The sequence below is a fragment of the Photobacterium sp. genome, assembly GCF_057456235.1.
This window is the reverse complement of the sequence record NZ_JBVCPH010000021.1, coordinates 1-57,671: the sequence shown is the minus strand read 5'-3', so window position 1 is coordinate 57,671 and position 57,671 is coordinate 1. Positions and strand designations below refer to the sequence as shown.

43 protein-coding genes and 2 tRNA genes (1 of these 45 running past the window's edge) are annotated in these 57,671 nt (G+C 47.3%); 27 read left to right on the top strand and 18 right to left on the bottom strand.

The window, feature by feature from the left end:
- A protein-coding gene (locus tag AC2204_RS18745) for a YfcC family protein (RefSeq protein ID WP_318927333.1) crosses the window boundary here: on the bottom strand, positions 1-886 show its 5' portion. 596 nt of this gene lie to the left of the window's left edge; 886 of the gene's 1,482 nt are visible here — the first part of the coding sequence; the start codon lies at positions 884-886; its stop codon lies off the left edge, out of view.
- Complete coding sequence (locus tag AC2204_RS18740) at positions 883-2,238, bottom strand: M20 family metallopeptidase (RefSeq protein ID WP_318927331.1); 1,356 nt, start codon at positions 2,236-2,238, stop codon at positions 883-885. Before AC2204_RS18740 ends, AC2204_RS18745 begins: the two co-directional genes overlap by 4 nt.
- A 484-nt stretch (positions 2,239-2,722) precedes the next feature.
- Between AC2204_RS18740 and ycaO the strand changes: the two genes are divergently transcribed.
- The 4 genes from ycaO to pflA all read left to right on the top strand — a co-directional run bounded on the left by ycaO (position 2,723) and on the right by pflA (position 10,069).
- The gene (ycaO, locus tag AC2204_RS18735) at positions 2,723-4,492 is read left to right on the top strand and encodes a 30S ribosomal protein S12 methylthiotransferase accessory factor YcaO (RefSeq protein ID WP_318927330.1); all 1,770 of its coding nucleotides are present in this window, start codon (positions 2,723-2,725) and stop codon (positions 4,490-4,492) included.
- Positions 4,493-5,002: 510 nt separating this feature from the next.
- Positions 5,003-6,517 carry a DUF3360 family protein gene (locus AC2204_RS18730; protein WP_318927328.1) on the top strand — a complete coding sequence of 505 codons (1,515 nt, stop codon included), beginning with the start codon at positions 5,003-5,005 and terminating at the stop codon, positions 6,515-6,517.
- Between the two features lie 201 nt (positions 6,518-6,718).
- Entirely contained in the window at positions 6,719-8,998 is a 2,280-nt protein-coding gene (gene pflB / locus AC2204_RS18725; protein WP_318927326.1) for a formate C-acetyltransferase, read from the top strand.
- 330 nt (positions 8,999-9,328) lie between these two features.
- Positions 9,329-10,069, top strand: a complete 741-nt coding sequence (pflA, locus tag AC2204_RS18720) for a pyruvate formate lyase 1-activating protein (protein ID WP_318927324.1) — start codon at positions 9,329-9,331, stop codon at positions 10,067-10,069.
- Between the two features lie 150 nt (positions 10,070-10,219).
- Here pflA and AC2204_RS18715 read toward each other — a convergent pair whose 3' ends face one another.
- Together AC2204_RS18715 and AC2204_RS18710 are read right to left on the bottom strand one after the other, a co-directional pair.
- A complete protein-coding gene (locus AC2204_RS18715; protein ID WP_318927323.1) occupies positions 10,220-11,371 on the bottom strand; it encodes an iron-containing alcohol dehydrogenase in 1,152 nt (383 codons plus the stop codon).
- A gap of 73 nt (positions 11,372-11,444) precedes the next feature.
- Positions 11,445-12,125, bottom strand: coding sequence for a type 1 glutamine amidotransferase domain-containing protein (locus AC2204_RS18710; protein WP_318927321.1), 681 nt, complete (start codon positions 12,123-12,125; stop codon positions 11,445-11,447).
- A 169-nt stretch (positions 12,126-12,294) separates the two neighbouring features.
- On the opposite strand from AC2204_RS18710, the gene AC2204_RS18705 reads away from it, so the two are divergent.
- A complete protein-coding gene (locus AC2204_RS18705) occupies positions 12,295-13,245 on the top strand; it encodes a LysR family transcriptional regulator (RefSeq protein ID WP_318927320.1) in 951 nt (316 codons plus the stop codon).
- Between the two features lie 230 nt (positions 13,246-13,475).
- Here the strand turns inward: AC2204_RS18705 and AC2204_RS18700 are convergent, their stop codons facing one another.
- Entirely contained in the window at positions 13,476-14,381 is a 906-nt protein-coding gene (locus AC2204_RS18700; RefSeq protein ID WP_318927318.1) for a LysR substrate-binding domain-containing protein, read from the bottom strand.
- A gap of 234 nt (positions 14,382-14,615) precedes the next feature.
- Here AC2204_RS18700 and focA (AC2204_RS18695) point away from each other — a divergent pair, with 234 nt between their 5' ends.
- The 6 genes from focA (AC2204_RS18695) to AC2204_RS18670 all read left to right on the top strand — a co-directional run bounded on the left by focA (AC2204_RS18695) (position 14,616) and on the right by AC2204_RS18670 (position 24,172).
- Positions 14,616-16,085, top strand: coding sequence for a formate transporter FocA (gene focA / locus AC2204_RS18695; RefSeq protein ID WP_318927315.1), 1,470 nt, complete (start codon positions 14,616-14,618; stop codon positions 16,083-16,085).
- A gap of 252 nt (positions 16,086-16,337) precedes the next feature.
- The gene (locus AC2204_RS18690; RefSeq protein WP_318927314.1) at positions 16,338-18,092 is read left to right on the top strand and encodes a formate--tetrahydrofolate ligase; all 1,755 of its coding nucleotides are present in this window, start codon (positions 16,338-16,340) and stop codon (positions 18,090-18,092) included.
- 354 nt (positions 18,093-18,446) lie between these two features.
- On the top strand, positions 18,447-18,947 hold the full coding sequence (locus AC2204_RS18685; protein WP_318927312.1) for a YfbU family protein: 501 nt from the start codon (positions 18,447-18,449) through the stop codon (positions 18,945-18,947).
- A gap of 350 nt (positions 18,948-19,297) precedes the next feature.
- The gene (locus AC2204_RS18680) at positions 19,298-20,548 is read left to right on the top strand and encodes an ABC transporter substrate-binding protein (protein WP_318927309.1); all 1,251 of its coding nucleotides are present in this window, start codon (positions 19,298-19,300) and stop codon (positions 20,546-20,548) included.
- Positions 20,548-22,908, top strand: a complete 2,361-nt coding sequence (locus AC2204_RS18675; RefSeq protein WP_318927308.1) for an ATP-binding protein — start codon at positions 20,548-20,550, stop codon at positions 22,906-22,908. The genes AC2204_RS18680 and AC2204_RS18675 overlap by 1 nt, the downstream gene beginning before the upstream one ends.
- Positions 22,895-24,172, top strand: a complete 1,278-nt coding sequence (locus tag AC2204_RS18670) for a sigma-54-dependent transcriptional regulator (protein WP_318927355.1) — start codon at positions 22,895-22,897, stop codon at positions 24,170-24,172. The genes AC2204_RS18675 and AC2204_RS18670 overlap by 14 nt, the downstream gene beginning before the upstream one ends.
- Before the next feature lie 150 nt (positions 24,173-24,322).
- Here the strand turns inward: AC2204_RS18670 and pyk are convergent, their stop codons facing one another.
- On the bottom strand, positions 24,323-25,783 hold the full coding sequence (pyk, locus tag AC2204_RS18665) for a pyruvate kinase (protein ID WP_318927306.1): 1,461 nt from the start codon (positions 25,781-25,783) through the stop codon (positions 24,323-24,325).
- 78 nt (positions 25,784-25,861) lie between these two features.
- A complete protein-coding gene (locus AC2204_RS18660; RefSeq protein WP_318927305.1) occupies positions 25,862-27,244 on the bottom strand; it encodes an MFS transporter in 1,383 nt (460 codons plus the stop codon).
- 312 nt (positions 27,245-27,556) lie between these two features.
- Between AC2204_RS18660 and AC2204_RS18655 the strand changes: the two genes are divergently transcribed.
- The 9 genes from AC2204_RS18655 (at position 27,557) to AC2204_RS18615 (ending at position 40,053) form a co-directional block, all read left to right on the top strand.
- Entirely contained in the window at positions 27,557-28,858 is a 1,302-nt protein-coding gene (locus AC2204_RS18655) for an ABC transporter substrate-binding protein (protein ID WP_318927304.1), read from the top strand.
- A gap of 6 nt (positions 28,859-28,864) precedes the next feature.
- Positions 28,865-31,243 (top strand): ATP-binding protein, encoded by a 2,379-nt coding sequence (locus tag AC2204_RS18650; protein WP_318927302.1) that lies wholly within the window; start codon positions 28,865-28,867, stop codon positions 31,241-31,243.
- Positions 31,230-32,498 (top strand): sigma-54-dependent transcriptional regulator, encoded by a 1,269-nt coding sequence (locus tag AC2204_RS18645; protein WP_318927301.1) that lies wholly within the window; start codon positions 31,230-31,232, stop codon positions 32,496-32,498. Before AC2204_RS18650 ends, AC2204_RS18645 begins: the two co-directional genes overlap by 14 nt.
- A gap of 329 nt (positions 32,499-32,827) precedes the next feature.
- Positions 32,828-34,714, top strand: a complete 1,887-nt coding sequence (locus tag AC2204_RS18640) for a methyl-accepting chemotaxis protein (RefSeq protein WP_318927299.1) — start codon at positions 32,828-32,830, stop codon at positions 34,712-34,714.
- A 118-nt stretch (positions 34,715-34,832) separates the two neighbouring features.
- Positions 34,833-35,648, top strand: a complete 816-nt coding sequence (gene rlmA, locus AC2204_RS18635; protein ID WP_318927298.1) for a 23S rRNA (guanine(745)-N(1))-methyltransferase — start codon at positions 34,833-34,835, stop codon at positions 35,646-35,648.
- Between the two features lie 129 nt (positions 35,649-35,777).
- Complete coding sequence (locus tag AC2204_RS18630) at positions 35,778-36,734, top strand: ChaN family lipoprotein (protein ID WP_318927297.1); 957 nt, start codon at positions 35,778-35,780, stop codon at positions 36,732-36,734.
- 523 nt (positions 36,735-37,257) lie between these two features.
- A complete protein-coding gene (locus tag AC2204_RS18625; protein ID WP_318927295.1) occupies positions 37,258-38,223 on the top strand; it encodes an ABC transporter substrate-binding protein in 966 nt (321 codons plus the stop codon).
- A gap of 93 nt (positions 38,224-38,316) precedes the next feature.
- Positions 38,317-39,243 carry an ABC transporter permease gene (locus tag AC2204_RS18620; RefSeq protein ID WP_318927293.1) on the top strand — a complete coding sequence of 309 codons (927 nt, stop codon included), beginning with the start codon at positions 38,317-38,319 and terminating at the stop codon, positions 39,241-39,243.
- Positions 39,244-39,258: 15 nt separating this feature from the next.
- Positions 39,259-40,053, top strand: a complete 795-nt coding sequence (locus AC2204_RS18615) for an ABC transporter ATP-binding protein (RefSeq protein ID WP_318927291.1) — start codon at positions 39,259-39,261, stop codon at positions 40,051-40,053.
- A 104-nt stretch (positions 40,054-40,157) separates the two neighbouring features.
- On the opposite strand, the gene yfbV is transcribed toward AC2204_RS18615, so the two are convergent.
- On the bottom strand, positions 40,158-40,607 hold the full coding sequence (gene yfbV / locus AC2204_RS18610; RefSeq protein ID WP_318927289.1) for a terminus macrodomain insulation protein YfbV: 450 nt from the start codon (positions 40,605-40,607) through the stop codon (positions 40,158-40,160).
- A gap of 334 nt (positions 40,608-40,941) precedes the next feature.
- Here yfbV and AC2204_RS18605 point away from each other — a divergent pair, with 334 nt between their 5' ends.
- Together AC2204_RS18605 and pta are read left to right on the top strand one after the other, a co-directional pair.
- Positions 40,942-42,138, top strand: coding sequence for an acetate kinase (locus AC2204_RS18605; RefSeq protein WP_318927288.1), 1,197 nt, complete (start codon positions 40,942-40,944; stop codon positions 42,136-42,138).
- 141 nt (positions 42,139-42,279) lie between these two features.
- Positions 42,280-44,430, top strand: coding sequence for a phosphate acetyltransferase (gene pta / locus AC2204_RS18600; RefSeq protein WP_318927286.1), 2,151 nt, complete (start codon positions 42,280-42,282; stop codon positions 44,428-44,430).
- A gap of 111 nt (positions 44,431-44,541) precedes the next feature.
- Here pta and focA (AC2204_RS18595) read toward each other — a convergent pair whose 3' ends face one another.
- The 6 genes from focA (AC2204_RS18595) to AC2204_RS18570 all read right to left on the bottom strand — a co-directional run bounded on the left by focA (AC2204_RS18595) (position 44,542) and on the right by AC2204_RS18570 (position 48,792).
- Entirely contained in the window at positions 44,542-45,387 is an 846-nt protein-coding gene (gene focA / locus AC2204_RS18595; protein WP_318927285.1) for a formate transporter FocA, read from the bottom strand.
- 461 nt (positions 45,388-45,848) lie between these two features.
- Positions 45,849-46,397: a phosphodiesterase gene (gene yfcE / locus AC2204_RS18590; protein ID WP_318927284.1), complete on the bottom strand. Its 549-nt coding sequence runs from the start codon at positions 46,395-46,397 to the stop codon at positions 45,849-45,851.
- An 84-nt stretch (positions 46,398-46,481) separates the two neighbouring features.
- Positions 46,482-46,898 carry a CBS domain-containing protein gene (locus AC2204_RS18585; RefSeq protein WP_318927282.1) on the bottom strand — a complete coding sequence of 139 codons (417 nt, stop codon included), beginning with the start codon at positions 46,896-46,898 and terminating at the stop codon, positions 46,482-46,484.
- The gene (locus tag AC2204_RS18580) at positions 46,895-47,245 is read right to left on the bottom strand and encodes a P-II family nitrogen regulator (protein ID WP_107284219.1); all 351 of its coding nucleotides are present in this window, start codon (positions 47,243-47,245) and stop codon (positions 46,895-46,897) included. The genes AC2204_RS18585 and AC2204_RS18580 overlap by 4 nt, the downstream gene beginning before the upstream one ends.
- A complete protein-coding gene (locus AC2204_RS18575; RefSeq protein ID WP_318927280.1) occupies positions 47,245-48,039 on the bottom strand; it encodes a DUF1538 domain-containing protein in 795 nt (264 codons plus the stop codon). Before AC2204_RS18575 ends, AC2204_RS18580 begins: the two co-directional genes overlap by 1 nt.
- Before the next feature lie 18 nt (positions 48,040-48,057).
- The gene (locus AC2204_RS18570) at positions 48,058-48,792 is read right to left on the bottom strand and encodes a DUF1538 domain-containing protein (RefSeq protein ID WP_318927279.1); all 735 of its coding nucleotides are present in this window, start codon (positions 48,790-48,792) and stop codon (positions 48,058-48,060) included.
- A gap of 355 nt (positions 48,793-49,147) precedes the next feature.
- Between AC2204_RS18570 and AC2204_RS18565 the strand changes: the two genes are divergently transcribed.
- The gene (locus AC2204_RS18565; protein WP_318927277.1) at positions 49,148-50,050 is read left to right on the top strand and encodes a TIGR01777 family oxidoreductase; all 903 of its coding nucleotides are present in this window, start codon (positions 49,148-49,150) and stop codon (positions 50,048-50,050) included.
- A gap of 25 nt (positions 50,051-50,075) precedes the next feature.
- On the opposite strand, the gene AC2204_RS18560 is transcribed toward AC2204_RS18565, so the two are convergent.
- Positions 50,076-52,529 carry an ABC transporter permease gene (locus AC2204_RS18560; protein WP_318927276.1) on the bottom strand — a complete coding sequence of 818 codons (2,454 nt, stop codon included), beginning with the start codon at positions 52,527-52,529 and terminating at the stop codon, positions 50,076-50,078.
- The gene (locus AC2204_RS18555) at positions 52,526-53,200 is read right to left on the bottom strand and encodes an ABC transporter ATP-binding protein (RefSeq protein ID WP_318927275.1); all 675 of its coding nucleotides are present in this window, start codon (positions 53,198-53,200) and stop codon (positions 52,526-52,528) included. Before AC2204_RS18555 ends, AC2204_RS18560 begins: the two co-directional genes overlap by 4 nt.
- Between AC2204_RS18555 and tesA the strand changes: the two genes are divergently transcribed.
- The 4 genes from tesA (at position 53,199) to AC2204_RS18535 (ending at position 57,051) form a co-directional block, all read left to right on the top strand.
- Entirely contained in the window at positions 53,199-53,798 is a 600-nt protein-coding gene (tesA, locus tag AC2204_RS18550; protein ID WP_318927353.1) for a multifunctional acyl-CoA thioesterase I/protease I/lysophospholipase L1, read from the top strand. The genes AC2204_RS18555 and tesA overlap by 2 nt on opposite strands.
- A 12-nt stretch (positions 53,799-53,810) precedes the next feature.
- Positions 53,811-54,638: an SDR family oxidoreductase gene (locus AC2204_RS18545; RefSeq protein WP_318927273.1), complete on the top strand. Its 828-nt coding sequence runs from the start codon at positions 53,811-53,813 to the stop codon at positions 54,636-54,638.
- Between the two features lie 548 nt (positions 54,639-55,186).
- Entirely contained in the window at positions 55,187-56,041 is an 855-nt protein-coding gene (locus AC2204_RS18540) for a co-chaperone YbbN (RefSeq protein WP_318927272.1), read from the top strand.
- Between the two features lie 146 nt (positions 56,042-56,187).
- Positions 56,188-57,051, top strand: a complete 864-nt coding sequence (locus AC2204_RS18535) for a TraB/GumN family protein (RefSeq protein WP_318927271.1) — start codon at positions 56,188-56,190, stop codon at positions 57,049-57,051.
- Between the two features lie 406 nt (positions 57,052-57,457).
- Here the strand turns inward: AC2204_RS18535 and AC2204_RS18530 are convergent.
- A tRNA-Pro gene (locus AC2204_RS18530) sits at positions 57,458-57,534 on the bottom strand.
- A gap of 47 nt (positions 57,535-57,581) precedes the next feature.
- A tRNA-His gene (locus AC2204_RS18525) sits at positions 57,582-57,657 on the bottom strand.
- Positions 57,658-57,671 lie beyond the last annotated feature (14 nt).

The window sequence follows — 57,671 nt, the reverse complement described above, 5'->3', positions numbered from 1 at the left end:
ATGGGATCACGCCGTAAATCATCACCAGGAATGCACCAAAGAATACTGACATGGTCAGCTTCTGCTTAGAGGTGAACTCGCCGTTGTCATCTTTTATATGAGAAAATTCATCATCAAATTCAATATCACTCAGCACTGAATTGGATTTGTCTGCTTTGACCTTGGCGGCATAACGCATCACATACCAGGAAGCCATGGCGATCAAGATGACGAGCTGGATCAGACGCAGGCCAATACCCTCACCGATCGGCAAATCAGCAAAACCGGATGCGATACCCGTTGCGAACGGATTCACCGTCGAAGCGAGTACTCCGACTCCGGATCCTAGTAAAATAATGCCGGCTGCCACCATACGGTCATAACCTGCCACGGCCATCACCGGTAAGATCACCGCCCAGAAAGCCACGGTTTCTTCTGCCATGCCATACGTCGAACCACCGATGGCAAACAAAGTGATCAATACCGGGATCATCATTTGCTCACGGCCACGGAATTTACGGACAATCGCCGCGACTCCCGAATCCATTGCTCCTGTGCGCATGGTCACGGCCAAGAAGCCGCCGATCACCAGGACAAATAACGCCACGTCCACCGCTTTATGGAAGCCTTTTATCGGCGCCATCAAGACATCAATCACCCCTTGCGGTGACGATTCCAGTTCCGTGTAACTGCCCGGGATCGGTAACAAACGTTCGCCCCCGTCGTAGGCAAGTACTTCAGCCGCCGGGATCACCTGATCGGTACCGTTGACAATATAGTCATACTTGCCCGACGGCATTATCCAGGTCAGTAACGCAACCAGTGCGATAATGATAAACAGGATGGTATAAACCGTAGGCATTTTAAATGATTTTTTTAATTTTCCAGATTCAGTTGCGGTGGTCATAATTCTACTCCCTGCAATTGATAAATCGCATTTGCATACACATTCATCGATTTAAGCATGTCATCAATAATCAAATATTCATTGGGCATGTGTTCCACTTTGTCACGTCCCGGAAATATCGCCCCGTATGCCACGCAGTTTGGTATCGCGCGGGCATACGTTGCGCCGCCTGACGTCATTGGCTGGCTTTCCAGATCGCCACTCACTTCCTGATATGCCGCCATCAAGGTCTTAATTACCGGGCTGTCTGCCGGCATATACAGAGAAGGCAACACATCAAATTCTTCGTATTGCAGACCATATTGTGCCGCTACGGCCTGAATATCGTTGTCATAGTCGTCTTTACTAAAAGTAACCGGCACCCGAATATCAATACCAAGCTTACTGCTCTGGGTATCAATGTATAATTGCGCCACATTGAACGTCAGGCGCCCGCTGACATCTTCAACCGGACCAAATATTTCCGTCGCGTTGGCATCCTGGCCGACTTGCTCTGCAACAAAGCGTACCATTGGGTGCATCACCCCGATTTTCTGCAAAGCCAGACACAAACGGGCAATCGCATTGACCCCTTTTACATCTGCGGAAGCCGAATGCGCAGCTTTACCCAGAACAGTAATCTCGCCATCTTCGACGTGAAAATCAAAGCCCAGCTCATCCAGAGCCCCGGCTAATTCCTCCCACAAAGGCCCTTGATATTTAGCCAGTTCGGGCACAGCATTTAATGCGCCACCACACTCTAATTCGACGTCAAACGAACCTGCGCCATGTAACCAGGATTGGATCAGCATTTTTTCAGCATGAATTAAAGGAAAGACAGAGTCAGGGGTGAAACCGCACTGAGGGGTTTCTTCTTTTTCAAGGTAACGGTCGATACAGCGCCACAATGTTTCTTCATCAGTACCGAAAATAAAGCGGATCCGCTTACTGAACTCAACGCCGCTTTCCTGCAAGGCTTTTACCGCAAACAGCGTCGCGAGTGTCGGCCCTTTATCGTCCTGCGTTCCACGACCATATAAACGACCGTCTCTGATCTCCGGCTCAAAAGGGGCTGATTTCCAAGTCGATAGATCCCCGACCGGCACCACATCCAGATGACCCAATATGCCGATCATCTGCTCCCCTTGCCCGACTTCGGCATACCCGTAGTAACCGTCCGGATCCTGATAAACGGTAAAACCTAACTGCTGGCAAAGTGCCAGGGTTTCGGTCAGGCAGTCATCAATAGGCTGACCAAAGGGTTTACCGCTATTGTCATCCTGATAGATGCTCGGTATTGCCACCAGACGTTTCACCGCGGCAATGTACTCATCGCGGATACCGTCAATATAAGATGCTACTGTTGCTTTCATCGTATCCCTCTTTGCTTCCTCCTGTATTTTAGCCTGCTCACCAACAACCATGCAGGTTAAAATAATGAAGGTTATTTAATTATCGGCATAAATATTAAGCACTTTTTCCTTGTACCGGTGAATTCTGCTACAGAGTTGCATAATGAACTGTGACAACTTTCACTCGATTCAGGATCAATATGGGATGTAAGTCAAAAAGCCAGCATTCTCTTTATTTGGTATATGGCAAGTTCTTCAGTTAACACAATAAAGAAGAAAACAGCGGCTAAATAGCAATTAATAACGCCGGCGAATAAGCTGGCCAGCACCTTGAAAGACGTTAAGGGATAAAGCTTGATTCATTATCTGATTCGACGACTGATGGCACCACTCTGCATCCTGCATATTGAGATCACTCGGGGATAGCTTTCTGACGTCCGGTTAGTTTGTGTATATACTTTGCGCCACTCAATACTGAGGAAAGCTTTTACTGATGAGACGTATAATGCAAACATTTATCCCGGGTAAAGAAGCCGCGCTTGAAGAATCGATTGAGCGTTACCAAACGCAATTAAAAAATTTAGGTTTCAACATCGAAGAGATCTCCTGGCTTAACCCTGTACCTAACGTCTGGTCAGTACAAATTCGTGACATCGATGCCCCGATGAACGTTTGCAGCGGTAAGGGGACAACAGAGAAAGCAGCACTGGCATCGGCTCTGGAGACATATTTCGAGCGTCTGTCTACCAACGATTTCTATGCCGATTACTATCTGGGGCAGAAGATTGCTGAAAGTGAATTTGTTCATTTCCCCAATGAAAAGTGGTTTGATATTGATGAAGATAACCTGCCGCCGGAAGGCATTTTGGATGAGCGCTTAACCCAGTTTTACGATCCAACCCTGGAGCTGCTAGGCACCGATTTGGTCGATCTTCAGTCAAGTCATATGGCGCGTGGGGTTTGCTGTCTGCCTTTCGAGCGCCAGGCCGATAACGAAACGGTCTATATTCCGGTGAACATCATCGGTAACCTGTACCCGTTTAACGGTATCGCAGCTGGTCATTCCAAATCCGAAGCGCGTAGCCAAGGCCTATCAGAAATATTGGCGTACGGACTCAAAAACCGCATTGTGGCCGAAGGTATCAGTCTGCCAGAGATCCCTGCTGACGTAATGGGTCGCTTCCCGGCCATCAAAGAGACGATTGATACATTAGCAGCGAAAGGCTTCCCCGTTGTTTGTTATGACGCATCACTCGGCGGTAAATACCCCGTTCTTTGCGCGATGCTATCCATCCCCGGCAATGATCTATGCCTGGCTGCTTTTGCCGCCCATCCTCGCTTTGAGGTTGCTCTTGAACGAGCGGTGACCGAATTACTGCAACACCGCGCTCTGGCACTTGCTCTAACAAACGATGCAGGCATCATCCCACAGCCTTCAGTCGATACTGAAGCCGTGGCCGCTCACCACGATCAAGCGGCACTGGTTAGTTACTCAACAGCGATGGTTTCTTGCGATCTGTTTAAAGCCGATGCTGATAATGTCTTTACCGACTGGAACTTCACGGGAAGCTCGGAAGAAGAGTTTGCTCATCTGATGGGGATGTTAACGGAAGACAGGGCTGACGTTTATATTGCAGATTACGACCATCTGGGCGTGGATTGCTGTCGTATTATTGTGCCTAGCTGGTCGGAAATTTACCCTACCGAGGCACTGATAGAAAGTAACAACAATGTCGCACTGGAGTTACGCGAGACTCTCCTGGCTTTACCGAGTGTGGATTGGGAAGGCGAGCAGTATGCTGAAATGTACGCGATTCTTGACGAAGAAGGCTTCGATGATAGCGTCCTTCTCCATGAGATTATTGGTTTGGTACCTCAAACCGGTGAAGCGTGGCAGACATTGCGAATTGGTGAGCTGAAATGCCTGTTGGCACTCGCTGGCGGTGATCTGGAATTGGCCTTAGAGATCGCCGCTTGGTGTCTTGACTACAATGTATCCACCTATAGCCCGGCCCGAACACAGTTCTTTCTCTGCGTTATTGCGAGCTTAAAGCTGGCTCTCGATGAAGACCGTGCTCCGGCACATGCTAAGGCTGAGTTCGAACGCCAGTATGGAACAGAGACGGTGGCCGCGGTATGGGGCTCAATTGAAGGCACGGTACGCTTTTATGGTCTGACGGCTGGTGATTTGACTATGAGTCAATTCCCGGCCCATCAAAAGCTGTTGGCCTCATACCATAAACTTCAATCCGCAAAAAAATTGAACATTCAGTAATTTTATTACATTTGTGTTAGCAAAGGGCTAATTCCAGCCAGCAATATCAATGCCAGCAAATTTTTGCTGGCATTCCGCGTTCTGGTTCTATTTACTGAACACCGCGTTCAAAATTTGTACGGCCCCTGCTACCCTTGGTATCAGGGAACCTATAGCCCGAAAATTACGAGCTACAAGCAATAATCTGTTACAAAATAAACACTTAACCCCAAAAATACCAACTGTGAGCTCATTCACATATTTATTTTTGTTATGCGCTTTCTTTCATTAATCATAATAACTGCTCTTCCCGCTCAATTTTTTTTGGTGATTTTCCTACATTTTTTTAAGCGTAGTGATCGAGATCAATTGTATTCGCGAGGCCAAGCTGTAGAATTTAGCAAAATTTGGTGAAATAATATTACACTAATAACTAACTCAAGGCTGAAGTGAAGAAGTTGTTCTCAGGTAAGAACGCTACATTACAGCAATAAACACAAGAATTATTTTATAACGTAGAACGAGGCAATTATGTCATCTGAAGAAAGAAGTTATCAGGAGCAACACCGCCCTGCCTCTGACTTCTCAAGTCGATCGGACTATCTTGACAACGAACTCAAGATAATGAAACCACGCCGCTTTGGCTTAAACCTGCCAGGCCGTGACTTCCGCTTTGAATGGGAAGACCTGGTACCCGCTTTAGCCGGTACTATTGGTATTATCGCAATGTACTCTGCGGTAATGATGTCTTGGGCTGACGGGCTGACCCAAGCCTGGGATCATGTTAATCTTGGCAAAGAATTCGCCATTGAAGTGGCACGAGTCGAAATGCTTATTCCTGCATTTCTTTTCTGTATTCTGGCATCCGGATTTATTAACCCCCGCGCCAACCTGGCAGGTAACCACGGTCCAATGATTCCGTTGATCGGTACCATTGCCCTTGCCGGTGCACACCCTCTTGCTCTTGCTCTCCTTCTTGGTGTATTCGGTCTGCTACTTAGTTACTTTAAAGGTGGCTCTAAACTGGTTAATCTGACCGGTGAGGGGGTTGCCGGCGGCTTGTTAGTGTTCCTTGGTTTTACCGGGGCCATGAGCCAAATCGGTCAGATCCAAACTTGGGCAACCGGCCTGGAAACTGCCGAAATTGCTAAAGGCAGCCTAGGCTATGTTGGCCTGGTTGTACTGGCGGTTAACATCGTGCTTTACGCTTTCCTTGCCCGTATCAACAAGCGTTGGTTAGCTATCCCGGCTTGTGCAGTAACAGGACTTCTGGTTGCTCTGGCGTTTGGTACCGGCTTTGACCTTACTTTCGAAACCAAAATGGGTCTGCCAAACCTGAACCCTGTATACTGGTGGGGCAGCACGGAAGAAGGCTGGATGCTTGGTCTGCCCAACCTGCAGCACTTCATTGCATCATTGCCATTTGCCATTCTGGCAGTAGCAATGTGGTCACCTGACTTCCTGGGCCACCGTATCTTCCAAGAACTTAACTACCCTAAAGGTACTGACAAAGTACTGATGGATGTTGATGACACGATGACGATGTGCTCTATCCGTCAAATGGTCGGTACTGCGGTCGGTGGTGGTAACATTACATCATCTTGGGGTACGTACATGATCCCGGCAGCAATCGCTAAGCGTCCTATCCCTGGCGGTGCTATCATTCTGGGCTCTTTGGTAATGCTTATCGCAATCCTTGGCTTCCCGATGGATGTTGCAGTATGGCCACCAGTAATGCGTATTGCTCTGCTAGTCGGTGTATTCCTGCCGCTGCTAGAAGCCGGTATGCAAATGGTTAAAGACACCAAAGATTCACAATCTGCTGGTATCTGTATCTTTGCTTCTGCAGTTGCCAACCCGGTACTGGCATGGGCACTAACTATGCTGCTAGATAACAACGGCCTGATTGGTGACAAAGAGCGTGCGAAGAAGCTTTCGTTCATGGACCGTATTGTTATTCCTGCCTCTGTGCTTATCATCTGTCTAATGGCGATGCTGGCGGTAGGTATGCTTGAAGGCAAGTACGGCATTCCAGCACTACTATAATGTGATGAGGGCAGTACGCTGCCCTCTCTTAACTAGGTTATTAGTACTAATACGAATAATGAAATTATCATTTTTGTTGAACTGATAGATTTGATTATCCGTATTATTGTTAAAGAAGTGTACTGTCCACCACTCGATGGTGATTAGCTCAACGGCTTCAAAATCAGTACGTATTTTTTCTACTAAAAAGGTAGGTATATCATGGCAGAGCAATTTGCTAAAGCTTGGGAAGGTTTTGCTGAAGGTGAATGGCAGAACGATGTTAACGTTCGTGACTTCATCCAGAAAAACTACACCCCGTATGAAGGTGACGAGTCTTTCCTAGAATCTGAAGCGACGCCGGCGACAGCTAAGCTTTGGGCTCAAGTAATGGAAGGCATTAAACAGGAAAACAGCACTCACGCTCCTGTTGATTTTGATACTTCTGTTATCTCTACCATCACTTCACACGATGCTGGCTACATCAACAAAGATCTAGAGACTATCGTTGGTCTGCAGACTGATGCTCCGCTTAAGCGTGCAATCATCCCTAACGGCGGTATCCGTATGGTTGAAGGTTCATGCAAGGTATACGGTCGTGAACTAGATCCAATGGTATCAAAGATCTACACTGAGTACCGCAAGACTCACAACCAGGGCGTTTTCGATATCTACACGCCAGATATCATGAAGTGCCGTAAGTCTGGTGTTCTGACAGGTCTTCCAGATGCATACGGCCGTGGTCGTATCATCGGTGACTACCGCCGTGTTGCACTATACGGTATCGACTTCCTGATGAAGGACAAGTTCGCTCAGTTTACGTCTCTGCAAGAGCGTTTCGAGAAAGGCGAAGACCTTCAGATGACTATGCAGCTTCGTGAAGAAATTGCAGAGCAGCACCGTGCACTAGGCCAGATTAAAACGATGGCCGCTAAATACGGTTGTGATATCTCTGGTCCTGCAACTACCGCACAAGAAGCGATTCAGTGGACTTACTTCGGCTACCTGGCTGCAGTTAAATCACAGAATGGTGCGGCTATGTCTCTTGGCCGTACTTCTACGTTCCTGGATATCTACCTTGAGCGTGATATTGCTGCTGGCACAATCACTGAAGTTCAAGCACAGGAAATGATTGACCACTTCGTCATGAAGCTACGTATGGTTCGTTTCCTACGTACGCCTGAGTACGATGAGCTATTCTCTGGTGACCCAATCTGGGCAACAGAATCAATGGGTGGTATGGGTCTTGACGGTCGTACACTGGTAACGCGTTCTAACTTCCGCTTCCTAAACAGCCTGTACACTATGGGTCCTTCTCCAGAGCCGAACATCACTGTTCTTTGGTCTGAGCAGCTACCTGACGGCTTCAAGCGTTTCTGTGCAAAAGTATCTATCGATACCTCTTCAATCCAGTACGAAAACGATGATCTGATGCGTCCTGACATGGAATCAGATGACTACGCAATCGCTTGTTGCGTATCGCCAATGGTTGTTGGTAAGCAAATGCAGTTCTTCGGTGCGCGTGCTAACCTGGCTAAAACGATGCTGTACTCTATCAACGGTGGCGTTGATGAGAAATTGAAGCTTCAGATTGCTCCTAAAGCAGCGCCAATGACTGACGAAGTGCTTGATTACGACAAAGTAATGACAAGCATGGATTCGCTAATGGACTGGCTTGCTACGCAATACGTGACTGCTCTGAACAGCATTCACTTCATGCATGACAAGTACAGCTACGAAGCGTCTCTAATGGCACTGCACGATCGTGACGTTAAGCGTACAATGGCTTGTGGTATCGCTGGTCTTTCTGTTGCGGCTGACTCACTAGCAGCAATCAAGTACGCAACGGTTAAACCAATCCGTGACGAAAACGGCATTGCTATCGATTTCGAAATCGAAGGCGATTACCCTAAATTCGGTAACAACGATGCTCGCGTAGATGACATTGCTTGTGAACTAGTAACAACGTTTATGGAGAAAATCCGTAAGCTTAAGACTTACCGTGATGCTGTGCCTACTCAGTCTATCCTGACTATCACTTCAAACGTGGTATACGGTAAGAAGACGGGTAACACTCCGGACGGTCGTCGTGCTGGTGCTCCTTTCGCTCCTGGTGCTAACCCAATGCACGGTCGCGATGAGAAAGGTGCGGTCGCTTCACTGACTTCTGTAGGTAAACTACCGTTTGCTGATGCTAAAGATGGTATCTCATATACTTTCTCTATCGTACCAAATGCACTTGGTAAAGAAGTTGAGTCTCAAAAAGCTAACCTTGCCGGTCTGATGGATGGTTACTTCCACCATGAAGCAGGCAGCATCGAAGGCGGTCAGCACCTGAACGTTAACGTTCTTAACCGTGAAACGCTTGAAGATGCAGTTAAGCACCCAGAGAAGTACCCACAGCTAACTATCCGTGTATCGGGTTACGCCGTGCGTTTCAACTCTCTGACCGTTGAACAGCAGAAAGACGTTATCGCACGTACTTTCACTGAGTCTCTATAATCTAGAGTTCAGTCTCAAGGGGTGAGAAACTAGAGTCTGATAACTCGAAATCCGCCACTTAAAAGTAAGTTTAAAAGCCGATCTCTGATCGGCTTTTTTTGTTTTTCTGGATTATCCCAATATATAAACCATCCGCCCCTTCGTGCACCCGCTCCCCAAAATTATGGCAACACCTAAGCCACGTCAAAATACAGGCTTCAGCACATCTTGAAGCCGTTTAGGCATACTTATTAAAGACAACAGCAACCTCGCTGTATTATTGCTACTTTAGCCTGCCATTCTGTAATAAAATGACAGGTATAAAAACACGCCCATGCGGAGAAGTAAGCAATGTCAGTAAAAGGCCGAATCCACTCTTTCGAATCTTGCGGAACCGTCGACGGACCAGGCATCCGTTTTATTGTATTCATGCAAGGCTGCTTGATGCGCTGTCAGTATTGCCACAACCGCGATACCTGGGATCTTAATGGCGGGAAAGAAATCACTGTTGAAGAACTCATAAAGGAAGCCGTTTCATACCGCCATTTTATGAACGCCTCTGGCGGTGGTGTTACAGCATCCGGGGGAGAGGCGATGCTTCAGCCTGAATTTATCCGCGACTTTTTCCGGGCGGCTCAAGCAGAAGGTATCCATACCTGTCTCGACACTAACGGGTATATCCGTAAACATACCGATGTCATTGATGAAGTTCTAGACGCAACCGATCTGGTCATGCTCGACCTAAAACAAATGGACGATACCATCCATCAAAATCTTGTTGGTGTTCCGAACAAACGCGTTCTGGATTTTGCCGAGCATCTGCACAAGCGCGGGCAAAAAACCTGGATTCGCTACGTGATTGTTCCGGGGTATACCGATGATGAACGCTCAGCCCATATGCTGGGTGAATTTATCAAAGATATGGACAACATCGAGAAAGTTGAGCTGCTGCCATACCACCAGCTAGGCGAACATAAATGGGAAGCGATGGGTTACGACTACCCGCTCTCTGGGGTAAACCCGCCATCAAAAGAAACCATGGAAAAAATGAAAGACATTCTCGCCAGCTATGGCCACAAGGTAATGTACTAGCGCGAAACGGCCTGATACTAAAGGTGCTGAAGCCGAAAGAAACATCAAAACCGATACAACACTAAGCCATTATGAGCAATTGGTTATAAAAAAGCCTACCCGCATATCGCGGATAGGCCTTAGTTAATTCGGGACATTTTACGAAAATGCTTACAACGCAGTTTCCAGTACCTTACGGCTAACTTCTGGTGTCATGTCGCCATGTTCACCCAGTGCTGTCATCCCGTGAAGTTCAAGCTGCTCCAGCACATTTTCAATACTGGCGGCATCGAGAGCTTCATCACTCAGGCGTACCGGCATGCCCATCGCTTTGAAAAATGCTTCTGTTTTCGCGATAGCCTGATCAATCACTTCTTCTTCAGTACCGTCAAACAGGTGCCAGACACGTTCTGCGTACTGGATTAATTTACCGCGTTTCTGCTCACGCTGTACTTTCATTACCGCAGGCAGAATAATCGCCAATGTACGCGCATGATCCATACCGTACTGACCTGTCAGCTCGTGGCCGATCATGTGGGTACTCCAGTCTTGCGGCACACCCGAACCGATTAGACCGTTCAGGGCCATCGTTGCCGACCACATCACATTCGAGCGCACTTCAAGATCATCGGGGGTTGCCAGGGCTTTAGGACCTTCCTCTATCAGGTTCATCAGTAAGCCTTCGGAGAAACGATCTTGTACCTTTGCATTTACCGGGAACGTTAGGTATTGCTCCATGGTGTGAACAAACGCATCAACCACGCCGTTAGCAACCTGACGCTCAGAAAGGCTCAGGGTCACTTTAGGATCCAGGACGGCAAAGATCGGGCGTACATAAGGCGACATAAATGCCAGCTTCGTCGTACCGCGGGTAACCACGGAGCCGATATTACTTTCCGAGCCTGTTGCCGGCAGGGTTAATACACACGACAGCGGCACAGCGTCTTCTACTGGTGCATTTTTCGCCAGAATATCCCAAGGTTCATCCCCCTCAAAGCGGGCCGCCGCTGCAATAAATTTAGTACCGTCAACGACTGAACCACCGCCAACCGCCAGCAAATAAGTAATTTGCTCAGCTTTAACCACTTCCACAGCTTTCATTAAAGTATCATATTGCGGATTAGGCTCGATGCCTGAAAATTCAATCCAGTTATGCTCTTTCAGCGCATTGCTGACCTGCTCATATACGCCGTTGGTTTTGATAGATCCCCCACCGTAAGTGACGAGAATTTTAGCATCCGCGGGGATCTCTTTTGCGATAGCTGCTATTTGGTCTTCGCCAAAAAAGATTTTCGTCGGGTTATGAAACGTGAAGTTAAGCATTGCTCGTTCCTTTGTATTCAAGGGATTAATTATTAATTTGTCTCTATTGCTCTATGTATATTTAGATCTTCGTTTATCTGGCTAACAGGGTCAGAAGTGCTTCTGCAACCGCTTCTGATGATGCAGGGTTCTGCCCTGTAATTAACATACCATCTTGAATGGCGAGCGGATTCCAGTCTTGTGCCGATTCAAACTGTCCGCCTCGGGCTTTTAATTCATCTTCCAGTAAGAAAGGGACTACCTCGGCCAGACCAACAGCCTTTTCTTCTGAATTGGTAAAGCCCGTGACCGCTTTGCCAGAAATGATATATTCACCGTCTTGATCCTTCGCATTTAGCAGCACCGCCGGGGCGTGACATACCGCCGATACGGGTTTTCCTGCTTGCCAAAAGGCCTCAATCAACGCGATTGAATGGCTGTCGCTCACCAAATCCCACAATGGCCCATGACCACCAGGGTAGAAGATAGCATCGTAATCTTTTTCATTTACGTCGGCCAACTTTAAGGTATGTGCTAACACCTGCTGCGCTTGTTCATCGTGATTGAAACGCACTGTGGCCTCGGTTTGTGATTGCTCTAATTCACTGTTGGGATCAATCGGAGGCTGACCACCTGCAGGTGAGGCGAGAGTAACGTCAGCATTGGCATCTAAAAAACAGTAATACGGCGCGGCAAATTCTTCGACCCAAAAGCCCGTTTTATGATCAGTCTCACCCAGCTTATCGTGGGATGTTAGCACCATTAAAATTTTCATTATCAACCTCGTCTTGTTCGATTAAGCGCGTGATGAAAGTCTATGCCTGAACGATTAATCAAACAATGGTGATAAATTGAGAATCATTGTTTTAATAATTAGAACAGTGGATACTATTGGCGTATATGCATCACTCATTCAATCAACAACAGATAAGAGCAGAGTCAAAATGGATGTTTCCTTTGAGCAGCTAAAAAGCATGGTGGTATTCGCACAAATTATTGAGCAAGGCAGCTTCTCGGCTGCTGCAAGACAACTGGGACTGTCCCGCGGGGTAGTGAGTTACCATTTAAAAAAGCTCGAAACGCATATTGGGATCCCCTTGCTCAACCGTACCACCCGCAGCATTAGCCTGACCGACGCAGGCCAGCGTTATTACCAGCGTTGCAAGAACATCAGTGACGAAGCGGCCGCAGCCAATCAGCAAATCGAAAATTTGCGCGAAGAGCCGGAAGGAAAACTCATTATCACCGCTCCGGTTAATATCAGCATGTATACCATAATACCGGCTCTGGATACCTTCAAAAAACAATACCCCAAAATTGAAATCGATCTGAACCTGACCGATGAAATCGTGAATATCATACAGGAAGGTGTCGATTTAGCGATTCGGGGAGCGCCTCTCGCGGATTCAGGCCTGTATGCCCGTAAGCTAATGACCATGAAAAATATTCTTTGTGGTGCCCCGAGCTATTTTAGTCAATACGGCCTGCCCCACACGCCGGCAGAGCTGGCTAATCATGAATGGGTCGTCTATAAAAAAACGTCCCGCATTCAGACCCTGTCGAAAGGCAGCCGCTCATACAATGTCAGAATGCAAGGCAGTATTGCCACCAACAGTGCATCGGCAAGAACGGCTTTTGTGTTGGGCGGCCATGGCATCGGGCGATTACCCATTTACGATGCCCAGCCATTAATCACGTCGGGACAACTCACCCCGATCCTGGAGGAATACCAGCTGAGTGATATCAATATTTACGGTGTTTACCCGCCGAGAGCCGCCAATTCCAAGAAAATGCGCTTATTACTGGCACACTTGCAGGAATATTTAACCAAACTCCCGGCTGCACTATTTCAAACCTCAAGCGCAACAGACCATCAAGGATATGAATACCAATAAGCAATTAGTTTTATATTTATTTCTTATGTCCAACCCGACGTAAAATCCAGACACGGCCTTTATGCCAGCCTGTTATATAAACAGACCGATATACCACTTCAGGCATATCAAGCCCAGTAAAGAAGCCACGGAAGCTCGCGTTTGGTAATTGAACGTGTCAAACGCCCAAATAAAAACACAAGTTTATATAAATTATGCGCATATTGATGTATCAATAAAATTGATAGTGATTACATCTCTCTTTTGCTTTCTCGAATCATGCGCAGAGCTTCACGCTTAATACAGTCGCGTAACGGATTTTCGACAGAATCAGCTCGCCATATAAACGACAAGGTCCGCTCCATATTTAATTCTGGCACATTCAAGGCAACCAGTTCACCGCGCTCAATGAACTTGACAACATCCAGGTATGGCAGGCAGCTCAAGTACAAACCATTCGCGACCAGCGTACGAAGCACGGAGACTTGTTCATATTCACGGCAGACATCAAGGTCATCAATCACACCATGGATGGCACTCTCGAAAATTTTCCGTGTGCCAGCCCCTTGTTCACGCAAGACCCATTTGGCCTGCTCCATTTGGGCAAAACTGACTTTTTCATACTTTGCATACGGATGATGTTTAGAAGCGATAATCACTAAATGGTCGTGGCACCACACTTCTTGCTGGAGACGGCTATCATCACAGCGCCCCTCTATGACACCAAACTCATAATCAAAGTTCTTTATACCATCGATAACTTTCTCTGTATTTTTTACTATGAAGTTAATACGCAGCTCAGGAAAATTGCTATCTATATTGCTGATGAGCTCAGGCAACAAGTGCTCTGCGGCTGTCTGGCTTGCTGCCAGCGCAATTTCGCCACTGATTAAATGCTGCTCATAGAAACCTAATTCGATCTGCTGGGCGTCAAATAATAGCTGTTTTGCCTTTGGCCTTAACCATGTTCCCCAGTATGTCAGCGCCATTCGCTTTCCCTGACGCTCAAACAACGGCCTGCCAAGTAATTTCTCTAACTGAGCTAATGCCATACTGGCTGCTGACTGAGTAAGCGCTAACTGATCAGCAGCTTTACTGACACTGCCCGAGCTGGCGACTTCTTCGAATACCGCCAATTGCTTCAAAGAGTATCGCATTGCGACTCCTTCCTTCCTGAACCCTATGATTAACCGGTACTTTACCATTATCTAGTATCAATTTTTATGATTAGCCATAAGAAAAAAATCAATTTTACTCACACCTTTATCCCCCCTTAAGCTGAAGTCACGTTAAACACACATCTCGATATAAGGAGAAGCTATGACTCAGTTACCCCCTTTTTTGTTTAATTCACCCGGCAACGTTGTCGAATCGACCTGGAGATCATATCGATGAGCTCGGCAATCAATACTGATTCCAATTACAGCCCGATGGAAATGATGAAACAGGCTGAAAAATATGCTGTCAGTAAAGCATCAAAGTCGACGAGCAAAACAATCGCATTAGCGATCACTGCCGGAGTTTTCATTGGACTCGCCTTTGTTTTCTACCTTACGGTGACGACAGGTAATGGCGAAATCAACTGGGGGATCAATCGTTTATTTGGTGGGTTAGCCTTTAGCATGGGGCTGATTTTAGTCGTCATCTGCGGCGGTGAGCTGTTTACCAGCACGGTGCTGTCTTCTATCGCCAGAGCCAACAAACATATCACCACCGGACACATGCTAAAAACATGGGCAAAAGTGTATTTCGGCAACTTCCTGGGCGCGATGCTGCTATTGCTTCTGGTCTCTATGGCCAGCCTGTATCAGCTCGACGGCGGCCAGTGGGGATTAAATGCACTAAACGTTGCCCAGCACAAACTGCACCACCAGCCTTTGGAAGCTTTCTCTTTGGGTGTTTTATGTAACCTATTGGTCTGTCTTGCCATCTGGATGACGTTTTGCTCAAGCAACATGATGACAAAAATGGCAATCATGGTTTTACCGGTTGCGATGTTTGTCAGCACCGGTTTTGAGCACAGCGTCGCCAACATGTTTATGGTGCCACTGGGTATCACTATCCAGAACATCGCCCCAGACTCATTCTGGCTAAATCTCGGTGTCTCGCCGGAACAGTATGCCGATCTCAATATCCACAACTTCATCTTTGCCAACCTTATCCCCGTTACGCTGGGCAATATCGTTGGCGGCGGCGTTCTCGTCGGTCTTAGCTACTGGGCTATTTTCAGCTCGCCTAAAGAACACCATGCAACAGCTACCATCATCACACCCGACTTCTCACATTCTACCGTTTTAAATAAGGACACTATTATGCTTCAGGACAACCTGCTTGTTAACGACCACATGCACCCTGCAACGACAACCCTTCTACCAGGCATGCCTGTTGCAGAAGCCCTTGATATCCTGATTAACCAAGAGCTTTCAGGTGCGCCGGTACTCTCAAGCGATAAGCGTCTAGTCGGTTTCTTCTCTGTCCATGACTCCTTGGTTGACCTTTGGTGTAGTGACTATATGCCAAATGCTGAAAGCAAAGTGCAAGACTTAATGAAGCATGAAATCCAGACCGTTAGCCCGGATAACACAATTCTTGATATTGCTGAGTATATGAGTATCGACAAAAATATTCTGTACCCGGTCACAAGTGGCGGTATTGCAACCCGACTGACGACGCTTTCATTGAATGAACGTGCCCGTACTATGGTGGTAAACCGCCCGCACAGCTTCCCTGTCGTTAAAGATGAGGTACTCGTCGGTATGATCACCCGCAATGACATTATCAAAGCGCTTCGCCCGGTCTATGGCAAACAAATACCCGTTATCGCCCCAGAGAAAAAATCCCAGGAGTGTGAAGTCGCCTGATAAGCAAACCCACAGACTATTACCCCAATCGGGGGTAATAGTCTGGCTCTATACCTCGTATCTCATACCTCGAGCATCACGGATCGCCTTCACGCCAAGCACCAACATTTATCCCGCCATTACTCTATTTATTCATGATAAAATTATGGTATAAACGCAAAGCAAACGATTGCGCTCCTGTTGAAGCAATCTGATGCAGTATATCCGTTGTCACGATTCACTGTTGTCATTGCTATGAGGAAATGAGCCCATATGAAAAGCGACATTCAAATTTGCCGCGACACCCTACTCACTCCTATCGACCAGATTGCCGAAGTTACAGGGATAAAAGCTGAAGATCTGACCCTGCAAGGCTCCTTGAAAGCCAAGGTTAAGCCTTCGATTCTTAAACGTCTGGCTGATAAACCTGAGGGGAAGTTGGTGCTAGTGACAGCCATCACCCCGACGCCACTCGGTGAAGGTAAGACGGTAACTACCATTGGCTTATCTCAAGGGCTAGCCAAAGTGGGGAAAAAAGTCATTGCCTGTATTCGCCAGCCTTCTATGGGACCGGTCTTTGGCGTGAAAGGCGGCGCGGCCGGCGGAGGCTACAGCCAGGTCGCCCCGATGGAAAAGCTAAACCTGCATTTGACCGGTGATATTCATGCAGTCACCGCCGCCCATAACCTTGCGGCGGCAGCAATTGATGCCCGCCTGTACCATGAAGAACGCCATGGTTATGAGCAATTTTCCCGGCGAACCGAGCTGACACCGCTGCGTATCGATATTAACCGTATCGTCTGGAAGCGAGTCATGGATCATAATGACCGCGCGCTGCGCAAGATCACCGTGGGGCTAAATGAACCGGGAAAAACCATTAATGGCTTGGAACGCGAAGACGGTTTTGACATTTCTGCCGCTTCGGAGCTAATGGCAATTCTGGCCTTATCCAGAGATCTTGCCGATATGCGTGCGCGAATCGGCCGCATCGTACTGGCTTATAATATTGATGGCCAGGCAATCACTGCCGACGATCTTCACGTTGCGGGTGCCATGGCCGTCACTCTGTGCGAAGCTATTGAGCCGACACTGATGCAGACGCTGGAAGGTGTGCCGACCCTTATTCATGCCGGACCATTCGCCAATATTGCCCATGGCAACTCATCCATCATTGCCGATCGTATCGCGCTGAAATTAAGTGAATTCACCGTTACCGAAGCCGGTTTTGGCTCTGATATGGGGTTAGAGAAAGCCTGTAACATCAAAGCGCAACAAGCCGATCGCGGCCCTGATTGTGCGGTCATGGTTGCCACACTGCGCGGCTTAAAAGCCAACTCAGGGCTGTATGATTTACGTCCGGGTCAGCCACTGCCCGACGCGATTTTCGCCGCGGATGAAAAAGCACTCCACGCGGGTTTTGAGAACCTCAAATGGCACATCCATAATGCCGCCAAATACGGCTTACCGGTTGTTGTTGCCATTAACCGCTTCCCGCAAGACAGTGATGCCGAACTTGCACAGCTAAAAGCGATGGTTAACGACCAGGACTTTGGTACTTATGTGGATGTGGCGATCAGCGAAGCTTTCGGTAAAGGCGGTGACGGGGCCATTGCACTGGCTCAAGCCGTGGTGACAGCCTGTGAAACACCGGCTGACTTTAAACCACTTTACCGCCTGTCACAGACTTTAGAAGAGAAACTGATGACGGTCGCCGAGGTGGGATATGGCAGCCGGGGGATTGAATTATCTGAACGAGCCAAACAACAACTGGCAGAGCTGAAAGCTCAGGGCCATGATAATTTAGCGGTCTGCCTGGCAAAAACCCCCTTATCAATCACCCATGATCCCAGCGTGAAAGGTGCCCCGAAAGATTTCCTTCTGCCGGTCCGTGAACTGAAACTCTGTGCGGGAGCGGGATTTGTTTATGCTTTATGCGGCAATGTCATGACTATGCCTGGCTTACCTGAAAAGCCGGCCTATATGGCGTTAGATCTTGACGACAATGGTAATATTATTGGCTTAAGCTAACCGTCTTAAAGCCAGTAAGGCACAGAACGCCTCCTGTCATCAAACGCTAAAGGGCTACACTCAGTGGCTCTTTCTTTGGCCTGCCCGCTGTAAATTTGTCATTCCGCCTCTATTGCCTTCCCCCCGATCCATTACCTACACTACGATTGTAGAAGGGAAAAATGATGCAGTACCCTTATAAAAATAATGGTTAAAAGCCTTGTGAATCAACAATATAATCACTTACTGCTTAAGCTTTCATCACTCGGTTTTATTTAGTGAAAAATCAGCGACCACACGTCGTCAGATCAATATTTTTTAAACTTAACCTGATAATCTCAACTTCAGAATATAACAATATTAAGGCCTTCTATTATGGAAATGACAAACGCTCAACGTCTTATTCTTTCTAACCAGTATTCTCTGATGTCTCAGATGAGCCCTGAAAACGCAGAAAAATATCGCCGGCTTCAGACCATTGTTGAGCGCGGTTATGGCCTGCAAATGCGCGAACTGAACAAAGACTTCGGCTGCCTTCCCGAAGAAGACTGCCGCAATGTTATTGACTTCATGGAAATGCATCACGCGCTGCAGGAATCGTACAAAATGCTCGATGAGGCCAACCAGCAACTGGTTGAACCTCGCCGTCTGCAGTTTCTGGGCTTTGATGCCGCCACGGAATCACAACTGGTTCACTATGTCCGGTTCTTAACCGATGAAGAAGGTCTGTATCCTCAGTTTGATAAATCTGAGCACCAGTTCAACAGCCAGGTACCATTGCTAGAAAAATATCAGCGTATGCTGCAAACTTGGCGCAACTGTCCCCGCCAATACCATTTATCCGCTACTGAGATCCAACAAATTCTGAATGCCTAGTGATATTTTTATCTAGCAGTATTTGGACATAATATTCTTCTGTATACATTTAAAAAACCGGAGTCCATCCTCCGGTTTTTTTGTCTACAAACAAACACCTAGTGGCAATAGAACGAAACCAAAACACTTAAATCCCTCCCTCACCGGTCAATATTTTGTTGTATCGGTTACCGTTATAAATACGTACCCTCACCCCGATAATGAGTCAGTAATGACACATCCAAATCATTCGACCGATAAAAACCACCAACATCTTAGAAGATTGAAAATAAGCGCCGTTATTTAGGTATAATCTCGCAAACTAACCTTGTATATAAAACCTATCAATAAAAAGGATAGTATTCACTACCATGATTCGATTGCTTCTGTTATTGCTAATTATTTCACCAGGTTGCATTGCTGCACCAACGAATCATTTAATTATTCTGACAACATTTACAGAATCATCCATTACGCCGATACTTCTGGAATTTCAGCAGCAATACCCAGAAGCAAAGATCAATGTTCTTCACCGCCGGGTAGAATCCGGTGTTCGCTTACTGGAAAAAAACAGTCCTAGTATTGATATTGTGATTTCATCCTCGCAATCTTTACTCCAACCTTTGATTGAACAAAACAAGCTAATTGAGCTGAATGCCAATATCGCTCACTCACAACTCATCGACCCATTTAGGCAGAGTCAGTCAGATAACATTGTTAGCTTCGGTTACTCGGGCTATGGCCTAATGTGGAATTATGATTACCTAGCCAAACATAATCTTGATATCCCGGCCCGTTGGGAAAGTCTGACCCACCCCCAATATTTTCGGCATGTGATCATGAGTAGCCCATACCGATCTGACACCACGCATCTAATGGTTGAAAACATTCTGCAACGCCATGGCTGGAAAAAAGGCTGGAAACTTCTCTTACAAATTGGTGGTAACTTAGCTTCGATTTCTGCCCGCAGTTTTGGGGTAAGCGATGCCATTTCTCGCGGCCTGGCCGGTATTGGTCCCGTCATTGACAGCTTCGCCTACGAAAGCCAGAAACAGTTCCCTTTTATAGGGTTCAATTACCAGAACCACAGTCCGAAGATCCCGAGTTATATCGCAGCCGTCAACAATACCCATCACTCCAAGCACAGCCTGGCATTAATTAATTATTTGCTCTCTGATGAGGTGCAGGAAAAATTGCCGACGAGTTCGCTGCACAAATATGGCTTAAAGCAAAAAACGGTACAACCTTATGCACTCCAACCACTGGATATGACCCTGACTCGTCACCGGGAAGTACTGGTAAAACAACTATTTGAACAAACAGTCAGTCACCAATTAGTCTTATTGAACCAGGCTTGGCAGCTGATCCACAAGCTCAACACGGCGCAAAACCTGACAGACGAACAACGCCGCCAATTCAATTTAGCGATCCGCCTTGCTTCGACTCCACCGGTTACTGAAACTCAGGCCAATAGCGATAGCCATCATGAACTGTCGCTATCCCGTACACATGTGCAAACTGCAAGGCGCATTAATGCCTGGCGCGGTATTATGAGTAGTCAACTTATGCAATCAATCGCCCTCAGCCAGAAAATCATTGCTGAGCGCGAAGGGAGCAAATGATGCTTCGCAGGAAAACAATTGGATATCGCCTGATTGCCGCGATTGCCTTTATGGCTTTTCTCACCATCAGCGTAAGCTTAATTTCCCTGGTCAACTGGGAAGCCATCGATAACCAGATTAAGACTATCGTTGACAAAAATATGCCCACTCTCAAGGCAAGTTATCAGCTAGAAAGAAACACCGCTGGCCTGCAGGCCAGCCTCCATCGGCTCAGCCACAATACCGACCCCGTCACGCATAACGATCTGAAGCTGAAGATCAACATTAAGCTGGAACAGATCACCAATGCGATCACTGACACCGTCGGCCTCAATTCTTACCCATCGATAAAGACTCAGCATGAAATCTTGGTACAAGATATCGCTGTTTTCGCTGACTTACTTAACCAGCGTAACACGCACCTGTACTCGCTAACACAGACCGAAAACACCATCAGATGGCTCCATCAGGATTTGGTCGATGAACTGACCCCGCTCCGTCAGGAGGTGGAATGGCAATTAACGCGGATGCTACCCAATGCCGTTAACAGTGACGTCATGGCTGATGTCATGACCGAGTTTTCGCTGATCCAATCGATCACCATTAATGAAAATAAGCTGCACCAATTGGTTCTGGAAATCATTCAGCAACACCAACACCGTGATCTCAGTAATGCGTTCTATTTTATTGGTTACAAAACCAATGAAATCAGAACAATGAGTCAAAAACTGCATCACTACCCCTCAACGATTTCATACCGGCAATTACTGCAAGAATTTATTGGGTTAGTTGAACCTGGCGGTGTACTTGAAAAGCGGCTTAAAAAAAATGTACAGTTGCATATAGATATCAGCCGGCATGAAAAACGTATCCAGACCCGGCTGCAAGATCAGGAAGGTCGGATCCAGAACATGGTGGAACAAGCCGATACCTCACTGCAGCAATTAAATGATGAAACCAGACAATCCATCATATTTAGCCGTGCGATGATGCTTGGCTTCGTGTCTCTGTCGATATTATTATCCATTATGCTGTCAATCCACTTGGTTGGCAGGGGAATTGTAAAACGCCTGAACCTACTAAGTCAGGATCTTGATTCAGTTACCAAAGGTAATTTGAATGCCAATATTCAGGTTACTGGCGATGATGAAATCGGTTTGCTCGGTGATAACCTCCGTTATTTCTGTCGCCAGATGCAGGAAATGCAGCAAAGTAATGCCCTGAACCTGATCAACAACACGCAAGCCTGCATCATCACCTGCAATTTAAACGGTGTTGTGGAATCCGTAAATCCCAGCGCCTTAAAGCTGTTTAGCTACGATACCGCCATGGCCGATATAACCATTTGGGATTTCTTTAATGAAAACATGCAGCAAAGGCTTAAGTACCTTTTTGCTGATGGCAGCCCGCTAGTGGAAAAAGGGGCCTGTAACCTCACCCTAAAACAGAACTACCAAGAAAAAACACTGTACCTGAGGCTTGATTTTCGTTTATTTAAACAAGGAAATAGCGATAAGGTTATCATCACGATGACAGATATCACCGAGCAGGAAAATGCCGCTCGCTGGTTAGAAAATATGGTACGGGAAAAAACACAGTCTCTGACCAACAGTAACCGACAGTTGAGGGCAGAGGTGGATGATCGTAAGCGGGTTGAAGATGACTTACGCGCAACACAAGATGATCTCATTCAAGCGGCAAAAATGGCGGTAGTCGGCCAAGCCATGACATCGCTCGCACATGAATTAAACCAACCTCTTTCAGCCATCTCAACCCATGTTTTTGCGACTAAAGTGGCAATTAAAAAGCAAAATCACGATCGGCTGGCAACGAGTCTGGACAAGATAGAGCACCTTACCGTACGAATGGGCAATATTATTTCCAGCTTACGTAATTTCGCTCGCAAACAATCAGCGAGCAACCCGCTGATACGCGTTAATATCCATGAATCAATACATCAAGCCATGCTGATTGTTGAAAGCCGGGCGAAAGTTCAAAAAACAACCATTATCAATGAGGTTGATACAGCGCTCTATGCGCTAGCCGATCAAGTGCAGCTAGAGCAGGTTCTGGTCAATTTAATGGTGAATAGTTGCGATGCTGTCGCTGCAAGCGAACGGCGAGACATCACGATAAGTACGCTTGACACTATCGGTAGCCCTCTGCGTATGATGGTCAGTGACACCGGGGAGGGTTTTGCTGCCGAGAGCATCAAGAAACTTTTTATTCCTTTTACTACAACGAAAGACGTCGGGCTTGGCCTGGGGTTAAGTATTTGTCGTTCAATTATGACCCGTTTAGGGGGCGAGATTTTCCTGGCTTCAAACCTTCACGGTGGAGCTATGGTCGTATTGGAGTTAAATAATGATGATAATGAATGATGATATTGAAGTACTGATTGTTGACGATGATCAGGATGTTGTAGATGCTTATCAACATTTGCTTGAAGTCTCTGGCTATAAAGCACAAACCACGACAGATCCGACCCAGGTTTTGGGGATGCTAGATAAAAACTGGCCGGGGGTCGTCGTTACCGATATGTATATGCCTGGTCTGAACGGCATAGAATTACTGGATAAAATTAAAAGCCTGGATGAAGAGTTGCCCGTTATCATGATCACAGGCCACGGTGATATCCCGATGGCGGTCGATGCGGTAAAAAAAGGGGCAATCGATTTTTTACAAAAGCCACTACAGCCAGCGGATCTTCTGGCGTTATTAGAACGGTTCCTGCCTCAGCGTAAACAGGTCGTTAATCAGCGTAGAACCATCCACCATACTTCATCAAAACAATTAAATGGTGACAGTCCGTTAATCGTTAAAATTCGTGAGCAGGTAACACAAATCGCACTCACAACCAAAGATGTGCTGATTGAAGGGGAAACCGGCACCGGTCGTCATACTGTTGCCAAACTGCTGCATAAAAATAGCATTATTCATCAGGGACCTTATATCAACATCAATGGTTCAGCCATTACTTGTACCCCGGATCTGCAACGGAGCATGATTTCCGCCCGTAGTGGCTGTTTGTGTCTCAACAATCCGCAGGACATGCCAATTGAAGCACAACAGTGGTTATGTCGTTTCTTGTTGGAGCAAGAACGCCAGTGCAAAAAGGAAGTGAGGGTGTTAGCCATTGTCGAAGGCGAGGCGGAAAAGGTGGTAGAAAATGAAAAAATGTTACCTGAACTGTTCTACTTCTTGAGCCAGGTACGCTTTTCTTTGCCGCCCCTACGGCAACGCAACTGCGATATTACACCGTTATTCCGACAGTTCTTGAAGCTGAGCTGCCAAAAGCTCAATAAGGCGATTCCTGCTGTTGATAAAGCCTACATCAACACCCTTAACCGTCATGAATGGAAAGGGAATGTACTGGAACTGAAAAACGTCGCAGAACTGTATGCTATTGGTATTGTCAAGCTGACCGGACAAGAGCGCTCTAAGCCATTAGAACAGATGAGCAGTCCGTTAGATGACCTGGTCGATGACTATGAAAAACAACTCATCGAAGATGCATTGTACCTCTTTACCGGACGTATCAATGAAGTGTCTTCTTACCTGCAGATACCACGCAAGAAACTGTACTTAAGAATGAAAAAACATGACTTGGATAAAGCCGAGTTTAAAGTCCGGCCATCGAATTAACGGCGAAAAAAAACGCTCGCCACTTTTTGCAAAGTAAGGCGAGCGAAAATAATCGATCAATAACGCCAGTCAAAGCCAACAGTGATCACTTCGGTGGAGCGCGAAGTATCACCACTAAACAACACACCGATCTACCGGCAAGAAATCAGATTAAGCGGCTACTGGCTCCGCCGTCTTCGTTAATTTAATGAATCGACAAATATCGGTATCCCCAACATTTTCGAGTGATTCAAATTGCGTTAAGATCAGCGAATCAATATCGTTTAACATCTCGGCATAATAGAGAACAGATTTCACCTCTTCTGCCAGCACTAGCCCTGACTTTCCGGCATGCTCGAAATAAACCGGCGTAACACCTCGCAATAATGCCAATTGACGTAAAACACGAGGGTCATGAGACAGTGCCCAAATCTGCTGCTTGCCCTGCCAGCGAGACATTAAGCGGGGTGTGTCACCCTGCTCGGTAATAATGGCCACACCTGATTTTTGGGTTGAGTTTGATACCGACAGCATGGCCGCTAACGCCATGCTTTTTCGCGGCTCTGAGCATAGATTCAGTAAGTTTTGCCAATTGTCACTGGCTTCGCTGATACGCTCTTCTGCGCTACTTGCAATATCAGCCATATAAGCAACGGCTTCAACCGGGTATTTACCCGCGGCAGATTCGGCCGATAACATTACGGCATCCGTCCCATCAAGCACCGCATTGGCAACATCCAATACCTCAGCTCGCGTTGGCATCGGATTCTCAATCATCGACTCCAGCATTTGAGTCGCCGTGATCACCGGACGGCCATGATAACGCGCCCGCTCAATCAACCGCTTTTGTATCAGAGGTAAATTGACATCACCGATTTCAACGCCCAGGTCCCCCCGTGCAACCATAATCACATCAGACGCTAAAATAACATCATCCATTGCTTTCACTGAGGCCACCACTTCAGCCCGTTCCACTTTTGCCACGATTGCGGCATGACAGCCAGCCGCTTTAACCAACTGGCGAGCTTCATGTAAATCAGCTGAATTACGAGGAAAGGAAACGGCGATATAATCGGCATCAAGAGCCGCTGCAGTGATGATATCCTGCTTATCCTTATCGGTAAGCGCAGGTGCCGAAAGGCCACCACCAAGCAGATTGATCCCTTTTCGATTAGACAGCACCCCAGCATTTAACACTGTGGTGTGAACTTTCCCGCCATCAATGCCCGTTATTTTCAGACGAATACGTCCGTCATCCAGCAGTAGAATGTCGCCTTGCTGCACGTCGTTGACTAATTGGGGAAAGTCCAAACCGACGCTGTTTTTTGTGCCGGCATCTGAGGCCATGTTTACATCAAGGGTAAATGTCTGATCTTTTTCAAGCATCACCTTGCCATCACGAAAAGCAGCAATGCGAATTTTAGGCCCTTGCAGATCAGCTAATACCCCAATATGGCGCCCTAACCGCAAAGCAATTGCCCGAACTAATTCAGCGCGGGCAATATGCTCTTCAGCGGTACCATGAGAGAAATTCAAACGAACGACGTTCACACCCGCTAAAATTAATTTTTCAATCGTTTGCGGATCATTACTGGCGGGGCCTAGCGTGGCAACAATTTTGGTTTTGCACATAGGTATTACCTTAGAGAATACGTAATTAGACAAGTAGCGGCATCACGCCGCTACTTAAAATCATTTATTTCACAACTACTATTTCGCTAGAGCAGGCTCGCCAGGTTCATCAATCATGGTTACCTTCTTGGCATTCCAAACCGTTAAGGCTAAGAATAGCGATACAATTGATGCACCAATCCAGAAATACTGTGCAGCACCAAAGTCATACACTTTCATCGTTTCACCGGCCTCATTCACTACTTCAGTTACCGTGATAAGGTTTGATGAAATCAGCTCCTGCGCCGATGCTGCCATGTACGAGAACAGACCGATGAAGCCTTTCACCGCACCCACTGCGTTTTTAGGCATAAGATCACATGCTGTCAGGCCAGCCAGGAAGACAACCAGACCACCAATTGCAAAGCCAATCAGTGTCAAGGCTGCAGCATCCATCATTCGGCTTGGTGGAGCAAAGAATAGTAAGAACATCCCGATCACGTTGGCTATTCCATATAACAACGTTGGAATATGGCGGTTCGCGTTAAAGATTTTGTCTGACACAATTCCTGATAGAACCGCACCGACAAGACCGGCAATCGGGTAAGCTGACATTGCAAAACCAGCATCAATCAGGCTATAGCCTTTGACTTCCTGCAGATATAACACCGCCCAAGAAGAGATTGCATATCGTGAGGTGTACATCGCCGCACATGCCAGTGCAATCAGCCACACCGTAGGTTGCTTCAAAATGAACAGTTGAGCGCGGCGGGTTTCTTTCGGATCATTGCCTTTTTTAAATTCAGGCTCTTCACCAAACGCAGTTGCCGCATCAGGCAGACCATAAGTCTGTGGGCGGTCACGCAGAACGAAGAACATGCATAGCCCAGCAATCACCGCAGCAATACCGGCACCAATGAAGCCTGCACGCCAACCGAAGTAGCTCACCATGGTCGCGGTCAGAATCCAGGTAATACCTTCACCGATATTACGAGAGCCGCCCCAAATCGAGTAACGGCTGCCTCGCTGCTTGGGAGAGAACCACTGGAAGAGGGAAACGCATGAAGGCGCCGAGCCTACAGATTGGAACCAGCCGTTTAATCCCCATAAAAGGATAAAGAAAAATGCGGTGGTATTCATCCCCATCGCGACGGCTGTAAAGCCAGACAGTATGAGAGAAAATGACATAAACCGACCGATGTTGGCATAATCGGACATAAAGCCATTCGAGAACTTACCAATTGCATAAGTGAAAAAGAAAGCCGAACCCATAATACCCAGCTCTGCTTTGGTCACAATTTCCGCATCCAGCATCGGCTTTTTCACAACGCCCAAACTCATACGTACCACGTAGAAAACGGCATAGCCAAAAACTAAACCTAAAAATACAGACCATTGGTGGCGTTTAAAAACGGACTGAATTTTATCAGGGCTTCCTTCCATAACCGGTTTATCCGGTCTGGTTTTAAAAAAATCAAACATATTAATCTCCATGCATATACTGTTATTTGTAATGTAAAATAATCAAGCTGTCGTGCTTTGAGATGGATAATAGGCCGTTATTCATATCCGGCAAGGAGGCGGTTTTGGGATCAATCTTTCCCAAAATTAATTTAACGTCGGACAACAAAAGGACATTTAAACTGGAGAAGTCTGGTTATATCAAAGATAATGATTCACAACGGACTTGAGAATGTCCCAAGAATGGACCATGCCCTTTTCTAAATAATATTCTCTTATTCCCGTAATTTTGATAGGGCGCACAAAACGCTAAATTTAGGGTCTATTTTCACTATGTATTATTTAAAAGCGACCATCATGGCCAAGATGAAGATTATTAGAACACTCACGACACTGTTAATATTCTTATTGGTTACGGGGAATGTTTTTGCCACTGAAAGTAAACCAATCGTGATACTTACAACCTTTTCCGAGTACACAATTTCTCAACAAGTCGAACAATACCGGCAACTGTTCCCGAATACTGAAGTACGTGTCATATTCAGGCGTACCCGCTCGGCCTTACGACTGTTAGCAAAAGATGATGCTCAGAATATTGATATCATCATCTCATCATCTCCTGTGCTATTTAATCACCTTTCAACCAACAAGCAGCTCTATGCCATTAACTCACCGCATCAGGTTCCGAGCTGGCTATCACCTCATGTTATTGATATTTCAGGTGAAACAACCGCATTCGGCTATTCTGGGTTTGGTCTGATGGCTAATCGGCAATATCTGGCCAGCCATCATTTACCGACGCCGAAATCATGGGAAGATTTAACAAATGCAATGTACTTTCACCATATCACCATGAGTACCCCTTCTCGGTCTGGCACAACAAGTCTGATGGTTGAAAACATACTTCAGCATTATGGCTGGAAAGATGGCTGGGAATTGCTCATGCAGATCGGGGGGAATATCGCCTTTATTTCCTCACGAAGTTTCGGTGTCAGCGAGGCTATTTCAAAAGGATTAATTGGCGCCGCTCCGGTAATAGACAGTTATGCTATAAACAGCAAAAAAGTATTTAATTACATCGACTTTAATTATCTGCCCAACTCTATTCTGATGCCGGCTTATGTGGGTATCGCGAAGAAAAGTCATTCGATTTCAAATGCTAAAAATTTCGTTGATTTTTTACTTTCGGACTCCGGCCAGCGTGCACTGGAAAAATCATCTATGGCTAAATATTCTCTTAATCAGCCACAATTAGCAGAAAGCACATCTTTTATTTTAAATAAACAACTGTTACATCGCCGAGATGCGCTCATTTCCCTGCTCTTTGATCAAGCAATTACAGAGCAACTACATCAACTTAATAGTACCTGGGCCTCCATCCATCAATTAGAGGCTACAAATAATATGCCTGCTGAGGCTCACAATAAACTGTTACAGGCAAAACAGTATGCCGCTAAGGTTCCCGTTACCGAAGAACAATCCAGATCCCCTGTTTACTTGGCACAATTTCATCGTGACGGTGCAAAGCGCGGCAGAGATCCGGTTGTTGCCGCTGAAATTCAGCGGTGGAAAGAAGCCCTTAAGCAAAATTTGCAGCAAGCAAATCATCTGCTCAATCAAATAAACCAAGAGTAAGTTACCGTGTTGTTCAAATTCACTACGATTGGCTCACGCCTTGTCGCTGCCTTTACTTGCATTCTACTGATGGTTTGCTTAGTCAGCATTGTTGCCTTTACCACTTGGAAAACCTTGGAAAGTCAGGTTGATCTGATGGTTGATGAAAATATCCCGGCACTGAAAGCCAGCTATCAACTGGAACGCAGCAGCGCAGAACTACAGGCATATCTGAATGAAGTGTACACAACGAACAACCAGCTAAGACTGAACCAGCTCAAAGTCAGGCTTGAGAACGAAATGGCAGATCTCAACCGTGCGACGATTACCTTAACGTCCCTGCCGCTGGTCAACACCTTGAGGCAAGAATATCGCCAGCTGGCCAATGATATTCAGCTCTACACCACACTGCAGGAAACTAAGATCGATCTGAAGCTGAAGCTGAATAAAACCTCTGAAACTATCTTATGGCTTCATCAGGATATCGTTGATGAACTGACACCGTTGAACCAGGAGTTAGAATGGCAAATTACCAATTCACGCACAGCAAGTTTAAACTCAACAACCCAAACCTCGCTCTATAGTGATTTTTCAGCGTTACAACAACTAACCGTTAACGAAAATGAACTAATTTCTCTGGTTCAAGAGGTCACCCGTCACCATCAGCAGCGTAACCTCAGCAGTGCTTTCCAATTTATTGGATACAAAACCAAGGAAATTAAATCACTGAGTGATGCTTTGCTACATAACGCTACCAGCATTACTCACCACCAGTTACTACTTGAACTGATTGCCATTGTTCAGCCTGACAGCAAGCTTCATCAGCTTCTTCAGAATATTGTCGCGATCAATCTCCAGACCGACAATCAAAAACAGACGATTAAAACCCGGCTAAACTTTCAGCAAGAGCAAATAAATAAACTGGTCAATCAGGCAAGTCGAGAGCTACAAGGTATTAAACTCGAGGCAAAAACAACCGTCAGGACCGGTAATCACGTTCTCTTTATTGTTCTGCTCTGCGCCTTATTGTGTAGTGCGTTTATCTGTACCTATTTTGTCCGCAAACGTATTGTTGGCCGGTTACATGATCTGAGCCTGGCACTGAGTGCCGTTGTAACGGGTGAAGTCGAACTGCCGGTTTCGGTCACAGGCGATGACGAGATCGGCAAACTCGGTAGCAACCTGCGTAATTTCTGCCTGCAACGACAGGAAATCGAAAAAACCAATGCCCTGAACCTGATCAACAACACCCAGGCAAGTATCATCACCTGCACGACAGACGGGATGATTGAATCGGTCAACTATCAGGCCAAAGAAATTTTCCCCCTGCTCACGTCACCACACGTCAAATCAGAAACGATTTGGGATTTATTCGAACCACAAAAGCACCAGCAGTTGAAATCAATATTCACTTCACAGAGTACACTGCTCAGAGAAGGTGCTTACTGTTTAACCATGGCGATGAATGATGAATATCGTCAGACACGCTACTTCCGTCTGGATCTGAGGGTTTTTCAACAAAATAAGATACCTAAGGTCATTATTACCCTGACCGATATTACCGAACAAGAAAATATTGCCCGCTGGCTAGAACATAAAGTCGAAGAAAAGACACAGTCATTATCAGCCACCAACGCTGCGCTGCACGATGAAATTGAAGAGAGAAAACGCGCTGAGGCCAATCTTGTCACGGCACAAGATGAACTGATCCAATCGGCCAAAATGGCTGTCGTTGGTCAGGCCATGACAACACTGGCACATGAATTAAATCAGCCGCTTTCTGCGTTGTCGACATACATTTTTACTGTACAGATGACTTACAACGAGACCCAATATCCCGATCTGAACGACACACTGGCGAAAATGAATGAGATCTGTGAACGCATGGATCACATCATTGCCAACCTGCGTAACTTTTCAAAAAAAACCACAACATCTAAACTGAACAGTGTCGTTAATCTGTATCAAGCGACGCAGAATGCCATTGATATCGTCGCCTATCGGGCCAAACAACATAACATTCAGTTCAATAATCAGCTTACACCATCGAGTACCGGCATTGGTGAACCGATTCAAATTGAACAGGTTCTTGTGAACTTACTGGTCAATAGCTGCGATGCCCTCGCACCTTTAGTCAACGTACATGGCCACGTCGATATCATCGAGCTAGGACGTTCAGATCAACACCTAACCATCGCCTGTTGTGATAACGGGCAAGGCTTTGACAAAGACATTATAAATACACTATTTACCCCGTTTACCACCACCAAGGAAGTAGGGTTAGGGCTTGGGTTGAATATTTGCCGTTCGATTATGATCCGGATGAACGGCTCGATTCAACTGGCCTCGACACTAAACGGCGGTGCTATGATTGTTTTGGAGTTCCCTATAAATGATGCTCAGTAATGATATTCAAGTTGTACTTATCGATGATGATCAGCACGTGCTGAACTCATGCCAGCATTTATTGCAACTTGCAGGTTATAAAACACGTGCCTTCCAAGATCCGCGCATGGCTCTCAAAGAGATCCATCCGAATTGGTCAGGCGTGATCCTGACTGATATCTATATGCCCACCATGAGTGGCATGGAATTGATTGACAAGGTAAAGGCGATCAGTCCACATCTTCCTATCATCACCATCACCGGACATGGTGATATTTCGATGGCTGTTGAAGCAATGCAGAAAGGGGCTGTCAATTACTTAGAAAAGCCTTTAAAACCCAAAAAATTGCTTAACTTACTGGAAAAAGTCATTGCAGAGCGGAAAAATCTCGTCGAGCAGTGGCAAATCATCGAAAACAGCCTCCCTGAACAACTTCTCGGTACCAGTACTGAAATTGAAGAGCTGCGCAACCACATTAAACTGTTGGCCAGCGCAGACAAAGATGCGCTGATTCAAGGCGAAAGCGGAACCGGACGATATACCACCGCCACCCTGTTACATGAGCACAGCCCACGTAGTTCACAGCCGTTGGTGGTTAGAAATGGTAATTCTATTCAATCGGTTAAAGCACTGGAATGTACATTAGAAGAAGCAGAAAAAGGTAGCTTGATATTACAAGACCCAGGCTCCATGCCAGCAGAAGTGCAACGCTTTCTCAGTCACTTTTTATTGAATCAAGAACGTTCGGGGAAACGTTCGGTGAAGCTGATCGCGATATTTGGCGAGTGTCCGGAAAACGAATTAAAAGAACACCGCCTGCTGCCAGAGTTGTTCTATTTTTTAAGCCAAGTCCGCTTTGCTATCCCGCCATTGCGCCAGCGTAAAGAAGATGTCATTCCACTGTTTCGCCATTTTCTAAAAAAAAGCTGCGCCTTATTAGGCAAGCAACGGCCTAAAGTGGATAAAGCGTATTTAGACACACTGAAGCGCCATCAATGGCCGGGGAATATTAGAGAGTTAAAAAGTGTTGCCGAGCTCTATGCGATAGGGATGGTAAAGCTCTCTAACGCCGATCGTACTCAGCCGATAGAACAAATGACCAGCCCATTAGATGACCTGGTTGAACAGTATGAAAAACAATTAATCGAGGATGCGCTCTATTTGTACGCCGGGCGCATCAACGATGTGTCAGAATATCTAAAAATTCAGCGCAAAAAACTCTATCTCAGGATGAGAAAATACGACTTAGACAAAAACAATTACAAAGTGAATTAAGATCCAGCGATTTATCCCACCTTCAAACCATTAATACGCCTGATACTATTCAGGCATATTAATTCCCTTGAGGCCTAACCCCACTCCGACTATATGTTATTTAACCTTTTTTGGCCCTTTTTGCCTCATAAATACATAAATCAAAGAGACAGTATTCGATAGCCTTCTCAGTACCCGCCAAATTAATTGTTACCATTCACCATCATCTATCGCTGGCTACAAAAAGATAAAAACAACCAATATTTATCTGTCCAGCCAGTAATCAAAGCCACGTTTCAAATGAGTATAAAAAACACTCGATATGTTACGATCATGAGGAATGTCTTCTGATGAAATTCAGAGAGCTTACGCTTAACGCAAAATTATCACTGTTACTTATCTTAATCGTGCTGACCGTAACGACCACATTGTCGCTGCAGGCAGCCAGCACCTTAAAAAATCACACCACTGAAGAAGCCCGCGCCATGATGGATAATGTATCCCGCGTGGCCGCACTCAACCTGAGCGTATGGATGGATGACCGTCTCAATACGCTTAAAAACCTGTCTAAACCTCTTGATAAAGCAAGCCACTTAGATGCCCTTCAGCAAGCACAGCGCTCGTTAGCACTTGATGATGCCTATTATGCTGATGCACAAGGCTATTATATTCGTTCGTTCCCCTCACGGGTCAAGCAAGGCTATGATGCCAGAATCCGCCCTTGGTACCAGAACGCCATCACCGCCAATCGTCTGGTCATTTCCAAGCCTCTTATCGGTAAAAACTCCGGCATTATGAAATTTATTTTATCGATGCCCACCACGATAGACGGTGTTCCTGGTGTTGTTGGCGCGGCCATCACGACCGACTATTTAGTCGATGCCCTGCAGCAATTTAAGCTCAACGTAAGCAGCCATGTCTTCTTGCTCCATCAAGACGGAACCATCATCGCTCATGATGATCCCGAGCTTGTTCTCTCTCCGGCATCAGAACTGGACAGCCAGCTTTCGCCTGCCGCCATTGTGCAAGCAGCCCAGAATGATGAACTGTTAAACGTAACGTTAAACGGTCAAAAACACCTGCTCTCACTGACCAAAGTGAACAACTCGGAATGGTATTTAGCCATCAGTCAGAACGAAGAGCTGACGTTTTCCGCTTATCACTCATTATTAAAAGAACAAGCCATTATCGCGACAGGCCTGACCCTTATGGCCATTTTTATGGTGACACTGCTAATCAAGATGATGCTGAAGGGGCTGGTACAGCTCACGAACGCGCTAAAAAACATCAGCCATGGTGATGGTGACTTAACGGTGCGTTTACCGGTAGAAAGCCGTGATGAGGTTGGACAGTTAGCCGATGCATTTAATCACTTTGTCAGCAAACTACAAATTATGATGAGTGATACCAATACGATTTCAGTTAGCCTGTCTGAACAAGCGGCTAATACCTCAGCCTTAAGCAAAGCACAAAATCAAAAAGTCCATGAGCAATATAAGCAGATTAGTTGCGTAGCAACAGCCGTCAATCAAATGGCTGCTGCCACCCAAAGTATTGCCAGTAATGCTGAGGCCACGGCCCGTCAGACGCATCAAGCTAGTGAAATGTCGGATGCAGGTTACCGGCAAGTATTAAAGAGCCAATCAGCAATCACCCACTTAGCCAATGAAATCAAAAATACGGGTACCACAATCAATCAATTAAACTTTCAAGCTCAGAATATTTCAGCCATTTTATCGACTATCAGAAGCATTGCCGAGCAAACTAACCTACTGGCGTTGAATGCGGCCATTGAAGCGGCACGCGCCGGCGAGCAAGGTCGGGGATTTGCCGTTGTGGCCGACGAAGTTCGGGTACTAAGCCAGCGTACCCACTCTTCAACCCAAGAAATCCAGTCCATGATTGAAGAACTGCAATCCACCACAGGCCTTGCCGTGAAGTATATGGAGGAGAGTCAGGGCATCGCTAAAGTCAGTGTTAATGAATCAGAAACGGCTTGCAACAGCCTGCTACAAATCACCCATACCGTTTCCAGCATTACCGATATGGCAACTCAAACCGCCAGCGCCGCAGAAGAACAAAGCCTGGTTACTGAAGAAATCACGCGCAATACCGAAGCACTAGAGCAGGTTGCCAACCAAATTGCACAAGATACCGAGTCAGGCCACCAGCAGGCAGAGGCTCTGCGCCACCTCGCCGATGAGCTTAACCACGAGGTGAATCAATACAAGATTTAACCGAGATTCACTGTTCAGCAATTTGATCGCAATTGGCCCGGAACAAACCGGGCCAACTTGCAGGCCGATATCGAGGGGTTTACAATATCTGCCGTCTCTTAATCGCCTGGCTTACACCATGTCTTACCAATGTCCACTTTGTCACTCCGCACTTGTTCAACATTCTCAATATTGGCGCTGTGAAAATAATCATCAGTTTGATCAGGCCAAAGAAGGGTATGTGAACCTCATGCCGGCTCACCATAAAGGTTCGAAGAACCCAGGTGACAATCAGGAAATGATGCAGGCACGCCGCTTGTTCCTCAACACTGACCATTACAAGCCATTGCGCGAAGAAGTCGTTCGTCACCTGGACGAACAACTTTCTGAAGATGCCGGGCAGATACTGGATATTGGCTGCGGTGAAGGTTACTACACATCTGAATTTACCCGGTTAAATACCCGTCATCCCGAGCTGGCCGTTCATGGCCTGGATATCTCGAAAGTCGCCGTTCGCTATGCTGCAAAACGCTATAAAAACTGCCACTTCTGTGTTGCCTCAAGCCACCGCCTGCCTTATCCGGAGCAATATTTCGATGCAATTGTCCGCATTTATGCTCCATGCAAGGCCGAAGAGTTACAGCGCACCATGAAAAAAGGCGGGGTTTTAGTGACCGTCACGCCTGCGGCACGCCATTTATACCAATTAAAAGAGCTGATTTACGATGGCGTTCGCTTACATGATATGGCACCGGAAGTCATTGAAGGATTTGATCTTATTGTTGATCAGCAACTACACTATGACATGCAGCTAAGCGGTGAAGAAGCGACCGCGCTGATGCAAATGACGCCATTTGCCTGGAAAACATCAACCGAGGTGTGGCAGCAACTGGCAGATTCACCGACGTTCAGCTGCGAAGCCGATTTCGCACTTCGTGTTTATCGCCGTCAGTGATCTCCGCATGATATAGACAGAGTACGCCCAGACAGAGATGAAATTAAGCCTCAGTTTCATCTCATTGCCCTGTCTGTACCGTCTACAATTATACCGACATAGTCTGAACCATTATGGGGCTGTAAAATAATGAAAAAATGGTTTTCTCTGGGATGGGTAAGTTTGCTTATGGGCTGTGCCGGTCAACCCGTTTCAACCGCCACCTCAGCATCCCCCCTCGCGCCGACTATGTATGATTACTCAATCTCATCAGCCCAAGGCACACCGCTCAGCCTGGACGAACTCAGCCTGGCTATCACAGGTGCCGATATTATTTTAGTCGGCGAATGGCATGGCCACCCTGGCGTGCATTTAATGCAAGCGCAACTCTTGGCCCAACTTTATCGCCAGAATCCAAATATCGCACTGTCGATGGAGCAATTCACCCGAGATCATCAATCGGTGCTGGATCAATATCTGGCAGGAACAATTGGCGAGCAAACCCTGATCAAAGACGCTAATGCATGGCCAAATTACATCAGCGATTACCGCCCGCTGGTTGAATTTGCCAAACAGCATAATTTAGATGTGATTGCAGCGAATGCACCAAGATCCATCGTCCGTTGTATCGGGCAGAATGGCGCAGCATACCTCGATCGCCTGCCGCAACATGAACGGAAGTGGGTGGCCGAGCAGCTTACCCTGACACCCGATGCGTACCAGACCCAATTTACGACTTTGATGCACCATGGCGAGGAAGCCAAAACGCAGCACCTGTTTGCCGCACAAACCGCATGGGACGATACCATGGCAGAGAGTATGGTGAATTATCTGGCACAGCACCCGGGTCGGCAGATCATTCATGTGGCAGGCCGATTTCATGTCGCAGAAGGTTTGGGAACGGCTGCTCGTATCAAAGCCCGCAACTCTGGTTTGGACATAGTGATGGTGACACCGGTTACTGACACATCCCGTCTTTCCGCACAAGCGCCAGATTACCGCGTCAGCGTGATGCCGTTACCCGAAGACTACGTCAATAAAGATAATATGATGGCTGCGATGAAAGGGCTCCATGGCAGAAACAACGCTTTGAAATGTTATAAATAGCTAATGGGGTTGGTATAACGAAAAGAAAAGAAAAGAGAAGAACAGAACCCCATCGGCGGCCAGGCACATACCTCTTTTCATGGACTTTGAACCGGTCATCATCCATCAACATTGGTACTGGGGTTCTTGGGAGAGAGACCGCTAGTATCTCTATCACATCTAAACTACCTTATGTTCCTTACCCTTAGCTGAACAAGCATTCTATTACCTCGTGACACAGTACTGATCGACACATCAACAAAATGCCAAATAAGTATGATTAACCACAATCGCACTCGCCAGCCAGTACTTAAACTAAATCAAGAAAAGTATTTGGTTATATATATCAACAAAACACACAAAAACCCTATATATGGCATGTCTCTTGTTTCTATTTTGTTAAAAATTAGATGTTCTTTCTTTTCCCTTTGCGATAAAACAATATTCTGACAGGGACAACATGGCATCGGGCAAGACAAAGACACCAACAACATGCACAAATGATTTCGCCATGATCTGAATAAATAGAAGCAAGGAGCTCGCAATGAAGGGAAAGAAACTGCTTACCGCAGCGTGTGTCACAGCATCACTGGTATTATCAGCATCAGCACTGGCCGGTATGGCTAAAGTCGCCGTATCACAAATTGTTGAACATCCGGCGCTTGATGCGGCTCGTCAGGGCCTGTTAGATGGCCTGAAGGCAAAAGGGTATATTGAAGGAACAAACTTGGAATTCACCTACCAGACCGCGCAAGGTAACCCCGCCATTGCCGTACAGATTGCCAAACAATTTGTGGGGGAGCGCCCCGATGTACTTGTGGGTATTGCGACACCAACAGCGCAGGCTCTGGCAGCATCTACCCGCACAATTCCTGTCGTGTTTACCGCCGTAACCGATCCCCTCGGCGCTAAGCTGGTCAGGAACATGGATAAACCCGGTCGTAACGTAACCGGTTTATCGGATCTTTCTCCTGTCGCCCAGCATGTCGATTTAATGCAAGAACTTATCCCGGATCTGAAAAGTATCGGGGTTGTCTTCAATCCCGGTGAAGCCAATGCGGTGGCACTTGTTGAACTGCTACGCGCAGCGGCTGATGCCAAAGGGCTGACCGTTGTTGAAGGCACCGCGCTTAAAAGTGCCGATGTTCAGTCTGCCGCACAAATCGTCGCTTCAAAAGCGGATGTTATCTATGCCCCAACCGACAACACGGTGGCAAGTGCCATTGATGGCTTAGTCAACGCGGCTAATCAGGCTAAAAAGCCCATCATTGGTGCATCAACCACTTACATTGCCAACGGCGCACTAGCCGCTTTGGGATTCGATTATTACCAGGTTGGCGTGCAAACGGCTGATTATGTCGATGCCCTTTTAAAAGGAACCCTAGTCGCAGATCTGCCCGTTAAAGTCGCCAAAGGCTCAGATCTGGCACTTAACCAAAAAGTGGCTGATCAATTGGGCATTACTTTCCCGGCTTCGGTATTAGAGCGTGCTACGACAATAGAGAAGTAAATATTAGGTTGCGAGTAACGAGAAGCGAGATATTTCCAGTCACTCGCCTCTCGGTACTTGCCTCTATCTCTCTAAAGACAAGGAGTGTTTTTGATGTCTTTCTTTGCCTTCATCGGTACGCTGGAAATAGGTTTAGTCTATGGCTTGGTTGCCCTTGGGGTTTACCTGACCTTCCGGGTATTAGATTTTCCCGATCTGACTGTCGATGGCAGTTTTCCCATGGGTGCCGCTGTTGCGGCAACCGCTATTGTTGCGGGGATCAACCCTTGGTTAGCCACCTTACTGGCGATAATTGCCGGTGGAATGTGTGGCCTGGTAACGGGCTTCCTGGCGATCCGTTGTAATATTTTACATCTGCTCGCCAGTATCCTGACCATGATTGCCGCCTTCTCGATCAACATCCGTATTATGGGACGTCCCAATCTTGCCCTGCTGGGTGAAGAGACTATTCTGACGCCATTCGAAACCTTCGCCATGAACAACGGGTTAGACTCAGATCTGATCCGCTTACTGGTTGTTGCCCTGCTCGTCGGCTTAAGCGCCTGGTTCATTATCCGTCTGCTCGCCAGTGACTTTGGTTTAGGTCTGCGGGCAACGGGGGTGAATAGCCGCATGGTCAATGCCCAAGGGGGAAATACGGCACTGTACACTTACCTTGGCTTAGCCCTTTCTAACGGATTTGTCGGCTTCTCTGGAGCCTTGTTTGCTCAAACCAACAGCTTTGCGGATGTCACTTCCGGTGTCGGTACAATTGTTGTCGGCTTAGCGGCGGTTATTCTGGGTCAGACGCTGATCCCCGGCCGAAAAATCTGGGTCGCTGTTGTTGCTGTTATCGTGGGTTCGGTTCTTTACCGTCTGGCTGTTGCCTTTGCATTAAGCTCTGGCATGTTCGGCCTGCAAGCATCAGACCTTAATCTGATCACTGCAGTACTGGTCGCTGCCGCGCTGATTGCCCCGCGTATGAAAAGCAGCTTTCACCGTAAAAAGAAACGCGTCATTGCGGCAAAAAAACTGGCCTAGGTGGTAAAGCTAAAGATGATTGAATTAAATGATATCCGCGTTACCTTCAATGAAGGCACTATTTTAGAGAACCAGGCCCTGCGAGGCGTCGGCTTAACTGTCCCGGAAAAACAGTTTGTCACCGTGATCGGTTCAAACGGTGCGGGTAAATCAACCTTACTCGGTGCGGTGAGCGGTGAAACCCCGATGAGCGGCGGGCAGGTATTGATCGATAATATCGATGTCACCGACAAGTCTGTGCATGAGCGCGCTCAGTATGCCGCCCGTGTTTTTCAGGATCCCCTTGCAGGCACCTGTGCCTCACTGACAATTGAAGAAAATATGGCGCTGGCCTATAAGCGAGGCAGTCAGCGCAGCTGGAAAATGGCACTTTCTTCCCATCGTCGAAAGCTGTTTCAAGAACGGATCAGTATCTTAGGCTTAGGGCTGGAAGATCGCCTGGGCGACAGTATTGGTCTGCTATCGGGAGGTCAGCGTCAGGCGGTAAGTCTGGTAATGGCCACCCTTGCTGACAGTAAACTGTTACTGCTTGATGAGCATACTGCGGCACTGGATCCGCGTATGGCGGCATTCGTTCTTTCGCTGACTAAAAAAGTGGTTGAAGAGTTCGATCTGACAGTCATGATGGTCACTCACTCAATGAAAGATGCGCTGGCCTATGGCGATCGCACTGTCATGCTCCATCAGGGCGAAATCGTGTTAGATGTTGATGGCCATGAACGGGACCAGATGGACGTGAAGCATCTGCTGGAAATGTTCAGCAAAGTACGGGGCGAAGAACTGGCAGATGATAGTTTGCTGTTGAGCTAACGAGTATCGAGAGGCGGATTCGAGTGACGAGTATCTCGTTACTCGAATCGAGTTACTCGCAACGTCTTATCCCTAGAACCTCAGGTCCATAGGACAGCTCTTAACTAAAACCACCGCTCTAACGACGTCTTGTCCAGTTGCTGAAATGCCCGGTTCAGTACTTCAGCCAGTTCCAAATAGCGAGGCTGCTTTTTCAATGGCTGCATCGCATATCCTTCATTTTTTATCTTTTCGTAAATTTCGCGATACCAAGTTGCTAATGACGGTGGAAGTACAGTGCGACTTCGCTTGCCTAACCACCATAACCCCTGAAGCGGCATACTCAGCGCAAAAAAGGCCACGACAATCGCCTGAGGCAATGCATCATAGTTGTTGAATGCCATTTGGCTTAGCACACTCATCACTGCAATAGCCGGCATCACACGGGTCGCAAATTTTGTTGCTTTAATATATCGCGGCTCAGGGAACATCAAAGCGAGCTCTTTGCGTATCGGCCATGTTGCCATATATTGCTGACCGTTTTGAAAATTCTGCCAGATCGTTTCTTGACTCATAAAACACCAACCATCAAAAAAAACTGTAAAAATTCAAATTTAGAGACAATAAAGTTGATTCAAATTAAATTTTTCTAAAAATCTTTTTGTTATATTGCATAACAATCGCTATCCTTAGCGCGCCTTAAAGTAATTGTTGCCTGTATTTATCATTCTGGCAACCCATGGCACTCTCAAGGATGACCCAGAATTGCGGGTTACTCAATTCTCTATTATACGGACAAAACGAATTTGACCCAGATTAGGTCGACTAAATACATTGTCGTCTACTCCATGGGTACTTTTTTTATTCAATTTGAATATCAACTTTCAGACAGATTATAGGTAGTCACTCATGTCTAAGCTGGTTCTAGTTCTTAACTGCGGTAGCTCTTCTCTTAAGTTCGCAATTGTTGACGCTGTTTCAGGTGATGAGCACCTGACAGGTCTTGCAGAATGTCTGCACCTTCCAGAAGCTCGTATCAAGTGGAAACTTGATGGCAAGCACGAAGCACAACTAGGCGACGGTGCTGCGCACGAAGAAGCTCTAGCATTCATGGTCGATACCATTATTGCGTCTAAGCCAGAGCTGGCAGATAACCTGGCCGCTATCGGTCACCGTGTGGTTCACGGTGGCGAGAAGTTCACTCAGTCTGTACTTATCGACGAAGCGGTAGTTAAAGGTATCGAAGATTGTGCAGCACTTGCACCTCTTCACAACCCGGCTCACATCATCGGTATTAAAGCGGCTCAGAAAGCATTCCCAGCACTGAAAAACGTGGCTGTATTCGATACTGCTTTCCACCAGACAATGCCTGAAGAAGCGTATCTATATGCACTTCCGTACAACCTATACACAGACCACGCTATCCGTCGTTACGGCATGCACGGTACTTCTCACCTGTTCATCACGCGTGAGACAGCTGAGATCCTAGGCAAGCCTGAAGATGAACTGAACATCATCAACTGCCACCTGGGTAACGGCGCATCTGTTTGTGCAATCAAGAACGGTAAGTCTGTAGATACCTCTATGGGTCTGACGCCGCTTGAAGGCCTGGTAATGGGTACGCGTTGTGGTGATATCGATCCTGCGATCATCTTCCACCTGCACGACACACTGGGTTACTCTGTTGAGAAAATCAACAACATGCTGACTAAAGAGTCTGGCCTTCTCGGTCTGACCCAAGTGACTTCTGACTGTCGTTTCGTTGAAGATAACTACGGCAAGAAAGAAGAAGCAACTCGTGCGATGGACGTGTTCTGTCACCGTCTGGCTAAGTATGTTGCTGGCTACACAGCCTCTCTAGAAGGTCGTCTGGACGCGATTGTATTCACTGGTGGTATCGGTGAAAACTCTGCACCGATTCGTGAGATGGTTCTGAACCGCCTTGCTATTCTGGGTGTGGAAGTTGACGGTGAGAAAAACCTTAAAGCACGTTTCGGCGGCGAAGGTGTTATCACTACAGACAACAGCCGTGTACCAGCAATGGTTGTGTCAACTAACGAAGAACTAGTGATCGCAGAAGATACCGCGCGCCTAGCTGCAATCTAATTTAACGATTACCAAAACGGCTGGCCTAGGCCGGCCGTTTTTTCATGTGTTTTTACACACTTTATGTGGTGCTGCTCTATAGTTGTTCGATGAGTAATTATTTAACCGCACTGTATTGTTCAATAGTTTGAGGAATTCATAGTGTCCCGTACTATTATGCTTATCCCAGTTGGCGCTGGTGTTGGCCTAACTAGCGTTAGTCTTGGTGTTGTTCGTGCAATGGAGCGCAAAGGCGTTCTCGTTTCTTTCTTTAAGCCTATCGCCCAGCCACGTCACGGTGGTCCACAGCCTGATCTGACAACAACGATCATCCGTGCTAACAGCGATATGAAAATTGCAGAACCATTTTCAATGGCGCATGCAGAAGAACTTATCCGTAACGATAAGAGTGATGTACTGCTAGAAGATATTGTTGCCCGTTTCAAAGAAGCGACAGCAAGTTCTGAAGTTGCCTTAATCGAAGGTCTGGTACCGACTCGCAAGCACCCATTTGCTAACCAGATTAACTATGAAATCGCAAAAACGCTGGATGCTGAAATCGTCTTCGTTGTGGCGCCAGGTACAGATAACCCAGCACAACTTAAAGAGCGTATCGAAGTAGCATGTTCTAACTTCGGCGGTACTAAGAACAAGCAAATCTCTGGCGTTATTGTTAACAAACTAAACGCACCCGTCGATGCTGAAGGCCGTACTCGTCCTGATCTGTCTGAAATCTTTGACGATGCAGAAGCGACTATCCCTTCAAATGTTGAAGTCATGCAAGTGTTCAACTCTAGCCCAATCCGTGTACTTGGTTGTGCGCCATGGAGCTCTGAGCTAATCGCAACACGTTCAACGGATATTGCAAAGCACCTTAACGCTGAAATCATCAACCACGGTGAGATCGCGACTCGTCGTATTAAGAGCATCACTTTTTGTGCGCGTTCTATCCCGAACATGGTTGAGCACTTCCGTCCGGGTTCACTTCTGGTCACTTCGGCAGACCGTCCTGACGTTATCGTGGCGGCATGCCTTGCTGCAATGAACGGCATGGAAATCGGTGCCCTGCTTCTGACCGGCGGCTATGAACTGCCGAAGCCTGTGATGGATCTGTGTAGCCGTGCATTCAAAACAGGCCTGCCTGTCATGACGGCACAAGGTAACACTTGGCAGACGTCTCTGAACCTGCAGAGCTTCAGCCTGGAAGTACCTGCTGACGATAAAGAACGTGTAGAACTCGTTAACGAATACATGGCCAGCCACATTGATGGTCAGTGGATTGACTCGCTATCTGAGGGCTCTTCTCGTGAACGCCGTCTGAGCCCCCCCGCATTCCGTTACGAACTAACGGAGCTTGCGCGTAAAGCGGCTAAGCGTGTTGTTCTTCCTGAAGGTGACGAGCCCCGTACCGTTAAAGCGGCGGCAATCTGTGCTGAACGCGGCATTGCTGAGTGTGTGCTTCTTGGTAACCCACAAGAAATCAAACGTGTTGCTGAACAGCAAGGCGTAACTCTAGGTGCCGGCGTTAAGATCATCGATCCTGACCTCGTTCGTGAGCAATATGTTGCTCGTCTGGTTGAGCTACGTAAGAGCAAGGGCATGACTGACGTCGTTGCTCGTGAAAAACTGCAGGATACGGTTTTCCTTGGCACAATGATGCTAGAAAACGACGAGGTTGATGGCCTTGTTTCTGGTGCCGTCCATACGACTGCTAACACAATCGTACCGCCGTTCCAGATCATCAAAACCGCACCTGACGCATCTATCGTATCTTCCGTCTTCTTCATGCTGCTGCCTGATCAGGTACTGGTATACGGAGACTGTGCAATCAACCCGGATCCAAACGCTGAGCAACTGGCTGAAATCGCAATCCAATCGGCAGATTCTGCGAAAGCATTCGGTATCGAGCCTCGCGTTGCGATGATCTCATACTCTACCGGTACTTCTGGTAAGGGTGCAGACGTAGACAAAGTACGTGAAGCGACCCGCATTGCTCAAGAGAAGCGTCCTGATCTGATCATCGATGGTCCTCTCCAGTACGATGCGGCAATCATGGAAAACGTAGCGGCTTCTAAAGCGCCGGACTCTCCGGTAGCAGGTAAGGCAACGGTATTCGTATTCCCAGATCTGAACACCGGTAACACGACCTACAAAGCGGTACAGCGTTCAGCAGAACTCGTTTCTATCGGTCCTATGCTTCAGGGCATGCGTAAGCCGGTTAACGACCTTTCTCGTGGCGCACTGGTAGACGATATCGTCTACACCGTCGCACTGACTGCGATTCAGGCGAAACAAGCTGAAGACGCAGCTTAATAATTTGCTCTTAGGCTGATACAAAAGCTAATCAAATAAAACGGCCTCGCATTGCGAGGCCGTTTTTTATGGTCTAAATAATGTCATTACCACTATATTAGCCCGATGACATTAGGCTTCACGCAGGTAAATCAGCCAGTAACCGATACCAACAAAGACACCACCTCCGATAATATTGCCGATCGTCACAGGAATGAGGTTGTTAATAATGAAGTTACCCAGCGTTAAGTCAGCAAAGTCAGCCGGATTCATTCCGCTCATTTGCCAGAATTCAGGCGAAGCCAGTGTCTTGATGCCAATCGCCATTGGCACCTGAAACATATTTGCAATACAGTGCTCAAAACCGGCAGATACGAACATTGCCACAGGCAAGATCGTAACCAATATTTTATCCGTCAGGCTTCGCCCACTGAAGGTCATCCAAACTGCAATACAAACCAGCACATTACACATAATACCAAGGGCAACCGCCTGGAAAAAATCGTGATGTAACTTGTGCTGGGCAATTTTCATCGTATTAATACCCACACCGCCATCGGCCGACATATACTGTTTTGTTACCAGCATAATACCCACCAAAAGCAGCGCACCAATCAAGTTACCCACGTAGACCATAGTCCAGTTAACGCAGAGGCTCTTCCAGGTTATTTTACCGCTGGCTCTCGCAACTAAGGTAAGGACAGAGCTGGTAAATAACTCGCCACCGGTAATAATAACCAGAATAAGTCCCAGACTGAAGGCAATCCCGCCAACCAACCGGACCATGCCCCATGCCATATCATCGGCTCCGGTTGTTACGGTTGTATAAAAAACGAAAGCAATTCCGATATGAAGACCGGCAGTAATCGCCAGCATAAAGGACTTGATGGGATCTTTGGTCGCTTTACTTACCCCAATATCTGCCGCTTTTTCCGCCATTTGAGGCGGTAAAAGGGAATCAAACTGACCCTGACTCATAAACTCGCACCTGATGCTCACTGAAACACATAAAAAAGTGGCTGGATAGTGGATCTAATCCAAACAAAATTCAAGACTCGATCACAATAAAAACTCGATATAACCGAATCAATACCTCGAATATACCGAATCAACAGATTTAGTAAACATAGTTAAACATTTCAGTAATTGTATTAATCAATTCGATCAAAAAAGCCCTCACAATCATTAATCCATTCCTCTGAAATTTTCATGAGACCCGCCACTTCCCATACCATTGCTGCTCGCTGACCACTGAGTTAATTTGGATACTGACAGTTACGGATACAAAGCGAGAGATTGTTCTGACGAGGTCGTGGTGCGGCGGGCATGTATGTTTCGGTGGACTATCCAGGAGGTTACTGGGGTATAACGACTTTCAAGCTACTTCATGGTGTCTGAAAAGCGGCGGCTCAGCCGCTTTCGCTGCGATAAGTTGGCTTTTACGCCAACTCAGTCTGACAAACTATGCCACCGTCAAAGGTAACTACCTTAAGGGTATTGTCTTCAAGCAAGCCAAAACTTGCTTGGTAGTCTCCGCGGGGCATGGTGACCGAGCCTGGGTTGAAAACAAAAAACTCACCTTTTGGCTCTGCCAGAGGAAGGTGGGTATGGCCAGAGACAATCACGTCTCCCGCTCTTAACCGCGGATGCTTATCGCCATTATAAAGATGGCCGTGAGTCAGAAATAAGCGTCTGCCATGAGGCAACAGCACCAGGTTATAATCTGCCATCATTGGAAAATCGAGCAGCATCTGGTCGACATCACTATCGCAATTTCCCCTCACCGCAGTAATTCTATCCGCGTACTGATTCAATAACTCAGCCACCTCTGTCGGTGCATACCCTTCAGGCAATGCATTCCTTGGCCCGTGATTTAACACGTCCCCCAGCAAGATTAAGTGTTCAGCGCCACTGTGTTCAAACGCAGTAAGCATGGCCCGGGTGCTCACGGCACAACCGTGAATATCGGAAGCAAAAAATAGTTTCATGAAAAAAATCACAATATATAGAACGGAATAACCTGAAATAGTACGCCGATAGTGACGATATTTCTATGTTGACTCCTAATGCGTCTAATCTATTGAGACGTCCTCGTGCAGCATGCCATTCAGCACGATATTGTTGTAGCTGACCATTCCCATCACTTTGCCATCTTCTATCACCGGGGCTCGACTAATGCCAAACCGCTCGAACAGCCGTGCGCAATAACGCACATCCATAGAGGCATTCACAGACAAAGCGGGCTTAGTCATTATCTCATAGACATTGGTACGCTTGGGTGAATGGTCCTGGGCCAGCACTTTCTTGGCAATATCATTCATCAACACAATGCCATATTCATCGTCGTCATGGCGCTTGTTAACAATCAGTGCTTTCACCTGACGCTCTTTGGCAATCACAATCGCCTCTGCCACCGTGGTGATCCCCTCGACAATCGCGTAGGTATTCGCCATCACATCCCGTACCCGAACAATCGGCTGTTTTCTCATAGTTTATCCTCCACGACCTTGGTCAGCTCTTCAACCTGATGAGCGACACCTACGGCATCCTCTACATCTAACTGAACGGCTATCCCCTCTCCGTTTTTATTATCAAACTCACCGACTTTTTCAATGGTTTCCAATATCGAGCGAGCAAGATGTTCTTCAACCACCAGTAATAACACATCACGCTGTACTTCGAGGGTCAGGCCAAAAAAAGTTTTCCTTTTACGTAACCCTTCACCGCGGGCATTGTTGATGACCGTCGCCCCGGTCGCACCCGCCTCGCGAGCCGCATCCAGAACAGCATCCGTTTTTGTATCTTCGACAAAAGCGACTATTAATTTAAAACGCATTATTCAGATCTCCTTTGATTTCTCTCGCCAAGCCAGGCCGACAACTGGGCATACCCCATCACTGTTATCATCGGAAATAAACTGGCAAAGGCAATCAAACCAAAACCATCTAACATCGGATTACGTCCTGGTACGGTAGACGCCAATCCAAGCCCAAGAGCGGTAACAATTGGTACTGTTACTGTTGAAGTCGTCACACCACCGGAATCATAAGCGAGTGGAACAATCGATTTCGGTGCAAAGTGAGTTTGCACCACCACAATAATATAACCCGCCATAATATAGTAATGCAGCGGATCACCCACGACGATACGGTAGCTGCCTAATGCAATCCCTGCCGACACTCCTGTTGCAACAGCGATACGTAATCCACTCACCTTGATCGTACCACCGGAGACCTGATTCGCTTTGATTGCCACTGCAATCAAAGACGGTTCCGCCACCGTAGTACTAAAACCAATGGCCGCCGCAAACAGGTAAATCCAGTAATAATCTGACCAATGAATATTCTCCGGGATCAACGCCCCTTCACCAAACAAAAATGTGGGATCGGTCAGCTGCGTTGCCATTGATTCACCTAACGGAAACAAAGCCAGCTCCAAACCCATCAAGAATAGTGATAAACCCAGAATGACATAGAAAAAGCCCAGAGCAACTCGGTGCCAGTTCGCGACCGGGCGGCGCAATACGGCTAACTGAAAGCCAAATATGATGATCGCAATCGGCACCACATCCCTGATCGTTGTCAGCAATGTGCCCGTAAAATGGGTAAGGATTGAAGCGAACTGCATCATTGCTACCGCGACTCCTCACTAACTCAAAAACATGCCGTACCCCATGACGAAAATCATCGGAGTCAGCGAAGCAAAGGCGATTAGCCCGAAACCATCAACCATCGGGTTCCGTCCCTTAATAGACGAAGCCAACCCCACCCCCAATGCCGTCACCAAGGGCACGGTAATGGTCGATGTCGTTACCCCCCCGGAGTCATAGGCAATTCCGATAATGCTGGGAGGGGCAAACCAGGTCATTGCCATCACCACGCCATAGCCACCGATAATCATCCATTGGATCGGCCACCCTTTCAGAATCCGCAGCACCCCGATCATAATGGCAAAGCCAACAGAAAAAGCGACGGTTAAGCGTAAGCCGGATGCATAGTCTTTCTGGGAGGATTCATCTTTAGCGATCATCCCCCCTTCAGCGGCGACTTCTGCCGCTTCATGAGCTACGGCAGTCAAAGCGGGCTCAGCAATGGTGGTGCCAAACCCCAGACAAAAGGCAAAAATGAGTAACCAGACCAAGCTCCCTTTGCTGGCAAAAGCACGGGCCATCGTTTCGCCAATCGGGAACAATCCCATCTCTAAGCCGAAGATGAAAAATGTCAGCCCTATTACCACGAAAAGTAACCCGAGCAAAATGGTGCCCCACTCAGGTAAAGGCTGTTGCAAAACAACCAGCTGAAAGAAGCTGATAACACCGATGATGGGAAGCAAATCACGCAAACTCAGTAGCATGGATCGAAATAAGGCGACGATTGCTTTCACTCCTCCCCCTATATGCTGCGCAGACATCAATCAATACGTTATATTAATAACCCTTTACCTTGGCAAAACAAATATTAATGTATGAGTCGGGAAGTTAAGCACATAATTGAATACCGAACAGACAAAGATCTTGCCTTTCATTAGGATAAAACACATTCTGCTATCAGGTCGGTATCAGTTATGGCCGCAACCGTCCTAACAATCCTCCATACCGTGCAAGAATCCCCCACACTAATAATTAACTCATTGAATAAAAATAATTAAAGAATAAATAGTGAACAATAACTATTGTTTATACTTATACCTAAGGCGCTTCAATTGGCATTAAGTACATAATTAAGGATGAAGTACGATAATGAACATTCTAATTACAGGTGGTACCGGGTTTATCGGCAAGGCACTGCTCCCTCACTTTAATCATGATCATGTCACCGTACTCAGCCGGAACCCCACGAAGGCTTATCAACGACTGGGGCACCATATCAAGGTCATTACCAACCTGGACAAACTTGGCAACCTGAATGATTTCGACATCGTGATTAATCTGGCGGGTGAACCCATCATCAATAAACGCTGGAGTGAAAAACAAAAGCAGATCATCTGTGAAAGCCGTTGTGTCATCACGGATGCGCTAGTGAAAAAGATCAAAGAGAGTGATACCCCCCCTCACACTTTTATCAGCGGTTCGGCTGTCGGTATTTATGGTAACCAAAACTCCGTCTCTTTCGATGAGAGTCTGGAAGTCAGTAATAACGGCTTTGCTCACCTGGTTTGCAAAAAATGGGAAGACGCGGCATTAGCCGCACAATCAGAACAAACCCGCGTTTGCCTGTTACGCACAGGTATTGTACTGGCTAAACATGGCGGGGCTCTTGCCAGAATGTTACCGGCTTATCAGCTGGGATTAGGCGGACCCATTGGCAATGGGCAACAGTATTTTCCCTGGATCCACCTGCAGGATATGGTCAAAGGTATTATATTTCTGATCAAGCACCCTGACGCCCGGGGGGCATTTAATTTCACCGCGCCGAATCCGGTCACTAACAAAGAATTCAGTCGGACTCTGGCAACCGTACTGCGCCGGCCACACCTTTTTTTCATCCCGGCCTGGTTATTAAAACTCGGACTTGGCGAATCCGCGACTTTATTGCTTGATAGCCAGCGGGCCCTTCCCGCAAAGCTGCAGGAGCAGGGATTCCATTTCTGTCACCCAGAGCTGGAACATGCCCTGAGAGACATCCTGACCGAGTATAAATAAACAGGCCTGATCACTCACCGGTATACTATGCTCGTAACGGCTGCAGTAACTGCCTCAACATCGTGCTGATCATCATCAGCACCAGGCCAAGGGCCGCTACCGGCAAGATCAACCATAATGTCGGATGCCATTGTACTGGCAGTTCAAACCCCCACGTTACCAACGCCGCCACAACGGCTTCGGCACCGGCGACAGCCATGATCCCGGCCAAGAGTGCCATGATGCCGTATTCGCCCCAAACCGTTGCAGAAATACGCTGTTTACTGGCCCCCAACGTGCGGTATAGCTTTATCTCTTGCTGGCGTTGAGACAGACTCAATCGTAATAATGTCATGACTAGCAGTAAGCCACTGACTACGCCTACCCCCGCCAGCACCGACAATGACAAAGAGACCTGCTGCAGCATCAGCTGGATCCGTGAAGCCATCGTGCGCAGATCCAACAAGCTGACCGTAGGATAATCCCGCCCGAGCTGATTAACCAGCTCGTTCTGATCTTGCTCTATACGAAAACTGACCAGCCAGGTTGCAGGTAAATTCGCCATCACATCAGGTGTGAAGATGAAATAGAAGTTTGGCCGCATATTGCGCCATTCCACCAGGCGAATACTGTTAACGGTCGCGGTAAAGGGCTGACTGTTGACATTAAAGCTCAGCTCATCACCCAACGAGATCCCTAGTCGCTCAGCCAACCCAGCCTCAACCGAGACCCCTGTGGTGGTGGTCCATTCACCCTCAACAATCTGATTATGGACAGGTAAGGTATCGCGCCAGGTGAAATTTAACTCTCGTCTCAGCGCTTCATCACGTTGCTCCGGATCGTGCTCCTGACCTAAGGCGTCATTGTTGTTAACCGCCACCAGACGCCCCCGGATCACCGGATATCCCTCAGAGCGAGGTACTTTGTTGTTATCCAGATCTGCGAGGTAACGCTGCTGCTGATCCGGGCTGATATTAATCGCAAATACATTCGGCGCATCAACCGGCAAGGTATGTTGCCAGTCAGCCAGTAGATCCGTTCGCAGCAACCAAATTACAGCCAGCAACATCAGCGAACTGGTGAGCGCAGCCAGTTGAGCGCCTGTCGTCAGGCGGCTACGACCAATACGGCTCAGGGCCAGTGTCATAGCAGGCCCCCATGTTCCTTTGCGCAGCAACGACACCACCGCAACCCCTAAGACAGCTAACAGGAGCAGCACCACGGCTAGCCCGGCCAGGGTCATCCACATAAATTTATTATCACCAAACCAGATCAGTGCTGCGGCAACCGGGAACAGTAACAGGCCGTAACCTTTGCGCGGTTTCGGCCAGTCGGCCTGCTGCTGAATAACTGAGATGGCGGGTGTGTCCAACAGGCGAAGAAGAGAAATCCCCACCCCGGGAACAGCCACCAGCAAAGCAACAAAAAGACTGATCAGTAATGGCGAGAATCCCATTGCCGGCAGTGGGTCCGGCAAGACATCAGCCAAGGGCAAACGCAACAACGCTTCAAGCCCCCAACCGATAGACACACCGGCAACGGCAGCCAGTGAAAATAACATCGCCAGCTGCCCCGACAACCACCGCCATAACCAGCGTTTGCTTGCGCCTAAACTCTTCATCATGGCAACGGTTTCAATACGCGTTGACGTATAATGCTGACACGTTAAGACCAGCGTTGCCGTTGCCATCATGATCACCAGGATCAGGGTAAGAGAAAGATATTGCCGTGCCCGCTCGATCAGCTCCCCCGTTCTCCCCTGAGTCGTTTCACTCAGCCAGCGTTGACCCGGTTGTAGCTCGATGCCTTGCTGCAGCGCGGCTAACGTGTCGTCACTCCCCGTAAAATAAGCCCGGTATTGCACTCTGCCGCCGGGCTGAATCGCGCCCGTACTGGCAATATCATCATAATGAATTAATACCGCAGGCATCTGACTGAACGGATTGAAAGAGAGCTCCGGCTCTTGCTCAATTTTACCAGACACTTTTAGCTCAGTATCACCAATCGCGACAACATCCCCTTGCTTCACTTCCAATAACGAGAACAGTCGCTCCGCCAGCCACAGCTCACCCGGCTGCACCCGGTTACGTTTATCCTGCAAACTTTTCAGCACCAGCTCACCACGTAAAGGGAAATCACCCTCAACAGCCTTTACACTGACTAATTGCATCTGGTGTTCACTGAATGTCATGGTGCCAAAACGGGTTTGCTGAGAAAGCGTCAGGCCAAGCTCCTCAGCTTTGCTGATCAATGACGGTGCGATCGGATTACCTGAAACCAGCACCAGATCAGCAGCAAGGACAGATCGGCCCTGATCCGTCATGATCTTTTCAACCCGAACCACCAGCGCGGCAAGAGCAAACACACAGGCAATAATCAGGGTAAGTGCAACCGCAACCGGCCATAGCTGGCCATGCCATAACTCCCGCCAGCTCCATTTTAAAAGCAACCCTTGTCTCGGTTGCCCTGCCGCCAGACGGGTACCACTCTGCTCTGTCATGCTGCCTCCACCTTACCGCCATGGATCAGCAAAGTACGGTCGCACCGTTCAGCCAGCTGAGGATCATGAGTTACCAGCACTAAAGTGGTGCCATGGTCACGGTTTAGCGCAAACAGTAAATCAATGATCGTCGCAGCCGTATACTGGTCAAGATTCCCGGTCGGTTCATCAGCAAATAGCACCTTGGGCCGGGTCATAAAAGCACGCGCCAACGCCACCCGCTGCTGTTCACCGCCGGATAGTTGCGATGGCAGATGTGTTTCACGCCCGGTCAGTCCAACCTGATGTAAAAGCTCAGCAGCACGTGCAGCATCCCCCGCCTCCCCTTTGATAAGCGCCGGTAACATGACATTTTCAAGGGCATTTAAAGACGGAATGAGTAAGAAGCTCTGGAATACAAAACCAATCGCATCACTGCGCAACGCCGCACGCGCCTCATCATCCAATTGTGAAAGCATATTACCGAGCAGTTCAATTTCACCGGAGCTCGGAATATCCAGCCCTGCAAGCAGGGTCATCAAAGTCGATTTACCAGCCCCCGACACACCAACTAAAGCAATCGCCTCTCCCTGCTCGACCTCAAGAGAAACATCCTGCAAAATGGTCAGTGATGACGTTGCCGTCGTCACCTGTTTGGAAACAGATACAGCCTTAATCACGGAAGTTGACATAATGCGAATCCTTTCAGTTTTATTGATCTATTTATTTTCACTAAACGCCTGGAGCAACACGCTATTGGTCGTTGGTGACAGCCTGAGCGCAGGTTACCAAATGCGCGCAGATCAGAGCTGGCCTGTACTATTAGAACCAATGCTACAGCAACAAGGACATAACATGACCGTCGTTAATGCCAGCATCTCTGGTGATACGACAGGCAACGGATTAGCCCGGCTGCCAGCCTTATTACAACAACATAACCCAGACTACGTCATTATTGAGCTCGGTGCGAATGATGGTTTGCGCGGCTTCCCGCCAGCCACCATCCGCAACAACCTCAGCCAGATGATAATCCAAATTCAGGCGATGGATGCCAAGGCCCTGCTGATGCAAATCCATGTCCCCCCGAACTACGGTAAACGCTACAGCGAAACATTCAGGACAATTTATCCGCAGCTCAGCAAAGAATTTGCAACGCCGCTACTGCCTTTTTTCCTGGAAAGGATCATTTTAAGGGATGAATGGATAATGGCTGATGGTCTTCACCCTAAAGCCGTTGCCCAACCCTGGATTGCAGAGTTCATGGTTTCACAATTAACCCCTTACCTTTAAATACGGACAGCTATGACAACCTCTATACTTATTACCGGCTGCAGTACTGGTATCGGACGCCACTGCGCCCTGGCACTTCATCAGGCTGGCTACACGGTTATCGCCAGTTGCCGCCGCGCTGAAGACGTCGCAGAACTTCAGGCACTGGGACTGCATTGTGTCCAGATTGATCTCAACTGCAGCCAATCTATTCAGTATGGCCTGACAGAGGCACTTAAAATTACCGGCGGCAGATTAGATATATTGTTTAATAATGCCGCTTATGGTCAGCCAGGCGCACTGGAAGACTTGCCCACCCAGGCACTGCGTGAGCAATTTGAAACCAACCTGTTTGGCTGGCATGAATTAACCAAAGCGGTGATCCCGTTGATGTTGCAGCAAGGCCGCGGCAAAATTGTTCAGAACAGTTCGGTACTGGGGCTGGTGGCCATGAAATACCGTGGCGCATATAACGCCAGCAAGTTCGCTCTGGAAGGCTACACCGACACACTGCGGCTGGAGCTGGCAGATACCCCGGTTGAGGTTAGCTTGATTGAACCCGGCCCTATCAAGAGCCTCTTCAGGGAAAATGCCAAACAAAAATTTGAGCAGTACATCAATATAGCGAATTCCCGCCACCAGCCGAGTTACCAAAAGACGCTGGAGAGATTGGGCAAATCCTCGCCATCAAATAAATTTACGCTCTCTCCTGAAGCCGTTTTAAAACCGTTGCTACACATAATTAGCAACGATAAGCCAAAACCTCGCTATTTCGTTACTCAGCCGACTTATATCTTCGGCTTCCTGCGTCGATTACTGCCTACGCGCTGGCTGGATAAATTACTGATAAAAAGTAATTAAGCCTTATATAACCTGGTTTTTATCGCTATTTGCACGGTTTGGTATCCAGACCAGACTGTGTCGCCTATCTTGTCGCAACGGCGTCTGCGAACAGCTAAAAAACATGTTAGCCGATTCAAAAACAGCTCGGATTAATGCGCATAAGCTAAATTAATAGCCCTTAATGCCAATCCTTCGCTCGACACGACAAAAAGATACAATAATGTCACATTAGTGTCATATAAAAAGAGTACCTTACTGGATGTAGGCTGAAGGAACCCCGTATTGATCATTTTCCTCCGGCACATTCAACACATGATATATATTGAGGGGGAATTATGACATTGCGTCAGATAAATCTGCTTTGCGTCTTCGTGACACTCGCACTACTGTTAACATTCCAAAACTGAAAAGGAGAGCGACCAATGCTCTCCATTTTCACTGCCAACTGCGCGACTTCTTGATAATCCTGAATCTATCCCCATATCTTTAGTACCAATCGCATCAAATAACAGCTTATTCAGTAATAATGCGATAGAGATAACTAAACAGTCTATGGAATGAATGGCATGTACGAAAAATTAGCTATTGAACTGAATGAACAAAACCTGCAACAAGTGATTGAGCAGTCAATGCAAACACCCGTTGTCATCAGCTTTTGGGCTCCCTCAATGCCTGAAACTGCGGAAGTTAATGCATTACTAGAAAAAATCACAGCGCAATATCAGGGACAACTTGTACTTGCAACTCTGGACTGTGAACAGCAACAGGCGGTCGCGGCACAATTTGGTGTTCGGGGGCTGCCAACGGTTGCCCTGTTCAAGAATGGCCAGCCGGCAGATGGCAGCGCGGGTCCGCAAACCGAAGAAAGCTTACGTGAAATGCTAAGCAAGCATTTGCCGAGCCAGGAAGAAATGCAACTGAAACAGGCGTTAGCCCTGGTCGATAACCAGGATTATGCCCAGGCATTGCCAGTACTTCGCCAGCTTGCCACCAGCTTCCCGAAAAATAGTATTGTCGCTTTAGCCATTGCTGAATGTTTAGTTGAAACGGCGCAATTTGATGAAGCTGAACCCCTGTTAGCAACCGTGCCGATGCAGGATCAGGATGCTAAATTCAAAGGCTTAATGGCAAAACTTGAGCTGCACAAACAAGCAAGCGATTCACCGGAAATTCGTTCACTGGAAGAGAAACTGGCAACTAACCCGGCTAATGCGGAAGTCTCTTTTGACTTAGCTGTACAATATAGCCAGGTAAACCGTCAGGAAGAAGCCCTCGAACTGCTAATTACAATTCTGCGAAAGGATCTGAATTTCGCAGACGGTAATGCAAAAAAGACGATGATGGATATTCTGGCCGCACTGGGACAGGGCAATCCTGTGGCAGGCAAGTACCGTCGCCAGCTCTACTCCCTGCTTTACTAACAGATAAAAACCACTTCATCTAGAAAAGGCCATGCTCTATTGGCCTTTTTACCTCATATCCCCCCATATTGCAGTACCGCTCAATATGGCAAAAGACGGCAGATACTGATATAACAAAGTCAGCTGTTTAATGGTCTGAACCTATTATGTTTAAATCGTTACTTTCAAAAGCACTTCTCATACTGCCTTTTTTCTCCAATTCAGCTTTAGCTGAACCCATCGTATGGCTGGCTAAAGATGCCCAGCGCCAGTTCGTTATTCTCGGCTCCATCCATGCCGGCACAGACACTATGTATCCATTGCCCAAGGCTTTTTTGCAACAGTGGCAATCAGCCGACGGGTTGATCGTCGAAGCCAATATTCTGAATCCACCGCCAATGGATATCGAAACTTCGGGACCAACATCTCATAGCCAGTTAACCACTGAAGAAATGCAGAAACTCACGGATATCGCCAATCAATTAAATCTTCCTTACCGCGCACTCAGCGATAACCCGCCTTGGTTAACTGTCGTGAGTCTGCAAATGGCACTGGCCAATCATATGGGCTTAAATACGGAACAAGGGATTGACTATATATTGTTAAAAAGAGCTGATAACCAGGGCCTGCCGATTTTCGAACTGGAGAGTATCGAGCAACAATTAACTCTGCTGCAAGATTTACCCGACCATGGGAAAGAAATGCTGGTAAGTACAATCAATGAATGGGAACAAATGCGAGGTGAATTATCTTGTTTGATCGAAGCATGGCAGACCGGTGACAGTCAGCAACTCATTCAATTATTTGAAGAGAGTCATTATTCAGATGAAACCGATAATCGACTTATTTTTAATAGGAATAAGCATTGGGCAGATACACTGGCCAACGATAAACAGTATCAGCAGGGGCACTATATGGTTGTCGTGGGGGCATTTCATCTGTTCGGCGAGCAAGGCTTACCAAATTTACTTAAGCAGCGCGGTTTTACCGTTACGCGTTTGACTCAGGAAATGTCCGCTAACTGCGACTAAAAGAACTGGCCGCTATCGATCAGAAGCCGGAGATACACCGCCAAACTGCGCTGGTCACTGAATTTTGACCGAAAGAAAGCCCCGTCTTTTGACGGGGCTTTCTTTATATGGTCGGTGAAGAGCCAATTCAAGGTCTGGTGAACCCCCGCCCCTCTGGTCCGCTATTTCTCAGAAGCCGGAGATGCGCCACCAAACTGCACTGTTCACTGAATTTTGATCGAAAAAAAGCCCCGTCTTTCGACGGGGCTTTCTTTATGTGGTCGGTGAAGAGCCGATTCAAGGTCTGGTGAACCCCCGCCCCTATGGTCCGCTATTTCTCAGAAGCCGGAGATGCGCCACCAAACTGCGCTGTTTACTGAATTTTGGTCGAAAAAAAGCCCCGTTTTTCGACGGGGCTTTCTTTATATGGTCGGTGAAGAGGGATTCGAACCCCCGACCCTCTGGTCCCAAACCAGATGCGCTACCAAACTGCGCTATTCACCGAACAGTTTTAGGCTTATTGCCAAGGAAATGCATGCATTACCTGAATATGGGGTGGCTAACGAGGCTTGAACTCGCGACAACCGGAATCACAATCCGGGACTCTACCAACTGAGCTATAGCCACCATTGTAAGTGGTC

Bases quoted from the DNA above. Each gene is read 5' to 3' on its own strand.
- AC2204_RS18710 (WP_318927321.1), bottom strand. From the start codon at position 12,125: ATGAAAATTTTAATGGTGCTAACATCCCACGATAAGCTGGGTGAGACT.
- pflB (WP_318927326.1), top strand. From the start codon at position 6,719: ATGGCAGAGCAATTTGCTAAAGCTTGGGAAGGTTTTGCTGAAGGTGAA.
- AC2204_RS18675 (WP_318927308.1), top strand. From the start codon at position 20,548: ATGCTTCGCAGGAAAACAATTGGATATCGCCTGATTGCCGCGATTGCC.
- AC2204_RS18565 (WP_318927277.1), top strand. From the start codon at position 49,148: ATGAACATTCTAATTACAGGTGGTACCGGGTTTATCGGCAAGGCACTG.
- AC2204_RS18715 (WP_318927323.1), bottom strand. From the start codon at position 11,371: ATGCTTAACTTCACGTTTCATAACCCGACGAAAATCTTTTTTGGCGAA.
- AC2204_RS18575 (WP_318927280.1), bottom strand. From the start codon at position 48,039: ATGATGCAGTTCGCTTCAATCCTTACCCATTTTACGGGCACATTGCTG.
- AC2204_RS18615 (WP_318927291.1), top strand. From the start codon at position 39,259: ATGATTGAATTAAATGATATCCGCGTTACCTTCAATGAAGGCACTATT.
- AC2204_RS18545 (WP_318927273.1), top strand. From the start codon at position 53,811: ATGACAACCTCTATACTTATTACCGGCTGCAGTACTGGTATCGGACGC.
- AC2204_RS18560 (WP_318927276.1), bottom strand. From the start codon at position 52,529: ATGACAGAGCAGAGTGGTACCCGTCTGGCGGCAGGGCAACCGAGACAA.
- AC2204_RS18580 (WP_107284219.1), bottom strand. From the start codon at position 47,245: ATGCGTTTTAAATTAATAGTCGCTTTTGTCGAAGATACAAAAACGGAT.
- AC2204_RS18685 (WP_318927312.1), top strand. From the start codon at position 18,447: ATGGAAATGACAAACGCTCAACGTCTTATTCTTTCTAACCAGTATTCT.
- ycaO (WP_318927330.1), top strand. From the start codon at position 2,723: ATGCAAACATTTATCCCGGGTAAAGAAGCCGCGCTTGAAGAATCGATT.
- AC2204_RS18670 (WP_318927355.1), top strand. From the start codon at position 22,895: ATGATAATGAATGATGATATTGAAGTACTGATTGTTGACGATGATCAG.
- yfcE (WP_318927284.1), bottom strand. From the start codon at position 46,397: ATGAAACTATTTTTTGCTTCCGATATTCACGGTTGTGCCGTGAGCACC.
- AC2204_RS18690 (WP_318927314.1), top strand. From the start codon at position 16,338: ATGAAAAGCGACATTCAAATTTGCCGCGACACCCTACTCACTCCTATC.
- AC2204_RS18730 (WP_318927328.1), top strand. From the start codon at position 5,003: ATGTCATCTGAAGAAAGAAGTTATCAGGAGCAACACCGCCCTGCCTCT.
- AC2204_RS18640 (WP_318927299.1), top strand. From the start codon at position 32,828: ATGAAATTCAGAGAGCTTACGCTTAACGCAAAATTATCACTGTTACTT.
- pflA (WP_318927324.1), top strand. From the start codon at position 9,329: ATGTCAGTAAAAGGCCGAATCCACTCTTTCGAATCTTGCGGAACCGTC.
- yfbV (WP_318927289.1), bottom strand. From the start codon at position 40,607: ATGAGTCAAGAAACGATCTGGCAGAATTTTCAAAACGGTCAGCAATAT.
- AC2204_RS18585 (WP_318927282.1), bottom strand. From the start codon at position 46,898: ATGAGAAAACAGCCGATTGTTCGGGTACGGGATGTGATGGCGAATACC.
- AC2204_RS18705 (WP_318927320.1), top strand. From the start codon at position 12,295: ATGGATGTTTCCTTTGAGCAGCTAAAAAGCATGGTGGTATTCGCACAA.
- focA (WP_318927285.1), bottom strand. From the start codon at position 45,387: ATGAGTCAGGGTCAGTTTGATTCCCTTTTACCGCCTCAAATGGCGGAA.
- rlmA (WP_318927298.1), top strand. From the start codon at position 34,833: ATGTCTTACCAATGTCCACTTTGTCACTCCGCACTTGTTCAACATTCT.
- AC2204_RS18625 (WP_318927295.1), top strand. From the start codon at position 37,258: ATGAAGGGAAAGAAACTGCTTACCGCAGCGTGTGTCACAGCATCACTG.
- AC2204_RS18700 (WP_318927318.1), bottom strand. From the start codon at position 14,381: ATGCGATACTCTTTGAAGCAATTGGCGGTATTCGAAGAAGTCGCCAGC.
- AC2204_RS18620 (WP_318927293.1), top strand. From the start codon at position 38,317: ATGTCTTTCTTTGCCTTCATCGGTACGCTGGAAATAGGTTTAGTCTAT.
- AC2204_RS18660 (WP_318927305.1), bottom strand. From the start codon at position 27,244: ATGTTTGATTTTTTTAAAACCAGACCGGATAAACCGGTTATGGAAGGA.
- AC2204_RS18535 (WP_318927271.1), top strand. From the start codon at position 56,188: ATGTTTAAATCGTTACTTTCAAAAGCACTTCTCATACTGCCTTTTTTC.
- AC2204_RS18630 (WP_318927297.1), top strand. From the start codon at position 35,778: ATGAAAAAATGGTTTTCTCTGGGATGGGTAAGTTTGCTTATGGGCTGT.
- AC2204_RS18605 (WP_318927288.1), top strand. From the start codon at position 40,942: ATGTCTAAGCTGGTTCTAGTTCTTAACTGCGGTAGCTCTTCTCTTAAG.
- AC2204_RS18680 (WP_318927309.1), top strand. From the start codon at position 19,298: ATGATTCGATTGCTTCTGTTATTGCTAATTATTTCACCAGGTTGCATT.
- AC2204_RS18655 (WP_318927304.1), top strand. From the start codon at position 27,557: ATGTATTATTTAAAAGCGACCATCATGGCCAAGATGAAGATTATTAGA.
- AC2204_RS18740 (WP_318927331.1), bottom strand. From the start codon at position 2,238: ATGAAAGCAACAGTAGCATCTTATATTGACGGTATCCGCGATGAGTAC.
- pyk (WP_318927306.1), bottom strand. From the start codon at position 25,783: ATGTGCAAAACCAAAATTGTTGCCACGCTAGGCCCCGCCAGTAATGAT.
- AC2204_RS18645 (WP_318927301.1), top strand. From the start codon at position 31,230: ATGATGCTCAGTAATGATATTCAAGTTGTACTTATCGATGATGATCAG.
- AC2204_RS18540 (WP_318927272.1), top strand. From the start codon at position 55,187: ATGTACGAAAAATTAGCTATTGAACTGAATGAACAAAACCTGCAACAA.
- AC2204_RS18555 (WP_318927275.1), bottom strand. From the start codon at position 53,200: ATGTCAACTTCCGTGATTAAGGCTGTATCTGTTTCCAAACAGGTGACG.
- focA (WP_318927315.1), top strand. From the start codon at position 14,616: ATGAGCTCGGCAATCAATACTGATTCCAATTACAGCCCGATGGAAATG.